Origin of the sequence: Streptomyces sp. NPDC006012 (assembly GCF_042871185.1) — a bacterium.
Lineage (GTDB): Bacteria > Actinomycetota > Actinomycetes > Streptomycetales > Streptomycetaceae > Streptomyces.
Genome location: NZ_JBIAIE010000032.1, coordinates 1 through 57,671, shown reverse-complemented (window position 1 = coordinate 57,671; position 57,671 = coordinate 1). Strand labels below are relative to the sequence as shown.

Sequence of the window (57,671 nt, the reverse complement as noted above, 5' to 3'; positions counted from 1 at the left end):
CGTGATCGGACTCCAGGAGGCCACGGGGACGAGCGGGGCAGGCAGGCTGCTGGTCACGACGTACCCCGAGGAGACGAAGGCCGCGGGGAACATCCAGATCAGCCCCAGACTGGCCGCCACCTGCACGTTCGGCGCGACGACCCCGATGAAGGCGCCCACCCAGGACATCGCGAACGCGAAAACGAGGATCAGTGCGAAGCCCGCCAGGGCGTGTAGCGCGCCGGCGTGCGGCTGCCAGCCGAGGGCCAGCCCGCACAGCGAGGTCACCAGCACGCTCGCGACACACGTCGCGAGGTCGGACGTGGTGCGGCCGAGGAGAAGGGCCACCCGGCTGATGGGCAGGGCCCGGAACCGGTCGACCACACCTTCCTGCAAGTCCCTGGCCAGGCCGATCGTGGTGTACGAGGTCGTGAAGGTCACCGTCTGGGCGAGCAGACCGGCCACGATGTACTGACGGTAGATCGGCCCGCCGAGACTGTTGCCGAAGACAAAGCCGATGAGGAGCGAGAACATCACCGGCTCGACGAGGCTGCCCATCAGAGCGGTCGGTGTTCTGCGCAGGTGCAGCAGATTGCGCAGGGCGAGGTCGGAGCTCTCCCGCCCGACGCGGAGCAGGGCGTTCATCCGGCGGCCGCCGGATGCGGCCGGGCCGTGAGGCTCAGGAACACGTCGTCGAGGGTGGCCCGGCTGAGTCCGATCTCCAGGGCTTCCACTCCTTCGCCGCCCAGCACGGACAGCGCTCTGGCCAGGGCGGACTGCCCGTCGGTGACGGAGATCTCGACCCGTCGGGCCCGGCGGTCGACGGCCGGGGGATCGCTGCCGGCGCTCGCCGCCGCCCGCACGGCCGCCGCCAGCTGATGATCCTGAGCGACCACGATGACCAGCCGGTTCATACCCGTGGCCGACTTCAGTTCGTCACTCGTACCGGCCGCGACCACCTGGCCGTGATCGATCACCGTGATGCGGTCCGCCAGCCGGTCGGCCTCTTCCAGATACTGCGTGGTCAGCAGGATGGTGGTGCCGGAGGCCGCCAGTTCGGCGACTGCCTCCCAGATGTCGAGCCTGCTCGCGGGATCCAGACCGGTGGTCGGTTCGTCCAGGATCACCAGTGCGGGCGCCCCGACCAGGGACGCGGCGAGATCCAGCCGCCGTCGCATCCCCCCGGAGTACGTACGCACCAGTTGTCCGGCGGCGCTCGTGAGCCGGAATCTTGCCAGGAGTTCGTCGGCCGCGAGTCCGGCCGCGGCCCGATTCATACCGCGGAGCTTGGCGATGAGGCGGACGTTCTCGAACCCCGTCAGCATCCCGTCGACGGTCGAGTACTGGCCGGCCACACCCGTCGACCGGCGGACCTGGGCCGGGTCGGTCAGGACGTCCCAGCCGTTCACCCGGACCTGGCCGGAATCTGGACGCAGCAAGGTCGTCAAAATTCTGACAAGTGTCGTCTTTCCGGCGCCGTTGGGCCCGAGGAGGGCCGAGATCTCGCCAGGAGATGCCCGAAGGCTCACCCCCCGCAGCGCCCAGCTTTCTTTGTACTTGCTTTGTACTTCTTCGACGACCACCATCGGTTCACCTTTGGGGTACACGGGTGACCTGCTTGTTCTCCGGTGCAAAAGAAACCTGATGGGCCCGGAACATAGCAGGGATCATCAGGTGCATGCAACGTAAATCCAGGAGATAAGAGGGATTCCATTGCGGACTCGCTCCGTTGTTGTGGAATTTAACGCGCTGATGTTTTCCTTGCCTCCGGAGTGTGCAATCTTTGGCCCCGAGCCCTGAAGCGAGAACCGGGAGGTGCCGGGTTTTGCTTCCATTTCGGACTCTTTTGCCTTCTATTGGTGGATGCGTTGTAAAGGGGTGCTCTAATGCCCGGACAGGATCTGGTGTCCGTTCTCCGTGAGCGTGTCGAAAGCGACCCGGAGGTGATCGCGACCACCTTCGTGCGGGACCCGGACCCGACCACCGGGCAACACGTGTCTCTGTCATACGGCGATCTGGATCTACGGGTCCGGGGGATCGCCGCGTGGCTCTCGGAGCGCACCGAACCCGGTGGCCGGGTGCTGCTGCTGTACCCCCCGGGCGTCGAGTTCGCCGCGGCCTTCTTCGCGTGTCTGTACGCCGGTCTGATCGCGGTCCCGTGCCCTCAGCCGGGCCGCTACCGGCACGAGCGCAGACGGCTCGCGGGGATCGCCCGCGACGCCGGAGCGACCACGGCGCTGACGGACCGTCAGAGTATGACCGCGGTGGAGAAGTGGGCGGCCGAGGAAGGCGCCGGCCAAGTCGTCTGCCACGCGACCGACGACGCGGACACCGGCGCCGACGGCCGGCGCACGCCTGCGGCCGTCGGGCCCGACAGCGTGGCCATGCTCCAGTACACGTCCGGCTCCACCGGCAGCCCCAAGGGCGTCATGGTCCGGCACGGCAACCTGCTGGCCAACATCGACAGCTTGACGCGCGCGCTGGTGGTCGGCCCCGGACGGCGCACCGGCGGCTGGATCCCGCTCTACCACGACATGGGTCTGATCGGCCTGATGCTGCCCGGGGTACTGCGCGGGAGCGGGTACGTGCAGATGGATCCGATGACGTTCCTGCGGCGCCCCCACCACTGGCTGCTCATGACCGACGTCTTCGACGTCAACGCCACCGCGTCCCCCGACTTCGGGTTCGAGCTGTGCCTGCGCAGGATCACCGACGAACAGCTCGCCGGCCTCGACCTCAGCCGGGTGACGGCCGCAGTCAACGGCTCGGAACCGGTCCGGGCAGACACCGTCACCCGTTTCGCGGCCCGCTTCGCCAGGGCCGGATTCCGCTCCGACGCGATGATACCCATGTACGGCCTTGCCGAGGCGACCCTGCTCACCAGCGGCACCGGCCGTCGGCGCCCGTACGTGGCCGAGATCGACGTCCCCGCGCTGGAGGACAGCGTGCTGCGGCACGCCTCGCCGGGCACCGCCTCCCGCGACCTGGTCGGCTGCGGCGGCACACTCGACCTCCAACTCCGCGTGGTAGAACCGGAGAGCGGCGAGATCCTTCCCGAAGGACGGATCGGGGAGCTGTGGCTGAGCGGACCGAGCGTCACCGCCGGCTACTGGGAGAAACCCGACGCCACCGAGGCATCCTTCGCCGCCCGCACCGCAGACGGGCAGGGCCCCTTCCTGCGCACCGGTGACCTCGGTGGTCTGCTCGACGGCCAGGTGTTCGTCACTGGGCGCCGCAAGGACGTGCTCGTCCTGCACGGCCGCAATCTGCACCCGCAGGACATCGAGGGCGAACTCCGGCTCCAGCACGAGGAGCTGGGCGGCATGCACGGCGCCGCCTTCACCGTCGGCGGCGACGACGGCACCGCCCTCGACGAGTCGGTCGTGGTGCTCCACGAGATCAGGGCCCACTGGGGCGCCGAGCGGTTGGGCGAGATCGCCACCGCGATGAAGCACACGGTGGCCAAGGAGTTCGGCGTACCGGTCGCCGCCGTGGGCCTGGTACGGCCCGGCGGGATCCGGCGCACCACCAGCGGCAAGGTGCAGCGCTCCGCCATGCGTGAGCTGTACGTCACGGGCGCGCTGGAGTTACTGCTTGCCAGCGAGGACCCACGGGTGACCGAGGCGCTGGACCGGGCCAGGCACGGGGTGACGGGATGATCCTCGCCGCCGAACTGGAACAACTGCTCACCGCCCACGCCTCGGGTGTCTGGGATCCGAAGACCCTGGCCGCGCTCGACGGGCGGGAGGAGTTCCCCGCCGACGCGATCGCCGTCCTCGACGGTGCGGGCCTGCCCGACGCGTATGTCCTCGGCCCGGACAGTGACTTCCCCGGCCTGCTCCAGCTCGCCCGTACCGTCGCGCGGCGGGACCTGACCGTGGCCATCGCGCACGGCAAGACCTTCCTGGGCTCCGCGTCCGTCTGGGTCGCCGGCACCCCTGAGCAGACCGAAGCACTCTCAGAACGGGTCCGCGCCGGCGACGCCGTCTGCTGGGGACTCACCGAACGCGGACACGGCAGCGACCTCCTGGCCGGTGAACTGACCGCGGTCGCCGACCCCGACGGGTGGCGGCTCGACGGCGAGAAGTGGCTCATCAACAACGGCACACGAGCCCGTTTCGGCTGCGTACTGGCCCGCACCGACCCGGCCGGCGGCGGCCGCGGATTCAGTGTTTTCCTCATCGACCGGCACACGTTGTCCGACCACACGTGGCGACCGCTGCCCAAGACACGTACCCACGGCATCCGCGGAGCCGACATCAGCGGCTTCACCCTGGACGGTGCCCAGGTGCCCGCCGACGCCCTGATCGGTGAGGCCGGCGACGGAGTGAACATCGTCCTCAGGGCGATGCAGCTGACCCGGATCGCCTGCGCGGGCCTCTCCCTCGGCGCCGCCGACCACGCGCTGCGGCTGGTCCGCGAGGCCATCGAGCGGCGCGCAGGCCGCAGCCGGTGGCCCGGCGAACACACCTACGCCCGGCACGTACTCGGCCGCGCCGCAGCCGCCGCGCTGACCGCCGAGGCGGCGAGTCTGCTCGCCTCCCGTTCGGCGCACACCCAGACCGGCGAGCTCAGTGTGACGGCCGCGATCACCAAGGCCTTCGTACCTACCACCGTCCAGGACATGCTCGGCCGGCTGGCCGAACTCCTCAGCCCCGAGGACATAGTGACCTCCCCTCTCGGGGACGGATTCGCCAGACTGGAACGCGACCACCGGATCTGCCCGATCTTCGACGGCAGCACGGTCGTCAACCGCACCTCCCTCCTGGCGCAGATGCCCCGGCTCGGCCGGCTGCTGCGGCGCCGGACCGGCGACACCGACGGCCTGCTGGCCGCGGCCGGCCCTGGCGCACCACAGCATCCGCTCGACCCGGCGCGACTGACGCTGCGTTCGCCCACCGGCTGCAGCGCCGTACAGAGCCTGCCCGCGATCGTCGAGCAGGTCAGAGAGCAAGGCATGCCGGAGCTGACGGTCCTGGCCGACCAGACCCTCGACGATCTCAACGCACTCGCCGCCGACCTCGTGGACTTCGTCCCGGTCAGCGGAGGTCTACCGAGCACGGCCTTCCACCTGGCCGAACGATACGAGCGCAGCTACGCGGCGGCCGCCAGTCTGCTGCTGTGGCTGCACGACCCCGCGGCCTCCTGCGGGCCGTTGGCGCAGGACGCGCTGTGGCCGCGCGCTTGCCTCGCCCAGCTCCTGGACCGTCCCGAGGATCCGGCCTACGACCAGCTGGCCGGCTTCGTACTCGACCGGGACCCGGCCGAATTCACCCTGTGGGAGAGCGTCGCATGACCTCGCTCGTGCCTGAGCGCGCACACTCGCTGGAGACCCTCCTCGGCGACCCTCTGGACCCCGCGAACGCCCTGGGTTTCCCCACGGTCCTGCTGGCCGACGAGCGCGCCGAGCTGCTCACGGCCGGCGAGGACACGCTGGCAGCCTACGGGCTGAACGCCGAATCCGTGCCGGCGGAGCACGGCGGCCGGCTGACGCGGGTGGACCACCTCGTCGAAGTGATGCGCACCGTCTGCCGCCGCGACCCCGCACTCGGAATCGGCCTCGGGGCAGGGCCGTTCGTCGCGGCCGCCCACGTCTGGTGCGCCGGCGACCCCCGACAAGCCCGGGCGGTAGCCGAGTTGCTGCTCGGTGGCGGCCGCGTCGCCGTCGGATCGAGCGAACTCGTTCACGGCCACCATGAAGACGGGTCCGGGTTCACCGCCATCACCGGCGGACCCGGCCGACTGCTCAGCGGACATGGGGCGATGGTGGCCGACGGCCGACGCGCCGACGTCCTGCTGGTCCTCGCCAAGACCGATCCGCACCCCGGCCTCGGCAGCCACTCACTGATCCTGGTCGACCGGCGGACCGCGCCCGGCGAAGGGATCCGCGACCTACCGCGGTCCATCGGCGCCGGGCTGCGTGGAGTGCCGTACGGCGGGCTCGCGTTCGACCACGTCCCGGTGCCGGACTCCGCGCTGCTCGGACCGGCCGGCGATGGCCTGGCGACGGCCGCAAAGGCCGCCCAGCTCACCCGTGTCGTGCTTCCCGCCATGGCGTCCGGGGCCCTCGACAGCGCACTGCGCATCGCCGTCGGACACCTCGCCACACGCAGGCTCTACGGGGGCTCCGCCCTCGACCTCCCCCACGTGCGCTCGGTACTTACGGGCGTCTTCGCCGACCTGCTGCGGGCCGAGACCCTTGCCGCAGCCGGGGCGAGGGCACTGCATCTGGTGCCCCGCTCGGCCGGTGCGTTCGCCGCTTGCGTCTCGTACGGGGTCTCCCGCCTGCTGACGGATGCCATGGACCGGCTCGCCGAACTCCTCGGCGCGCACTTCTACGTGCGCGAGGGACCCCAGGGACTCCTGCAGAAGCTGCTGCGCGATCTCGCCCCGGCGGGCTCCGGGCACCTCGCCCGGGCCGCCGCCCGGGCAGACCTGGTGTCCTGGCTGCCCCTCCTCGCCCGGCAGACCCCTTCCGCCGGGGAGCCGGCGCCGGCCGGGCTCTTCGCCCTTCACGCAGACCTTCCGGCACTCCGCTTCGACCGGCTCACCCCGAGCGCCGGCGAGCCCGACCCCCTCGGCGCCGCGCTGGCCGGGGTGCTCGACACCGCCTGGGACCCCGCGCACCGCGACATCCACGCCGAAGTCGCCGCCGACCTGCGTGAGTTCACCGAACTCACCAGGACCTTCGCGGCCCTGCCGGCCCCGCGCCCGGACGCCGGCCCCCCGCCGGGTGCCCCTGTCCTGGCCGACCGCTACGTCCGGCTGCTCGCCCGGATCAGCCATGTCCAGATCTGGCGGCACGCCACCGATCCTTTCCTGGCCGACCCCTCATGGGTGCGGGCCGCCCTGCACCGCTCGGACCGCCGCACCCCGCTGCCCGAATCCGTCGAAGGTCCCCTCTTCCAAGAGCTCCTCGACCGCCACCACGGCCACCGGACCTTCGGGCCCGCCGCCCGCCCGCTGCCCTGCGGGGACTAGTGCCGCAACAGGCAACGGCGCCGCCGTTGAGCAACCACACCTCTCATGTCAGGACGGCCCACTGAGCATGGACTTCAGCCTGTTGTACTTCGCCAACCGCACCGTGGACGACGCCACAGCCGAGTACGACCTGCTCTTCGAGGCAGCGCGCTTCGCCGACGAGAACTCCTTCACCGCGGTGTGGCTGCCCGAACGGCACTTCCACCCCTTCGGCGGCTCATACCCCAACCCGGCACTCGCGGCAGCGGCGCTGGCGGCCAGGACCCGCAACGTCCGGCTGCGCGCAGGCAGCGTGGTACTCCCGCTGCACGACCCGCTGAACGTCGTCGAGGACTGGGCGTTCGTCGACAACATCTCCCAGGGACGAGTCGACCTGGCGCTGGCCACCGGCTGGAACGCCGACGACTTCGTACTCGCACCCGACCGGTACGCCGACCGCCGCGCGTACACGACGCAACAGGTGCCCGTGCTCCGGGAGCTGTGGGCCGGCAAGAGCGTCACCCGACGCAACGGCGACGGCGCCGACGTGGAGGTCGCCACCTACCCCCGGCCGGTCCAGCCGGACCTCAACCTCTGGCTCACGTGCTCCTCCAACCCGGCGTCCTTCGAACAGGCCGGAGCGCTCGGCCTCAACGTACTCACCGCGCTGCTGTTCCTGAACGTCGAGGAACTCGCCCCGCGCATCGCGGCCTACCGTGCGGCGCGCGAGCGGCACGGCCACGACCCCGCCACGGGACAGGTCACCGCGATGGTGCACACCTTCGTCGGCGCGTCTGACAACGCGGTACGCGACGTGGTGCGCGCACCCTTCCTGGCGTACCTGGAGTCCTCCGTGGACCTGTGGAAGAACTACTGGCCCGACCTCGCCAAATACCAGGGCGTGAAGCTACTGGAGTACGCCTTCGAGCGGTACTTCAGGACCTCGGCGCTGCTGGGGTCTGTCGACAAGTGCACCGCTTTCGCCGATGCGCTGGCTGCGGCGGGCGTCGATGAGGTGGCCTCTCTCATCGACTTCGGGGCTCCCGACCGGGCCACCCTCGACGCGCTGCCCTACCTGGACCAGGTGCGGCGTGCCTGCCGACCGGACTGAACCGGCGATCCGCCCGTGCTCCGTCCGCCGAACCCCAGAGAAGAGAACGACCGATGACCGCTGACCCTCCCGACGTCCATACCTGGCTGACCGAGCGTGTGGCGCGGTACCTGCGCCGTGCGCCCGAGGAGATCGACACCACCGTGCCGATGGCCGTGTACGGACTGGACTCGCTGACCGCGCTGGCCATCTCCAACGATATCGAGGACGAGTTCGAGATCGAACTGGCCCCGGACACGACCTGGGAACACCCCACCGTCGACGCGCTCAGCAAGATGCTCGTCGCCCTGATCGAGGAGAAGGCCTGACCGTGAGCGAGGTATCGACAGGCCGGCCGATTCCGCTGACGGCAGCCCAGCACGGCGTATGGGTCGCCCAGCAACTTCACCCCGACAGCCCCATGTTCACCTGCGGGATCTACTTCGACACCGCCGGCGAACTGGATCTGGACCAGTACGCGCGTGCGGTCCGGCAGGCCGTCGCCGAGACTGAAGCACTGCGGGTCCGCTTCACCGACGACGGCGGAGCGGTCGGCCAGCTCGTCGATCCCGCTGTCGAGGGCACGCTCACCGTCGTCGACCTGAGCGGTGCGGCCGATCCGGCCGCCGCGGCACGGGCCTGGCTCGACGACGACCAGGCGGGGGCCGCCGCAGTCAATGGCGACCGCCCGCTGTTCGCCCACGCGGTCCTCGTCCTCGGACCACAGCGCTACTGGTTGTACTTCCGCCGCCATCACATCCTGCTCGACGGCTTCGGCCAGACCCTCCACCTCACGCGGCTGTTCGACATCTACGGCGCCCTCACGTCCGGCCGCCCCCCGGCGCCCTCGCCCTTCGCCCCACTGGCAGAGGTGCTCGCCGGGCAGGACACGTACACCCGCTCGCGCCGCTACGAGCGGGACCGCGACCACTGGATCGCCCGCTTCACCGACGGCCCGCCGTCCGTGGAGATCGGACCCGGCACCGGCGGGCTGGCGAGCAGCCTGCCCGCTGTGACCGGCCAGGTGTCCGCACAGGACGCACGGCGGCTGCGCGACCTGCCCGGGAACCGCTGGTCCATGCCGGTCATCGCGGCCATGGCTGCCTACACGCACCGCATCACCGGGGCCGAGGACGTGACCATCCGGGTCTTCATGGCCGCGAGGACCAGCCCGCAGGCGCTCGCCACCCCCGCAATGCTCGTCAACGAACTCCCGCTGCGACTCACCGTCCGGCCCACGACGACCTTCGAGGAACTCGTCGCCCAGGTCGCGGACCGGATGGCCGAGACCGCGCGTCACCAGCGCTTCCCCGGCGAGACACTGCGCCGCGAGCTGGCCGGCCAGGGGCACCCGGACGCCGGCTTCGGCCCCTCCGTCAACGTCCTGACGTTCGCGGCGCAGCGGGTCACCGTGGGCGGCGCCGAGGCTGTACCTCACCAGCTTGCGTACGGCCCGGTCCGTGACCTTGCCCTGAACGCCTACGCTGACCCCGAAGCCACGAACGGCATCGGGCTCAGCTTCACCGCGGACCCCGGCCGCTTCACCCCGGCCGACGTCACCGCTCACCTCGACCGCTACCAGGCACTCCTCACCGCGCTGGCTGCCCGGCCCACAGGCCCGGTCGGCGAGCCCGACCTGCTCACCGACGGCGACCGGCGGGTGCTCGGCGCTGTGCAGGACACCGCTGTCTGCGACGGAGTCCTTTCCCGGGTGGAGACGTTCGAGACCTTAGACGTGCCAGGGACGCCCGACGCGCCCACCCGTCTCCATGTGCTGGACGCTCAGCTGCGGCACGTACCGCCCGGCGGGCGCGGCGAGCTGTACGTCGCGGGAGCCCGGACAGCGCGCGGCTACCAGGTCGGCCCGGTCACGACGGCGAAGCGGTTCGTCGCCGACCCGTACGGCCCCGCGGGCAGCCGGATGTACCGCACCGGCGTGTCCGCCCGCCGCCGCTCCGACGGGACTCCGGAGTACGTGGCGGCGGACGACCTCGGCGCCGCCGAAGGGCCGAAGCCGGTGGCGCGGGCCGCCCCGGCGCCCGGCGTCCGGACACCCACCGCGGCCGAGGAGCGGCTGCGCTTGATCGCGGCCGAGGTCCTCGGCCTCGACGAACTCACCGTCGACGACGACTTTTTCACCCTCGGTGGCACGTCGATGCTGATGATCAGGCTGGTGCACCGGCTGCGCGACGAATGCGCCGCTGAGCTGTCCTTGCGCGAGGTCTTCGCCACCCCCACCGTCGCCGGCCTCGTCGAACTCCTCGGCAGCCGCGCCACGAAGTCCCCGGGCATCACGGCACGCAACCGCCCCGACAGGATCCCGCTGTCGTTCGCGCAGGAGCGGATGTGGTTCCTCCAGCGCCTTCAGGGCGACTCCGGCACGTACAACATGCCCTTCGACATCCGGCTCACCGGCCCCCTCGACGCGGCGGCCCTGGGCGCTGCCCTCCGTGACCTCGTCGACCGCCACGAGGCCCTGCGCACCATCTATCCCGAGGACGCACAGGGCCCGCACCAGGTCGTGCTGGCGCCCGGCACCACGGGCTTCACGATGGACGTCGTCCACGACGAGGACCCCGACCTCGCTGTCTTCGCCGGCCACCCGTTCGATCTCACCGGGGAGCTGCCCCTGCGCGCGACGCTGTTCGCGCTCGGTGGCGACCGGTACGCCCTGCTGCTGGTGATCCACCACATCGCGGGCGACGGCTCGTCGATGAAGCCGCTGATCGAGGACGTGTCCGCCGCTTACACCGCCAGGCTCACCGGCGTCGCGCCCGCCTTCGCTCCGCAGGAGCTGGAGTACGCCGACTACGCGCTGTGGCAGCGCGACACGCTCGTGGCCGACCTTCCCGAGCATTCCGCGTACTGGAAGCAGACCCTCGAAGGTCTGCCCCTGGACGTGACCTTTCCCGGCGACCGACCCCGTCCGGCGGTCGCCGGCCACGGCGGCGACCACGTCGAATTCACCATCGGCGCCGAGTTGTACCAGCGCATGCTCGACCTCGCCGGGGCCACCCGCACCACGCCGTACATGGTCCTCCAGGCGGGAGTCGCGCTGCTGCTCACCGCCCACGGAGCGGGTGAGGACATTCCGATCGGCGGCGCGATCGCCGGGCGGCCGGACGCCGCGTTCGACGACATCGTCGGCGTGTTCATCAACACCCTCGTCTACCGCTTCGACACCTCCGGCGACCCGAGCTTCGAGACCCTGCTGACCCGGGTCCGGGAGACGGGACTCGCCGCCTACGCCCACCAGGACCTGCCCTTCGAACGGCTGGTGGAGGAGCTGGCCCCCGAGAGGTCCCGCTCGCGGCACGCGTTCTTCCAGGTCATGGTGGCCTGGCTGGACTTCGGCGACGCCAGGTTCACGCTGCCGGACGTGAGCGTGACGCCTGGGTACTCGCACCACAAGACGTCCAAGTTCGACGTGCACTTCGACTGCCTGGTCGACGAGGAGAGCGGCGGGCTCTCCTGCCGTTTGGAGTACGCCACCGACCTCTACGACCACGCGACGGCCCAGGGCTTCGCCGACCGCTTCCTGCGGGTGCTCGAAGCGGTCACCACCGACCCCGCGCGCCGGATCTCCGAGGTCGACCTCCTCGGCCCCGAGGAGCGCACCCTCGTCCTGGAGGGCTGGAACGACACCGCCCGTACGACGGACTCCCACTCGATCGTGGAGCTGCTGGAGTCCCAGGACCCCGCAGCCGAAGCAGTCGTCTTCGAGGGAGAGCGGGTCACCTACGGCGAGTTCAACGCGCGGGTGAACCGCCTCGCGCGCGCCCTGCGCAGGCGCGGTGTCGGCCCCGAGACCAGGGTCGCCGTCATGCTGCCGTACTCGGTCGACCTGGTCGTGGCCCTGTGGGCCGTGATCAAGGCCGGCGCCTCCTACGTGCCCATCGACACCGGCTATCCCGCCGACCGTATCGCGTACATACTCGGTGACTCCGGGGCCTGCCTGATCCTGGCCGAGAGCGACATCGAGGGCTTCGAACGGATCCCGGTCACCGCCGCGGAGAACGAGTCCGACGACAACCTCGGTGTCCTCGCGCACGGCGGGAACGGCTCGTACATCATCTACACGTCCGGCTCCACCGGACGCCCCAAGGGCACCGTCAACACCTACGCGGGGATGACCAACCGCTTCCGGTGGATGCAGGAGGACCTGGGCCTCGGCCCCGGGGACAGGGTGCTCCAGGCGACGCCGACGGGCTTCGACGTGTCCGTGTGGGAGGTGTTCTGGACGCTGTCGCGCGGCGCCACCCTCGTCGTGCCGCGGCCCGGCGGCCACCGGGATCCGGCCTATCTCGGGCGGCTGATGCGCGAGCAGTCCGTCACCGTGCTCCACCTGGGAGCATCCCGGCTCGCCGCGTTCCTCGCCGAGGCCGACCTCCCTGCGTCCGTACGGGCGGTCGACTCCGGCGACGAGATCATGCCCGCGGAGCTGATCCGCCGCTTCCACCGCGAGTCCCGGCACCCCGACGCGATCCTGATCAACGCGTACGGCCCCACCGAGGCCGCGGTCGACGTCGCCCGGTGGCCCGCACCCAAGGACGCCGAGACCGTCCTGATCGGTGGACCCGTCCTCAACACCCAGGCGTACGTCCTCGACCGCACCCTCTCCCCGGTCCCCCCAGGGGTGACGGGAGAACTCTACGTCGGCGGCGTCCAGCTCGCCCGCGGCTATCTCGACCGGCCGGCGCTCACCGCCGAGCGGTTCGTGGCCAATCCCTACGGCACGCCCGGCAGCCGGCTCTACCGCACCGGTGACCTGGTGCGCTGGACGCGCGGCGGCGAACTGGCCTACGTGGCCCGGGCCGACGACCAGCTCAAGCTCCGCGGCCAGCGCATCGAACTGGGCGAGATCGAGTCCGCCATGCGCGCCCACCCCGGTGTCGCCCGGGCGGCGGCCGCCGTTCACGACCAGCGCCTCGTCGGCTACCTCGTCACCTCGGCGCCGGTGGACCACGAGGAGCTGCGCACGCGCCTCGCCTGTGAACTGCCCGAGTACATGGTCCCGCCCGTCTTCGTCGAACTCGCCGCGTTCCCGCTGATGACCAGTGGGAAGCTCGACCGCAAGGCCCTGCCCGTACCGGACTTCGCTCCCGTTACGGGCCGTGCGCCGCGCACCGCCCGCGAGAAGATCCTCTGCGGACTGTTCGCCGAGGTCACCGGCGTCCCCGAGGTGTTCCTCGACGACGACTTCTTCGTGCTGGGCGGCCACTCGCTGTCCGTGGCCCGGCTCGCCAACCGGATCCGTACCGTTCTCGGCGCCGAGATCGAGCTGGCGGTCCTGTTCGAGTCCACGACCCCGGCGCGGCTCGCCGCCCGGCTGGACGGCGCGGCCCCGCGCAGGGCCGGTGCGACCGCACGGCCGAGAGGCGACCGCCTCCCGCTCAGCTACGCCCAGGAGCGGCTGTGGTTCCTGCACCGCTTCGAGGGCCCGTCCGCCACGTACAACCTGCCCGTCGCGCTGCGGCTCTCCGGGGACCTCGACCTCGACGCACTCAGCGCCGCGCTCGGCGACGTCGTTGGGCGGCACGAGGCGCTGCGCACCGTCTTCGCCGAGGACGAGCAGGGGCCCTACCAGGTGGTGCTGGATTCCGTACCGCCGCTGACCGTGGTGGCGACCGACGCCGCCGGGCTCGACGCCGCACTCGCCGAAGCGGCCAGGACCGTCTTCGACCTGACCGTCGACCCGCCGATGCGCTCGACCCTGTTCGACCTGGGCTGCGGCGAGTACGTCCTGCTCCTCGCGCTGCACCACATCGCGACGGACGCCTTCTCGATGCCCCCGCTGGCCGGCGACCTCATCGCCGCGTACGCCGCGCGCACCGAGAACCGTGACCCGTCCTGGGCGCCGCTGGCCCTCCAGTACGCCGACTACGCGCTGTGGCAGCGCGACATGCTCGGCTCGTCCGACGACCCGGACAGCGAGATCTCCCGTCAGCTCGCCTACTGGACGGGGGCCCTGGCCGGGTTGCCCGAGCAGCTGGAGCTGCCCGCCGACCGGCCGCGGCCCGCGGTGTCCAGCTACCGCGGCGACACCGTCGACTTCACCGTCCCCGCGCCGGTCCACCAGGCACTGCTCGCTCTCGCGCGTGACCACCACGTCACGCCCTTCATGGCGGTCCAGGCCGCGCTGGTGACCCTGCTGCACCGGCTCGGCGCCGGCGACGACATCGTCATCGGCTCGCCCGTCGCCGGCCGCCCGGACGAGGCCCTCGGCGGACTCGTCGGCTTCTTCGTCAACAACCTGGTCCTGCGCACCGACCTGTCCGGGAACCCGGCCTTCACGGAGGTCCTCGCCCGGGTCCGCGCCACGGACCTGGCCGCCTACGCGCACCAGGACGTGCCCTTCGAGCGTGTCGTCGAAGCGGTCAACCCGGCCCGCTCGACCGCGCGCCACCCCCTGTTCCAGACCAACCTGAACTGGATCGACGCCGAACTCGAAGAGGCACACGACCTCGCGGGCGACCTCCCCGGCCTGGACGGCACCGTGCTGCCGCTGACGTCGCCGTCGGCGAAGTTCGATCTCGCGTTCTTCGTCAACGAGCGGCGCGAGGGCGGGATCTCCGGCTTCCTGGAATTCGCCACCGACCTCTTCGACCGCGAGACCGCCCGGCGGATCACCGAGCGCTTCGTCGGTCTGCTCGCGTCCGTCGTCGCCGAACCGGACGTGCCCGTCGGCGACCTCGACCTCGTCGGCCCGGCCGAGCGGCGCCAACTCCTGCACGAATGGAACGCGACCGCGCACGACGTGCCCGCGCGCACGCTCACCTCACTGATCGAGACGCAGGCCGCCCGTACCCCGGACGCGCCGGCCGTCGTCCATGCCGGCGTCACCCTCAGTTACGCCGAACTCGACGCGCGTGCCAACCGGCTCGCCCGGCACCTCGTCGAGGCCGGCGCCGGACCGGAGACGTTCGTCGGCGTCCTGCTGCCCACCTCCGAGCAGATCGTCGTGACCCTGCTGGCCGTCCTCAAGTCCGGTGCGGCTTACCTGCCGCTGGATCCCGGGCTGCCCGTCGACCGGCTCGCCTTCATGCTCGGCGACATCGCCCCGGTCGCCGTGGTCACCACCGCCGAGCGCCTGCCCGACCTGGCCGCAACACCCGCCGTCCTGCTGGACGACCCGGCGATCGCCGTCCGGTCGTCCACCCCGCTCACCGGCGTCGCGGCGCTCCCCGCCCACGCCGCGTTCGTCATCTTCACCTCCGGCTCCACCGGCACCCCCAAGGCCGTGGTCGTCGAGCACCGCTCGCTCGTCGCGTACCTCGCCTGGGCCGTCGACACCTACGAGAGCCTGCGTACCCGGGCCCTCGTCCACTCGCCGATCGCCTTCGACCTCACCGCCACCGGCCTGTACGGGCCCCTGATCTGCGGCGGCTGCGTCGAGCTGGTGGCCTGGTCCTCCTCGACCGGGCCCACGACGTCCGACGGCATCACCCGCCCGGACTTCGTGAAGGCCACCCCGAGCCATCTGCAGCTCCTGGGCGCCGTCGCGGACGAGTTCTCACCGGGCGGTCAGCTCGTCCTGGGCGGCGAGTCGCTGCTCGGCGACGCGCTCGACACCTGGCGTGCCGGTCACCCCGGGGTGACCGTGCTCAACGAGTACGGCCCGACCGAGACCACCGTCGGCTGCACCGTGTTCCGCATCGAACCCGGTGACGCCCTGCCCCCGGGTGTCATCACCATCGGCACCCCCGTGTGGAACACCCAGATCTACGTACTCGACGAGCGGCTGCGCCCGGCACCCGTCAACACCCCCGGTGAGCTGTACGTCGCGGGGGACCTGGTCACCCGTGGCTACCACGGCCGGCCGGGCCTCACCGCGAACCGCTTCGTGGCGAACCCGTACGGCCCGGCGGGCTCCCGGATGTACCGCACCGGCGACCTGGCCCGGTGGACCCACGCCGGCCTGCTGGAGTTCGCGGGCCGCACCGACGACCAGGTGAAGATCCGCGGTTTCCGTATCGAGCTGGGGGAGATCGAGGCCGTGCTCGCGGCCGCGCCGGAGATCGCCCACGCCGCCGTCGTGGTCCGTGAGGACCAGCCCGGCGACCGGCGGATCGTCGCCTATCTCGCCCCCGAGGCAGGGCAGTCGCTCGACGTCGGCGCGATCCTGGCGAGCGCGGCCAGGGCACTGCCCGCCCCTATGATCCCCTCCGCGTGCGTCGTGCTCGATGTCCTGCCGCTGACGGTCAACGGCAAGCTCGACCGTAAATCCCTGCCCGCGCCCGGCCGCGACCACATGACCGGTGACGTGCCGGCCGACCGGAGTGCCGGCGAAAGCGTCGGCGGCCTGGTCGGCCGGGTGGCCGACGTCTTCGCCGACGTGCTCGGCGTGCCCGGTGTCCGCGCCGACGAGAACTTCTTCCGGCTCGGCGGCCACTCCATGCTCGTCGCCCGGCTCGTCAACCGGATCCGCACCGAATTCGGCGCCGAGATCTCCCTCCGCGACGTCTTCGAGAACGCGACGGCGGCCACCCTCGCCGGGCTGCTCGGCGACGGGCTTCCCGACGGCGGCAGCGGGTCCCGGCCGGCACTGACCGCGCGGCCCCGGCCCGAGCGCGTGCCCTTGTCGATGGCCCAGGAGCGCATGTGGTTCCTCGACCGGCTGGAGGGCCCGTCGACCACGTACACGATCCCGATCGTGCTGCGCCTGGCCGGCGCCCTCGACACCGACGCGCTGCGTACGGCCTTCGCCGACGTGGTGGCGCGGCACGAGTCGCTGCGTACCCTGATCGCCGAGGACGAGCAGGGCCCCCACCAGGTGGTCCTGCCCGCCGCCGACCCCGACTTCACCGCCGTGGTCTGCGAGCCCTCGGAAGTCGCCGGGCACCTCGCCCGCGCTGTTGCCGTCTCCTTCGCCCTGGACCGGGAACTGCCCGTGCGTGCACGGCTGTTCAGCACCGGCGACGACGAACACGTCCTGCTGGTCGTGGTGCACCACATCGCCGGCGACGGCAGTTCGATGGGCCCGCTCGCCCGCGACCTCGCCACGGCCTACGCCGGGCGGGTGGCCGGCACCGGAGCGGGACTTTCGCCGCTGCCCGTGCAGTACGCGGACTACGCACTGTGGCAGCGGGAACTGCCCGACGACCAGGTCCCGTTCTGGACCACCGCACTGGCCGGGGTCCCGGAACAGATCGAACTGCCCACTGACCGGCCACGGCCCGCCGCCCTGTCCTACCGGGGTGACACCGTCGCCTTCGAGGTGCCCGCCGACCTGCGCGCACGCGTCGGCGCGCTGGCGCGGGAGAGCGGCGCCAGCCCCTTCATGGTGCTCCAGGCGACGCTCGCCACCCTGCTCAGCCGGCTGGGCGCGGGCGACGACATCGTCATGGGCAGTCCCGCCGAAGGGCGCCCCGACGCCGCTCTGGAACAGCTGGTCGGCCTCTTCGTCAACACCCTGGCACTGCGCGTGGACCTCTCCGGCACGCCGACCTTCGAGGAACTCCTCGGCCGGGTACGGCGGTTCGACGTGGACGCGTACGCCCATGCCGAGGTGCCGTTCGAGCGTCTGGTCGAGGTGCTCAACCCCGTGCGGTCGCGCTCCCGGCACCCGTTGTTCCAGGTGATGCTGACGGTGAACGCGCACACGGCGCCGCCGGCCCTGGCCGGGCTGGCCGTGACCCTGGACGACGTGCCCACGGAAGGAGCCAAGTTCGACCTGGGGCTGACCCTGTCGGAGTACGAGGGCGGCTGGCAGGGATATCTGGAGTACGCGACCGACCTCTACGACCGCGCCACCGCCGAGTCGTTTGCCGCCCGCTTCCTGCGGCTGCTCGACGAGGCGACCGCCGACCCCGCCCGGCCCGTGCACAGCCTCCCGCTGCTGACCGGGGCCGAGACGGCGGACCTCCTCGTCACCCGCAACGACACCGCCCGGGAGCGGCCCGCCACCCTGCTGCCCCAGCGGTTCGAGGCCCAGGCCGCCCGGACCCCGGACGCGGTGGCCGTCGTCTCGGACGACGTGACCTTGACCTACGCCGAGCTGAACGCGCGCGCCAACCGGCTCGCCCGGCACCTCGTGGCCCGGGGCGCCGGCCGCGGCGAGGTCGTCGCCGTCGTCCTGCCGCGCGGCGCAGACCTCGTCGTCGCCCTGCTCGCCGTGGCGAAGTCCGGGGCCGCGTACCTGCCGGTCGACGACTCCTACCCGGCCGCCCGGATCGACCACCTGATCGCGGACGCCGGCGCGGAATGGACCATCACGGCGCGTACCTTCGAGGAGGACCTCACCCATCACCCGGCGGATGACCTCGGCACGTCCCCGCACCCCCGGGACGCCGCCTATCTGATCTACACCTCGGGCTCCACGGGCGAGCCCAAGGGCGTCGTCGTCGAACACGCCTCACTGGCCGCGTACCTCAGCGAGGCGGCCGCCATGTACCCGGCCGCCACGGGCGAGTCGCTGCTGCACTCCTCGGTCGCCTTCGACATGCCCGTCACCGTCCTGTTCACCCCGCTCGTCACCGGCGGCCGGGTCAGGATCGGCGCCCTGGACGAGAACACCCCCCGACCGGATCTGCTCAAGGTCACCCCGAGCCACCTCCGGCTGCTTGAGTCCCTGCCCGGCCCCGTCGGCGGCGCGGCGAACCTCGTCATAGGCGGCGAGGCGCTCGACGCCGGACTGCTCCGCCACTGGCGCGAGCGGCACCCCGACGCCATGGTCGTCAACGAGTACGGCCCCACCGAGGCGACCGTCGGATGCGTGGTGTTCCGGCTCGAACCCGGCGACCCGCTCGCCGCCGGCTCCGTCCCCATCGGCCGGCCGATCGGCAACGTCCAGGTGTACGTGCTCGACCCCCTGCTGCAACCCGTACCCGCCGGAGTATGGGGCGAGCTCTACCTCGCCGGCGCCGGACTCGCACGCGGCTACGCCGGCCGCCCCGGCCAGACCGCGGAACGCTTCGTCGCCAACCCCTTCGGGCCCGCCGGCGCGCGGATGTACCGCGTCGGCGACCGGGCGCGCTGGGGCGCCGGCGGACACATTGAGTTCGCCGGCCGGGTCGACGACCAGGTCAAGATCCGCGGCTTCCGCATCGAGCCCGGCGAAGTCGAGGCCGTACTGTCCGGCCTCGACACCGTGGCCCGGGCCGCAGTCGTCGTGCGCGAGGACCGCCCCGGTGACGCGCGGCTGGTGGCCTACGTGGTCCCCGCGGCCGGCGGTGTGCGCGCCGACGACCTGCGCGCCACGCTCGCCGGCCGGCTGCCCGCGCACCTCGTGCCGTCCGCGTTCGTCGAACTGGACCGTATCCCCCTCAACGCGAACGGCAAGCTCGACCGCCGCGCCCTGCCGGCTCCCGGTGCCCCGGCGCCGGTGCCGGGCGCCAGAGCGCCGCGCACTTCGGCCGAGGAAGTGCTCTGCGCGCTGTTCGCCGAGGTGCTCGGTGTCGAAGAAGTCTCGCCCCAGGACGACTTCTTCCAGCTCGGCGGCCACTCGCTGCTCGCCACCCGGCTGGTGAACCGGGTACGCAACGCCCTGGGCACCCAGGTCCAGCTGCGCGACGTGTTCGACATGCCGACGGCCGCCCGACTCGCCGCGGTGCTGCGCCCCGGCGACCGGGTGGAGCGCTTCGCCCTCCTCCCACGCTCCGAGCGGCTGCCCCTGTCCTACGGGCAGGAGCGGCTCTGGTTCCTGCACCAGCTCGACGGCCCCTCGGACACGTACAACATCCCTGTCGTGCTGCGGCTTTCCGGCGACCTGGACGTCCCGGCGCTGGAGGCCGCCCTGGGCGACGTGGTGGCGCGGCACGAGATCCTGCGCACGGTCTTCGCGGCGGACGGCCGCGGCAGCCGGCAGATCATTCTCGCACCGGAGCACGGCGGCCGGCCGGAGTTCACCGTCCGCGACATCGACGCGCCGGCCCTGCCCGCGGCCCTCGCGGACGCCGCGGGGCACCGCTTCGACCTGGGCACGGACATCCCGATCCGGTCCTGGCTGCTGCGCACCGGCCCCGGCGAGGCCGTCCTCGCCCTGATCGTCCACCACATCGCGGGCGACGCCGTCTCCCTGACGCCCCTCGCCCGCGACCTCGCGGCGGCCTACCGTGCCCGGCGCTCGGGACAGGCGCCCGACTGGGAGCCGCTCGCCGTCCAGTACGCCGACTTCGCCCTGTGGCAGCGCCAGGTACTCGGCTCCGACCAGGACGCGCACAGCGAGATCTCCCGGCAGCTCGGCCACTGGACCAGCACGCTCACCGGCGCTCCCGACGTGATCACCCTGCCCACCGACCGGCCCCGGCCCGCCGTCGCCTCGCGCCGCGGCGACACGGTCTCCTTCGAGATCCCGCGCGCGCTCAACGAGGCCCTGACCCGCTTGGCCCGGGAGAGTGGCACGACGCTGTTCATGGTGCTGCACGCGGCGTTCGCCGCCCTGCTCGCCCGGCACGGCGCCGGTGACGACATCGTGCTCGGCACCCCGGTCGCGGGACGTCACGACGAGGCGGCCCACGAGCTGATCGGCTCGTTCGTGAACACACTCGTGCTGCGTACCAGCCTGGACGGCGACCCCACCTTCGCCGAACTGCTCGACCGCGTACGCGCCGTGGACCTCGACGCCTACGCCCACCAGGACGTCCCCTTCGAACGGCTGGTGGAGGCGCTCAACCCCGTGCGCTCGACCGCGCATCAGCCGCTGGTACAGGTCACGATCATGCTGAACAACACCGGTGTGCCGTCGACCCTCGACCTCCCTGGTGTCGAAGTGACACCGGAGGAACTCTTCTCCGGCGTCGCGAAGTTCGACCTGTCGCTCTCCTTCGCAGAAGGAGCCGCCGGGCAGCTGGACGGTGCACTGGAGTACGCGAGCGACCTGTTCGACGCAGACACGGTCATCGCTTTGACGACCCGTCTGGTACGTCTGCTGACGTCGGTCGCCGGGGGAGCGGCCGACACCCCGCTCAGCCGGGTCGACGTCCTCTCGGACACCGACCAGTACCGGGTGCTGGAGCAGTGGAACGGTGAGCCGCGTCAAGCCCCGGCCAGGACGATCACCGAGATCTTCGCCGACCGGGTCCGCCGTGACCCGGACGCCGTCGCGGTCGTCGCAGACGGTGTCTCCACCACCTACGCCGAACTCGACATGCTCACCGACCGGTTGGCCCGGCGGCTGAAGGTCCTCGGTGTCGGGCCCGAGACGGCCGTCGCCCTGCACGTCGAGCGCTCCCTGACGCAGGTCGTGGCGACGCTGGCCGTCCTCAAGGCGGGCGGTGTGTACGTACCGCTCGACACCCGCTACCCCGCCTCCCGGCTGGAGAGGATCCTCACCGACACCGGCGCCGTCGCCGTGCTGACACACCGGGCCGCCACGCCCCTTGACCTTCCGCACCCACTGCCCGTCGTCGAAATCGACGCACCGGAGAGCGGAGACACGGCCGACGCGGACGTCCCTTCGGGCGCGGCCCACCCGGACCAACTCGCCTACGTGATGTACACGTCCGGGTCCACCGGCACCCCCAAGGGCATCGCGATCACCCACCGCGACGTCGTCGCCCTGGCACTCGACGCGTGCTGGACGGGCGGCGCCCACCGGCGGGTACTGCTGCGCTCCCCGTACGCCTTCGACGCCTCGACGTTCGAGCTCTGGGTGCCGCTGCTCGGCGGCGGCCGGGTCGTCGTGGCCCCACCCGGGGACCTCGCCCTCACCGACCTGCGCCGGCTTCTGGCCGACGAGGAGGTGACCTCGGTCTTCCTGACGACCGCGCTGTTCAACGTGGTCGCGCAGAGCGAACCCGACTGCCTCACCACCTTGCGCGAGGTGTGGACCGGCGGTGAGCAGGTCTCGCCTGCCGCGTTCCGCAGGGCCGTCACGGTCTGCCCCGACACCACCTTCGTGCATGTGTACGGACCGACGGAGACCACCACCTTCGCCACCGCCTACCGGGTGCCCCGGCCCTACGCCCTGCCCGGCACGGTCCCCGTCGGACGCGCCCTCAGCGGTATGCGGGCCTACGTACTGGACGCCTTCCTCGCGCCCGTACCGCCCGGTGTCCCCGGCGAGCTGTACCTCGCCGGTCTCGGCCTCGCCCGCGGCTACACCGGGCAGCCCGGCGCCACCTCCGAGCGGTTCGTCGCCGACCCCTTCGGCGCCCCCGGGACCCGGATGTACCGCACCGGCGACATCGTGCGACACACCCCGGACGGGCAGCTGGAGTTCACCGCCCGGGCCGACGGCCAGGTCAAGATCCGGGGCTTCCGGATCGAACCGGGCGAGGTCGAGGCGGTCCTGGCCGGCCACCCGGCTGTGGGCCAGGCCGTGGCCGTCGTACGCGAGGACGCGCAGGGCGAACGCGACCTGTACGCCTACGTCGTCCCGGCCCCGGGCCGACAGCTGGAGCGTGACGCGCTGCGTGAGCTGCTGGAGGGGTCCGTCCCGGGCTACATGGTCCCCTCCCGCATCGTCGTCCTCGACGAGATGCCGCTCACACCCAACGGCAAGGTCGACCAGCGGGCGCTGCCCCTGCCCGAACGGGTCGTACCCTCCCTCGGCCGGCAGCCGCGCTCGCCTGCCGAGGAGATCCTGTGCCGGCTGTTCGCCGAGGTCCTCGGCGTGCCCTCGGTCTCGATCGACGACAACTTCTTCGAACTCGGCGGCCACTCGCTGCGGGTGACCCGGCTGGTGAGCCGCGCCCGCTCGGTGCTCGGAGTGGAACTGCCGGTGCGCGACGTCTTCGAGGCGCCGACGCCTGCGGGCATCGCCGCCCGGCTCGGCCGGGCCGCCACCGCCCGCCCCGCGCTGGAGGTACTGCCGCGTCCGGATCGTGTCCCGCTGTCCTTCGCCCAGCAGCGGCTGTGGTTCCTGCACCGCTTCGAGGGCCCGTCACCGACGTACAACATCCCGCTCGCCGTGCGGCTGCGGGGGCGGCTGGACACCGACGCGCTCGGCGCCGCCCTGCGGGATGTCGTCGGCCGGCACGAGTCGCTGCGCACGGTGTTCGCCGAGGACGAGGAGGGCTCCCGCCAGATCGTTCTGTCCACCGAGGCCGCCGTGCCCGAACTGGTCGTGGCCGACGTGGATCCGGCGGACCTGGACGCGCGGCTGGCCGACGCGGTCGGGTACGCCTTCGACCTGACCGCGGAGATCCCGCTGCGTGCCTGGGTGTTCCGCGAAGGGCCGCGCGAAGCGGTCCTGCTGCTGCTCGTGCACCACATCGCCGGCGACGCGGAGTCGATGGGCCCGCTGGCGTACGACCTGTCATCCGCCTACGGGGCCAGGCTGTTCGGCGACGCCCCGGCGTGGACACCGCTCGCGGTGCAGTACGCCGACCACGCGCTCTGGCAGAACCGCGTGCTGGGTGACATCAGGGATCCGGCGGGGCTCGGCGCGAAGCAGCTCGCCTACTGGCGGGACGCGCTCGCGGGCGCCCCCGAGGAGCTGGAACTCCCCGCCGACCGGCCCCGGCCTGCCCGGCCCTCGGGCACGGGCGCCTCGGTGCCCCTCGACATCCCCGCGGGGCTGCACGGGCGCCTCGCCCAACTGGCAGAAGCCCAGGGCAGCACGGTGTTCATGGTGCTCCAGACGGCGCTCGCCACCCTGCTGACCCGGCTCGGGGCCGGTACCGACATCCCCGTCGGCGCCCCGGTGGCCGGCCGCAACGACGAGGCGCTCGACGGGCTGGTCGGGTTCTTCCTGAACACCCTCGTCCTGCGCACCGACACGGCGGGTGACCCGACGTTCCGTGAACTGCTCGACCGGGTACGGCGCACCGACCTCGACGCGTACGAACACCAGGAGATGCCGTTCGAACGGCTCGTGGAGGCGCTGAACCCGGCCCGGTCGCCGGCCAGGCATCCGCTGTTCCAGGTGATGCTGTCGTTCCGGAACAACGCCGAGAGCGCGCTGGCCCTGCCGGGGCTCACCGCGGAGCCGGTCGAGGCCGATCTGCTCGCGGCCAAGTTCGACCTGTCGTTCAGCCTCACCGAACGGTTCGGGCCCGAGGGCGACCCGGACGGGGTACGGGGCGAAGTCCAGTACGCCACCGCGCTGTTCGACCACGACACCGTGCGGGACCTGGCCGCACGTCTGCTCCTGATCCTCGACCGGGGGACCGGCGAGCCGGACCGCCCGATCAGCGGGATCGACGTCCTGCTCCCCGGCGAAGAGACCCGGCTGCTGCGGGAGTGGAACGCCACGTCCGTCGCCTGCCCGTCCGCCACGCTGGCCGACCTCTTCGAGCACAGCGTGCGCACGCACCCGGACGCCCTCGCCGTCCTGGCGGAGTCCGGCGCACTCACCTACCGCGAACTGAACGCGCGCGCCAACCGGTTGGCGCACCTGCTTGTCGACCGGGGCGTCGGCCCCGAGTCCGTGGTGGGGCTGGCGCTGCCCCGCTCGGCCGAACTCATTGTCGCCGCCCACGCGGTGGCCAAGGCCGGCGCGGCCTACACACCCATCGACCCGGAGGACCCGGCCGGGCGGATCGCCCGGATCTGCGAGGACGCGCACGTGGTCCTCGCGATCACCACGACCACGCATCGCTCCGTGCTCCCACAGGAGTTGACCGCGATCGTCCTGGACACCGCGCGGACCGAGGCAGATCTCGCGGACCGGCCGGACCACGATCCCGCGGACCGGGACCGGACACGGCGACTGCTGCCGGGCCACCCCGCCTACGTCATGTCCACCTCTGGCTCGACCGGCCGGCCCAAGAGCGTGGTGGTCTCCCACGAGTCCGCCGTCAACCACCTCGGCTGGCTCCAGCGGACCTACCGCCTCGCACCGGACGACCGCGTCCTGCACAAGACCCCGATCGGCTTCACGGTCTCGGTCTGGGAGCTGTTCTGGCCGCTCCAGACAGGCGCCTGCACGGTGGTCGCCAGGCCCGACGGCCACCGGGACCCCGCCTACCTCACCGACATGTTCACCCGACACTCCATCACGACGGTGCACTTCGTCCCGTCCATGCTGGAGCTTCTCCTGGCCGAGGCCGACCGGTCCGCGCTCGCCCGACTGCGCCGGATCTTCGTCGGCGGCGAGGGGCTCACCCGCGACCTGTACGACAGGTTCACCGCCGCGTTCGGAGTACCGCTGCACTACAAGTACGGCTCCACCGAGGTCACCTGTGACGCGACCTTCTGGGACCCGGACACCGATCCGGGCTCCCGCCCCCCGGTGTCGATCGGCGTCCCGATCGACAACACCCGGGTCTACGTCCTGGACGGGACACTGCGCCCGGTTGCGCCCGGTGTCCCCGGCGAACTGTACGTCGCCGGCATCCAGGTCGCGCGCGGTTACGCGGGCCGACCCGCACTGACCGCGGAACGCTTCGTCGCCGATCCGTTCGTGGCCGGGGAGCGGATGTACCGCACCGGCGACCTGGTGCGGTGGGACCGGGCCGGACGGCTCGACTTCGTGGGCCGCTCGGACCACCAGCTCAAGGTCCGCGGCGTACGCGTCGAACCCGCCGAGATCGAGGCCGTCCTCACCGAACTGCCCTCCGTGACCCGGGCCGCCGTCATCCTGCGCGACGAAGCGCTGGTCGCCTACGTGACCGGTGAGGCGACCGCCGCCGAGCTGCGCCGTCAGCTGACGTCCCGGCTCCCCGGACACCTCGTACCCAGCTCCGTGGTGACCCTCGCCGAGTTCCCGCTGACCTCCAGCGGCAAGCTCGACCGCAAGATGCTTCCCGCACCCCGGGACACCGCCCGCCCTTCGCGGCGCGCGCCGCGGACCGAGGACGAGCGCGCCCTGTGCGCCCTCTTCGCAGACCTGCTCGGGATCGACGACGTTGCAGGCGCCGGCGGCGTGGGGATCGACGACGACTTCTTCGCGCTCGGCGGCCACTCCCTCATGGCCGCCAGGCTCGCGGGCCGGATCCGGGCCGAACTGGGCCACGCCGTCTCCGTACGCACCCTGTTCGAGGCGCCGACACCAGCCGTGCTCGCCGAAGCACTGCGCGCAGGCCGATCGACGGAGTCGGCCGGGGTGCTGCTGCCGCTGCGCACCGGCACCACCGGCACGCCGCTCTTCTGCGTGCACCCCCTGGTCGGACTGAGCTGGGCCTACGCCGGGCTCGCCCGGTATCTGGACGACCGGCACCCGCTCTACGGGCTCCAGGCCGCCGGCCTCGACGGTCCCGCGCACCAGCCGGAAGCCATCACGGAGATGGCCGCCGACTACCTCGTACACCTGCGGAAGGTACAGCCCGCGGGGCCGTACCGGCTGATCGGCTGGTCCTTCGGCGGCCTGGTGGCCCAGGAGATGGCCGTACAGCTCCAGGACGCCGGCGAGCAGGTCGAACTGCTCATGCTGCTCGACACCTACCCCCGCGACCTCACCGCCGCCCAGCCGACCGAGGAACAGGTCCTCGCCGGTGTACGGGTGCCCGAGGAGATGCGGGCGACGCTCACCGAGGAGCAACTGTCGCACCTGCGCACCGTGTACCTGAACAACAGCCGTATCGCGGGCACACACCGGCCCCGGACGTTCCGCGGCGACCTCGTGTTCTGCGCGGCGACCGAGCTGGAGCGCGGCGAGTCCCGCCGTTCGCCGAGCCTGTGGGCGCCCCACGTGACCGGGCGTACCGAGGTGCACGACATCCAGGCCACGCACAACACCATGCTCGCCGACCGGCCCGCGGCGGCCGTCGGGCGTCTGCTCGCCCGGCTGATCCGTGGCATCGAGGGCCGGCGGGACGAGGAGAGGACGTCATGACCCGTACGCCCCTGCCGCCCTCCGCGCTGGCCGATCTCGATCTCGCCGACCCCGTGACGCACGCGCGGTACGACCTCACCGAGATCTGGCGCTCGCTGCGGGCCGAGGAACCGGTCCACTGGCATCCGCCGGTGGGCCGGGCCCCCGGATTCTGGGTGGTGACGCGCTACGCCGACGCGGCCGAGGTCTACCTCGCGCCCGAGCGCTTCACCTCTGAACGAGGCAACGTCCTGGCCTCCCTGCTCCAGGGCGGGGACTCGGCCTCGGGGGTGATGGCGGCCGTCACCGACGGCAAGCGCCACCGCGAGCTGCGGAGTGTCCTCCTCAGAGCCTTCTCGCCACGGGCCCTGGCCGGGGTGGTCGAGAAGATGGAGAAGGCGGCCGGTGAACTGGTCGCCGCCGCGGCCGGCCGGGCGGAGTGCGACTTCGCCCAGGACGTCGCCGGGAACCTGCCGCTCATGGCGATCTGCGATCTGCTCGACGTACCCGAGGCGGACCGGGCGTTCCTGCTCGATCTCACCAAGACCGCCCTGAGCTCCGACGAGCCCGACCAGTCGCCCTTCGACGTCTGGCAGGCCCGCAACGACATCCTCGCCTACTTCGCCGAACTGGCGAAGAGCCGGCAGGCCCGGCCGGGCACCGACGCGGTCAGTGTCCTCGCCACCGCACAGGTCGACGGCGTGCCGCTGACGATGGACGAGGTCGTCGCCAACTGCTACAGCCTCATCCTCGGCGGAGACGAGACCAGCCGGCTGTCGATGATCGGCGCGGTGCTCGCGTTCACGGAGCATCCCGACCAGTGGCAGGCGCTCAAGGAGAGGGAGGTCACCCCTGCCGCCGCGGTCGACGAGGTGCTCCGGTGGACCACCCCGGCCATCCACTTCGGTCGGACGGCGACCGCGGACACCCGGCTGGGCGGTGTCGCCGTCGCCGCCGGCGACATCGTCACCCTATGGAACGTGTCGGCCAACCGCGACGAGGCCGTGTTCACCGACCCCGACCGCTTCGACCTCGCCCGTACCCCCAACAGGCAGCTCTCCTTCGGGCACGGGCCGCACTACTGCATCGGTGCCTACCTGGGGCGTGCCGAGATCGCCGGCATGCTCACGGCGCTGCGCGACCAGATAGGCCGCGTCGAACTCACCGGTGATCCACGCCCCGTCTACTCCTCGATGCTGAGCGGCTTCAGCAGTCTCCCCGTTCGGCTCGTCGTCTGAACCCGGCCGCTCCGGCCACCGCATTCCCCTTGTGATCAGTGCATACGGAAGGAATCAGCCATGACCAACCCGTTCGAGGACTCGGAAGCCGTCTATCTGGTGCTGGTGAACGACGAGGGCCAGCACTCGCTCTGGCCCGCGTTCGCCGCCGTACCGGACGGCTGGCGCACGGCGTTCGGCCCCGACGGCCGGACCGCGTGCCTCGACCACATCGAGCGCGAGTGGACCGACATGCGGCCCAACAGTCTCATCAAGGCCATGGGCGAATGACGGTGCGGACACGTCAGTTCCGGACACCTCAGGACCGCACATCTCAGGACCGGGCCTCTCGGGAAAGGACATCGCGGTGACGGACACCGAACAGCGCCCGCCGCGGCTGGACACCGTCGATCTCGCGGACTTCGGACAGGTCGCCAAGGGCCTGCTGGAACGGGCCTCCGGCTGGGTCGACGACCCGGCGTGGGTCGCCGACGCCCGCCGGAGCTGGGACGACACCCCCGGACCACTGCGCAGAGCCATACGGGAATTCCGCAGGCACTCGGGACCCGACGGGCGGCTACTGCTCACCGGGCTGCCGATCGGCCCCGCGGACGTGCCCGACACACCGATGGCCAAGGGTTCCGTACAGCGTGTCCCGGCGCTGCCCGCGGCCGTGCTGATGCTGATTGCGAACGGACTCGGCGACCCGGCCTCGTTCGCCGCGGAAAAGTCGGGGGCACTGGTCCAGGACGTCGTCCCGGTCCCCGGCCAGGAGGACTTCCAGGGCAACGCGGGATCGGTGGAGTTGACCTTCCACACAGAGAACGCCTTTCATCCGCACCGGCCGGACTACGTCCTGCTGCTGTGCCTGCGCACCGACCACGAAGGCGTCTCGGAGCTGCGCACCTGCTGCGTACGGCGGGTGCTGCCGGAGCTGACCGTCCGGACGCGGGAGGCCCTCGGCCGGCGGGAGTTCGTCACCGAGGCCCCGCCGTCCTTCGGCGAGGGCGGCACGGGAGCCGCCCACGCGGTCCTCACCGGCGACCCCGCAGACCCTGACCTCTGCTTCGACGAGGCCGCCACCCGCGGTCTGACCGACGCCGGACGCGCCGCGCTCGGCGAACTCAGCGCGGTCGTCCAGCGGTCGTACAACGGTGTACGGCTCCGCGCGGGGGACCTCGCGGTCGTCGACAACAGAGTCGCCCTGCACGGCCGGTCTTCCTTCACTCCCCGCTACGACGGCAGGGACCGCTGGCTTCAGAGGATGTTCTCCTTCGCCGACCTGCGCAGGTCCAGAGACCACCGGCCCTCCGACGGAAGTGTGCTGCGTACCGCCAGGAACCGAGTCGCCCAGGCGCACGGCGATGACGGCGGAAGCACGCAGCCGCCAGAGCCAGGCGTCCTGGGATGAGACAGGCACAAGCCATATCCCGCCCCACCCCTCACCCCACCCGACCAGCAAACCTCAACAACGCCTACAGCCTCACCGCCACCCCGATCCCGCACTCCAAAAATCGAATTAAACAAGGACATCACAGGTGAAAACGACCTCTTGGCGACCCGACCGGATACCCGTCACGCCACCGCGCTCCCGGATGCTGGGGCGCCTGCTAGCGGCGCACCGTGGCGTGGCTGGGACGCTTCGCCGGGCCGCTACTCCTGACCACGTTCCTCGTGGCCGCCGCACTTGGCGGCTACCTCATTGGAAGCGGTCACGACACCAGCTGACCTCTGATGACGCCCGCGCGGCCGGGGATGTGTCCCCGTACCGCGCGGGAACGGTGGCGCTGCCGACCAGACAAGCTCCGAGCCCTATGGGCAGACGCTGACGCGGGGGCCGTGGGCCGCGGCCCCGAGCGAGTCGGGTGGGCTACTTCGGGCTGATCGTGACCCTGTAGGTGGCTCCGGTCCTGCCGTGGGTGCGCACGGTGACGGTCTGGCCGTGGTCGTCCCAACGGGCCTTGCCGCCTTGGACATCGACGCGGTAGCCGCCTGGGTAGGTGTCCCTGGGTACGGTGATCCGGGTGGGCCCCTCCGCGTTGTCGCGGGTGCGGAAGGTGAGCGTGTAGGTGCGGGTGGCCGGGTCGTACGCGAACGTGAGCGGGTCGCCCGCGACGGCCCGCGCGTACGGCTGGACGAGCAGCTGGGCGCTGGGCTTCGTGGCGCCCGTCTGGTCGAGGAAGCAGTAGCTGCCGCCCCGACACCACTGCCACCACGTCCAGCCACTGGAGAAGCGGTCCAGGGAGGCCGTCATGTCGGTGACGAACTGGCTTCCGTGCGGAATGTCGGGGTTGGCGCCCCACTCACCCACGATCACCGGCATGCGGTGACGGGTCGGGTAGTCGCTGATCGCGGCCTCGTAGTCGGGGATGAAGGTGCCGTTGGGGTCGTAGTCGGCGCCGGTTTCCATCGCGGTCTGGTAGAAGTGCGGCGCGTAGCCGGTGTGAGGGTCGTCGATGTGGCCCATCTGGGTGGGGACACCGGTACCGACGATGACGGTTGGTTCGACGAATACCCACGACCTGTGGTCGACCAGGCGGATCGCGCGGGCAAGGCGGTTCCACAACTCGGTGAGCTCGGTGGACTCGAAGCGGGCCGCGGCGGTGGGGAGGTCTTCGCCTTCGAGGAACTTCGCGAACGGCTCATTCATCAGGTCGTAGCCGAGCAGCGCCGGGTGCCTGCCCAGGGCGGAGGCGACCGTCATCCACATGCGAGCGTGCGCGGCGCGGAGGTCGGCGTCCTTGTACAGGTGGTCAAAGGCGGTCTGTACGGATGGCTCGAAGTACTCGGAGAACCAGTCGTCGGGAATCGGCTCGAACGGCAACCCCTCGTCGCGGGTGGCCCAGTCGGGCATGCCGCGGGAGCCGAAGTGGGGGCCGTATACGTCCTGGTGGGCGTCGAGGATGACCTTGATGTGATAGCGGTCGGCCCAGTCGAGGATGCGGCGCATCTTGCTCAGGTAGCCGCGGTCGTAGTGGCCGGGGGTGGGTTCGAGGTCATCCCAGAAGAACGCGAGGCGCGCGAGGTTGAAGCCCCGGGCGGCCATGTCTTTGAGGTCGCTCTCGTGGATGTCGGCGAACGCATTGCTGCCTCGGCTGCTCTTGTCGGCGAGGTTGAAGCCGCGCCACTGGAGCGCGCGGCCTTGGCCGTCGGCGATGAAGGTGCGGTCACCGACCGTGACCCGGTCGGGGGCGCGGTCGGGGTGGGCCTGGGCCTGCGCGGGGAGGACGCCGAGCAGGAGGGCAGCCACGGCGAGGGCGGCGGGGGCGACGCGGGAGGATAAGCGCATGCAGGAGACCCTTTCGAGGGGGCTGCTCGGGCGTCGTGCTACTGGCCGGTCGGATGCTACTGGCGAGTGGGTCAAGTTCACAGGAGTGCACGGGAGTTGGCGGGACTTCTTTCTTCAAGGGCTTCCCGGCGTCATCGCCGGGGGTTTCCCGCGTGCCCGTCGCATACGGCGCCGGCCTCCGGAGAAGAGCGTGGGCCGCCCGCCACCGGCCCCGGGCCGGTGGCGGGCGAGGCGCTATCCCGCTACCCCCGTGGCCCCGAGGCGCACCCGCACCGCCGTGGTGCCCGGGCGGGGGATCTCCACGAGGATGTCGTCCCCGTCAAGGGTGACGGGGCCGTCGGGGTCGCCGAGATAGGTGGCGCGCTCCGCACCCGCGACGGGGAAGCCGCACCTGAGCCGGACCGTGCGCGACTCCGTGGCGAAGGACTGGAGCCTCACCAGCAGGTCGACGCCGTCGTCACCCGGCACCGGGGCCGCGTCGCGGACCGCGATGCGCGGGTCGTCCACCGAGAGAAGCGTGAGTTCGGCCGGCCGGTCCGGGTCGGGCGTGCCGTGCGCCGGCACGCCGATCAGCGGGTGGTCGACCTCACAGGCGGTACGCAGCGCCAGGGCGTCGGCGTCGGTGCTCTCGCCGCTCCGGCGGACGCCCACCGCGTACCGGAAGGTGGTGTGGAACGCCTGCTGGGACGGGAAGTTGGTGTCCCACAGGTTGTTGTGCACCCAGGAGTAGACCGTGCCGGCCGGTCGCGGCGACGTCGAGTCGGGGAAGGGCGCGTAGGCCAGGGCGATGGTCTCCGGGCTCGACCAGTGGCGCGTCCCTGGTGATCCAGGAGACCCGGGCCGCCGTCGTCGGCCAGGGAGACGAACGACTGGACGGCACGGCATGTGCTGGGGCGCGCGCCGGGCACGTGCGCGAGGCCGGTGCCGGTCAGCGCGCCGGTGGTCTCGTAGTGCACTGTGGGCCGCGTCAGCGCGAACGGGAACGCGAGGTACGTGCTCTCCTTCGTCATGGTGGCGGGTTTGTCGAACCGGTTGTCGATCACCAGGTGCGCGTCGTCACGGCCGAGGCCGACCGTGGTGCGGGCCCGGCGGACGGGGGCCGCCGCGTACTCGTAGGTGAGGCGCTGGCCGAGGGCGTCGTCGAGGCGTTCGAGGAGCACGGCGGGGCGGGCCAGGGTCCGGGAGCCGAGGAGTTCCAGTTGCTCGCTCCACTCATACCGCGGGCCGTGACGGGCCGTCCGCGTGTGGAGGATCGGCAGGTCATCAACGGGATGGTCTACAAGATCCGAACCGGGATCTCCTGGCGTGACCTGCCGGAACGCTACGGGCCGTGGAAGACGGTCTACACCCGCTTCCGTCGCTACGCCCTGAACGGCGTGTTCACTCGGGCACTCCAGCAGATCCAGGCCCGCGCCGACGCGGCCGGCGACATCGACTGGCTCGTCCAGATCGACTCCACCATCGTCCGCGCCCACCAGCACGCCGCCGCCACCGGCCGAAAAAGGGGATCTACCGGCAGGACGAACCAGACGATCACGCCCTCGGCCGATCCCGAGGTGGACTGACCACCAAAATCCATCTCGCCTGTGACGGCAAGGGACGCCCGCTCGCGATCCTGCTGACTCCCGGCCAACGCCACGACAGCATCTGCGCGCGCCGACAAGGCTTACAGCTCCCGTGGGTTCCGCGCCTACCTGCGCAAACGCGGTATCGCGTGCACCATCCCGGAGAAGGCCGACCAGCAGCGACACCGGCACAACCGTGGCCGTCAAGGCGGCCGCCCACCCACGTTCGACCGGCAGATCTACCGCCGACGCAACGTCGTCGAGCGCTGTTTCAACCGGCTCAAAGGCTTCCGTGGCATCGCCACCAGATACGACAAGACCGCTACCTCCTACGAGGCAGCAGTCAGCTTCGCGTCATTCCTACTCTGGGCAAGATCCGTTTGAAGACGGCCGGGCCTTGTCCCCGGAGAGTGGACACCTGTTCGTGTTGTTATGCGGCAAGTGTCAGGGGAGCTGACTGCTGTTCGTAGGCGATCGGTGTCTGCTGTCCGTTCGCCGAATGCCGTCGTCGGGTGTTGTAGCGGGTGGTCCAGCGGAAGACGGCCAGGCGGCAGGCGCGGACCCCGTTGAAGCTGCGGGCACCTTGAAGCGTCTCGCGTTTGAGGGCCGCGTTGAATGACTCGGCGAGTGCGTTGTCCGCGCTCGTGCCGACCGCACCCATGGACTGTCTGATGCCCAACTCGGCGCATACATTGGTGAATTCACGGGAGGTGTACTGGGCTTTGTGATCGCTGTGGAAAACGGCTCCGGCCATGCTGCCGCGGACCCGGGCGGCTGTCCGGAGCGCGTCGGTGACCAGTGAGGTGCGCATGTGGCCGGCGATCGACCAGCCCACCAGACGGCGCGAGAAGCAGTCGATCACGGTCGCCAGATACAAGAACTCGCCGTCGCCCACCGGCAGGTAGGTGATATCACCGACGTACTCGGCGTTCGGCGCGGTGGCGGTGAAGTCGCGCCCCAGCAGGTCGGGCATCGGGGCAGCGGACGGTTCGGGCACGGTGGTGACCTGGCGCTTGCGCAGCCGCAGCCCGGCGATGCTGTACTTGCGCATGACCCGTCCGACGCGCTTGTGGTTCACGCGCTCGCCCTCTTCGCGCAGCTCGGCGGTGATCCTCGGGCGGCGTAGGTGCCGTCCCACTCGGCGTGGACGGCCCTGATCCGCTCGGCGAGCGCTGCATCGGCCCGCTCGCGGGCGGCGCGGGCCGCGCCGCCGGCCCGCCACTCGTAGAAGCTGGATCGGGCGACCTCCAGCACGGCACACAACCGCTTCACGCCCCAGGCGCGGTGGTGGTCCTCGATGAACTGGAAGCGGTTGGTCACCAGGTCATCTCTTGTGCGAAAAACTTCGTCGCCTTGCGGAGAATGTCCCGTTCGGTGGCCAGCTTGTGCATCTCCTTGCGGACTGCCGCCAGCTCCCGGTGCAGGGCCTCGTTCTCGGCCAGAAGCTCCTCGGCCGTCGACGGGGAATCCACCGTGCTCCTCTCCGTGCTCGTGCTCGTCGTGCTGCCCCCGCCGCGGCAGGCCCGTTCGGCCCGCACCCAGTTACGCAGCGTCTCGCGGCTGATCCCCAGATCCTTACCGATGCCCTCGAAGGTGTGGCCCGGGTCCGACAGGTACAGCGCGACAGCGTCCGCCTTGAACTCAGGCGAGTAGACCTTCATCACCATAAAAGACGCCTCCTACCCGCCCCCTCCCGGGGTCGGGCTCAGAGGTGTCCACTCCTCGGGGACAGGTCCCGACTGTCTCGAAGTCCGACAGCCCGTGCAGGCTCTGCAGCACCACCGTCGCGGCCAGGACCTGCGGCGGCAGACTCGGACGGCCGTTGGACGAGGGATACATGTCGGTGAACATCCCTGGCGGGAACAGCACCTCGCGATGCTCGGCGAGGAACGCGAACACACTCCCGGCCGGGATCAACTCCCGGCACGTCTCCCACACATCCGGCCCGACCATCTCCCCAGCCCATTCCCCCTGCATGCTGACAAGACTGGCCCCGGACCAGCCGGTCCGGGGCCAGAACACAAAAGATTTTCAGCAGTCTTCTAGTAGGACTCCGTTAGGTTGGTATGGATCTTGATGGGTGGTGTCTGGTCCGGGGGCGGGGCAGGGGCTGGTGGCATGTTGTGCACAGGCCGGTCCAGCAGTTCAGTACGTCTTGGAGGGCGTCGAGGGTCTGGTAGAGGGTGAGGCCGGTGTGTGAGCTTTTGGGGCCAGCCGCTGTTCGGTGAGGAAGGCGTGGGCGGCGGTGACCAGGGTGACGTGGTGGTGCCAGCCGTTCCAGGAGCGGCCTTCGAAGTGGTCCAGGCCCAGGCCGTGTTTGAGTTCCCGGTAGTCGTGTTCGATGCGCCAGTGGATCTTGGCCAGGCGGACCAGTTCGGCCAGCGGGGTGTCGTCGGGCAGGTTGGAGAGCCAGTAGCCGGTGGGTGCCTCTGCCTGCCGGGGCCATTCGACCAGCAGTGTTACCTCGGGCAGGACGCCGTCCCAGTGGCCGTCGCGGGTGACGGCAGCGGCCTGGGCCAGGCGGCGCGGGCGCACGCCGGCCGGCCGTACCCGCATGGCAAGGAAGTGCGAGCGCATCGGGCCACGTGAGCCTTCCCGCCAGGTGACCTCGGTGAACGCCTGCCGTCCGCGGCGGGCGGCCCAGGCGGCCACTGAGGCGGGTTCGTCCCGGTAGCGGGGCTGTGGCTTGCGGCCGTTGCCGGACCAGGGCGGTGTGAGGGGCTGTGCGTCCTGCGGGTGGGCGGTCACATCCGACCGGACGGCGACGACGTATCCGATGCCCCGCTCATCCAGCCCGCCCCGGAAGTCGGCGTTGTGGCCGTAGCCGGCATCCGCCACCACGAGCGGCGGCACATGGCCCCATGTGGCCAGTTCGTCCAGAGCGTCCAGCGCCAGCCGCCACTTTTCCCGGTGCCCGACGTCCTCGGGGACGCCGGTCCGCCGGCGCCGCACGGCGTCGTCCGTCCACTCCCGGGGCATGAACAGCTGAACCGCCCCGGGTCGGGTGGAGGCTCGATTCCATGTAAGGATTGAGTCATGGCACGACCCTCCCGTTACCCGCTTGAGCTCCGCCGTCGTGCGGTGCGCATGGTCGCCGAAGTGCGCGACGACTACCCGAACGAGACGGCCGCCTTGCAGGCGGTCGCGGACAAGCTCGACATCGCCTCCCGCGAGACGCTGCGGAACTGGGTGAAGCAGCACGAGATCGACGCGGGGCAGCGTCCGGGGACGACGACGGAGGAGTCCGCCCAGCTCAAGGCGTTGAAGAAGGAGAACGCCGAGCTGAAGCGGGCGAACGAGATCCTGAAGGCCGCGGCGAGTTTCTTCGCGGCCGAGCTCGACCGGCCACCCACGCGCTCGTAACGTTCATCGACGAGCACCGGGACCGCTTCGGCGGCGTCGAGCCGATCTGCAGGACGCTCACCGAGCACGACTGCAGGATCGCCCCTTCCACGTACTACGCCCAAAAGAATCGCCTCGAAACTCCCTCTGCCCGTTCCGTGCGCGACGAGGAGCTCAAAGAGCGGATCCAGGAGGTCTACACGTCCAACTACCGTGTCTACGGAGCCCGGAAGATCTGGCGCGAGCTGAACCGGCAGGGCCATGCGGCGGCCCGCTGCACCGTCGAGCGCCTGATGCGCGAGCTCGGTATCCAGGGCGCGGTGCGCGGCAAACGCGTCATCACCACGATCCCCGGCGGCCAGGCCGGGCGAGCCCCGGACCTGGTCGACCGCGACTTCGTCGCCGGCGCCCCGAACCGCTGCTGGGTAGCCGACTTCACGCACGTGAAGACCTTCGCCGGCGTCGTCTACGTCGCGTTCGTCGTGGACACCTTCTCGCGCCGGATCGTGGGCTGGTCGGCCGCCACGGTGAAGGAGACGGTGTTCGTGCTGGACGCCCTGGAGATGGCGATCTGGCAGCGCGACCGCGACCAACACCCCGTCCAGCCGGGCGAGTTGATACATCATTCGGACGCCGGGTCGCAATACACGAGCTTCCGCCTCGCCGAACACCTGGACGCCGCCGGCATCGCGGCGAGCATCGGATCCGTCGGTGACGCGTACGACAACGCCCTGATGGAGTCCACGATCGGCCTGTTCAAAACCGAGCTGATCAAGCCCCAGCGCCCCTGGAAGACGCTTTCCCAGGTCGAGCTGGCCACCGCCGAGTGGATCGACTGGTACAACCACCGCCGACTCCACGGTGAGATAGGGCACATCCCGCCCGTCGAATACGAAGCCAACTACTACACCAAACTCACGAAACCCCAGGTCATCACCACAATCTGAGATCTCTACCGAACCCGGGGCGGTTCACGGTAGTTTGCCTCGAAGACCTCGCTGATCAGTTCCTTGAGTTCGGCATCCCGCACGGTCCTGGCCGACGGCGTGCTCCGTCGTTTGTGGTGGGCGTAGTAGGTGGAGGGGGCGATCCTGCAGGCGTGTTCGGTGAGGGTTCTGCAGATCGGCTCGACGCCGCCGAAGCGGTCCCGGTGCTCGTCGATGAACGCTACGAGCGTGTGTGTTGTGATTCCGGGGTTCGTAGTTGGTGTGGTGAGGGTGGCTTGGGCTGGGGTGTTGTGGATTTTCTGATAGCGATTCCGGCGTCTACGGGGTGCTGGAGGCGCTGCTGATGGGGCATCTGGCCTGTGGTTGTTCTGGGTTCGTTGATAACGGTGCTGTGGTGTTGGTGATGGTGCCTGGCATCTAAAGGGCTGGTGCGGGTTTGTGCTGGTCAGCGGCTTGTTGTGTGGTCAGGGCTTGTGCGGGCGGTCCTATGCCGGTTCCGGCTGGGGCGGGTTGGCGCCGGTCCAGTACAGGGCGGTGTCGATGTCGCGTGCGGTCCAGCCGTCGGCGCGTGCCCCGCCGTGGTGCAGGAGGTCGTCGAGGAGCTGGAGGTAGCGGCCGTAGCGTCCCGGTGTGGGTGTGAGGGTGAGTCCGAGGGTGTCGAGGGCGTGTTGGACGCGGCTGTCGTAGACGGCCATCCGCGTGGGTGCTGCTGCGGTGAGGATGGCTGAGGCGAGGGCGTCGCCGGTGCGGAAGCCGGGCAGTTCCCAGATGATGCCGCGCCCTGTGCGGGCGGCCTCGCTACGCGGGACCGTGGTGTCGCGGACGGCCGTGACCGCCCGCTCGGTGACCGCTCGTACGTGAGTGTCGGGCAGGGACATCAGTTCAGTCACCCAGCGGGTTTGTGCGGAGAGCCGTTTCCAGACGACGAGGGCTGCGATGTCCGTCTTGCCGAGGCTGCCTGCGCGCTCGGTTCGCTGTGCGACCTCGTGGAGGACCTCGTCGTAGTGGGGTGAGACGTTGGCCAGGTAGCTGGCATGGGCGGGGACCAGGACGTCCCACGCCCGGTCGCAGAGGGCAGCGAACTCCTCGCCAACTGGCGAATCCGTGGTCTTCTTCACGGCCTGATCATGCCGTTCTGGCCGGTTGGCGGGTTCGGGGGCGGCTTGCTTCTTCGGCGAGGTGGTCGAGCTGTATGGCTTCGAGCGATTTTTTGGTGATGCGTTCGGTGCCGTCGCAGATGGCGGTGATGGCGGCTTGGCGGATGAGGCGGGCGAGGCTTCCGATGCGGCCGGCGGTGCGCTGGTGGAGGTAGGTGGCGTGGCGGGGGAGTGTGCCGGCTGTGTGCTGGGTCAGGTCGAGGGCGGTTTCCATGTCGGTGATGAGGTCGGTGAAGGGTCGGCGGGTGCCGTGGCGGGCGGGGAGGGGGCCGCGGGTGATGAGGCTGGCGCGGCCGGCGAGTTGGGCGCCGCGCACTCCGGTGAACAGGGGTGTGGCGGCGACGTCGATGCCGGTGTAGACGAAGGTCGCTCTGATGCGTTCGGTGAGGTCTTTGAGGAGGTCGGCGGCTTCCGCGCCGGTGGTCGTACGCGGGTTGAGGCGGTGGATCTCGTCGATGAGGATCAGGCGGACGCCGGCTTGGGTGTAGGTGTGGCAGACGGCTTCGGTGATCTGGGTCTGGGTCATGCGGGTGGTGGTGGGGATGCCGAGGTAGCGGGCGAATTCGGTGGCGAGGGTCTTGGCGGTGGCGCCAGGTGGCACCAGCAGGTACGCGACCGGCACCTGCTCGTGGGCGCGTCCGGGCGAGGCTGGGTTCTTGCGGGTGTGGGCGAGGTGGCAGGTGCGTCCGACTTCGAGGAGGGCGGTGGTTTTTCCGGCTGCGGCGGGGCCAGTGACGATCAGTGAGGGGCGGGCGGTGGTCTGCTGGTGGCGGCCGAGCAGCATCAGGGTGCGGACCTGGGTGGCGAGGGTGGTGATGGCGGGGGTGCGGACGGTGACGAACGCGGAGTGGTAGGCGAGGCGTTCTTCCATGCTGCGGGGCGCATCGCCGGCCTTGGGCGGGGTTGGGGGCGGGGTGGTGGTGAAGTGCTGCCAGCCCTGCCAAGTGGTGATCGGCCACTGCGGTTCGGTCTCGTGGACGTCGGGCCACTGAGTATCGGCGGCGGTGCGGGCAGGCTGGCCTGCCGGGCTGGGGGAGTGGCTGGCGGTGGTGGTGTGTGGGCGGGTGGTCACCAGTTGAGGGCTTCCTGGGCGGGGTCGTAGAGGCCGAGTCCGGTGTACGGGACGGGGGCGCCGGTGTTGTCGGTGTTTTCAGCGGTGCGGTGCGGGTGAGGAGGCGTTGCTCGCCGGGGGTGGCGGTGCCGGTGTGGGCGCGGCGCATGAGCTGGTCGAGGGCGTCGGCGAGGTCGGCCTCGTGGGTGTCGCGGTCGCCGTGGCGGGCGGTGATGGTTTTGATGTGCTGCCAGGTGGCGCTGTTGAAGGGCTGGTGGATGTGGCCGCGGTGGATCCACGGGATCTCTGTCAGGTGTCCGTCGGGAAGGCGGATCCAGACCTGGCGGGCGTCGTGGGGGTTGGTGTGGACTTCCCATTTCCCGCCGCGCGCCGTGACGGGCGAGGGCTGGCCGCGGTAGGGGGCGAGGACATCGTGGTCGTAGGCGCGGTGGTCGATGCGGATGCCGCGTTCGGTGATGGCCTGCCAGCGCACCGGCAGCAGTTCGAGGTAGTCGCTGCCGCTCAAGGGGAGGGGCACGTGGCCGGCCACGGCGACCAGCGCGGCCCACATCTGGTTCGGTGTCAGCGCCTTCTTCGGCAGGGTGGGGTGGCGCAGGCCTTCGTGGGGGCGGTGGTGGTAGTGGATCAGCCATTCGTCCAGCAGGTCCTGCAACTGGGCGACGCTGAAGCATGCCTCGGTTTCGGCGGCGGGGCCGCGGCGGGTGACGTCGGAGCCGGTGTAGCCGGGCAGGTGCTGGCACAGCAGGGCGTTGATGGTGCCGAAGGTGCGCTCGACGATGCCTTTCGCGGCGGGGGCGTGGGGCGGGGTGGGCTGGACGCTGATGCCGAGGGTCTCGCAGGCGGCGCTGAACGCCGTGGACAGGTAGACCTTGCCTCGGTCCACGACGATCGTCTCGGGCACCACGACCGGCCGGGCGGCTGCGCCCTGAAGGCGTTCGTCCAGACTCATCAGCCGCTGGAGCTGCGGGAGTTGGGTGTGGGCGAGGTGCAGGGCGTCGGGCCAGTTGGGGCGAGCCGGATGCGGGACGGCCATCTCCGCGAGCAGCAGGGCGGCGTCGACGGCCTTGGTGCCGGCGGGGAGCAGGACGGCGGCGAGGATCGCGCGGGTGGCGACGTCGACGGCGATGGTGAGTTCGGGCCGGCCGGTGGTGCCGTCGTCGAAGACGGCCAGGACGTCCAGCCGGGTGGTGTCGACCTGTACCTGTTCGCCCGGCCGCAGCGCCACGGTCGGGGTGAACGCCCGTCCGCCGGTGGGGGAGGGGAGAGTTCGGGCGGGGCGGTGGGGGTGTTCGGCGGGGTCGGCGAGCTGGTGGACGAGCCGGTAGAAGGTGGCCTGGGAGGGTATCGGCACGGTGCCGCGCCGGTGCCGGTCGGTAAGGATCTGCGCGACCAGGGGCGTCAGGCCTTTGACGGTGCCCTTGGAGCGGCCGCGCTGGCGGCGCAGCGCTTCCTCGATGGCGGCGATGACGCGTTCGTCGGTGCGCCCGGTAGGCACGGGCCGGCGGGTGGTGCGGTGGTCGACCAGCCCCCACAGTCCCTGCTTGCGGTAGGCCAGGCGCATGCGCTGCACCGTGGTCCGGGAGACAGGGCCGAAGCCGATCGCGGTCAGCTCCGCGGCCTTGGCCTCCTCGCGCTGCGCGAGCGTGAACCGGTCGGGGTCGTACTCGGCCCGGGGCACCCCGCCGCTGTCCGTCCCGCCGGGCAGGCCGGACTCCACCTCGCGGATGTGCCGCTGCCAGGCCAGCGCCTTGCGCCGCGCGTCCTCGGGCGCGGTTTCGAACAGACCCCACTGCGTCACGGCCTGGGGCATCTCGGCGCCCACGATGGCGAAGGACGGGTCGGCGAACAGATGCCCGGCCACGACCGTCTCGTCTCCTCCCGTCTCACCGGCGAGGTGGACCTGCTGCCCCGCCACAGCGATGACCTGCCAGGTGCGGTCACGGAAGCGGACGTGCGCTCCGACCTGCAGCACCGGCCGTCCGCCGCGCCGCCCGCTCACCGTCCATCCCCGCTGCCCGGGCCGCCGAGGCCGTTCGCACCGCCGGCGCCGGGGCTGACGAGGACCCGCTCGTTCAGCGACGTCTCCAGGTCGGTCGTCAGCTTTCCGTGCCACAGGGCGTGGAAGACGGCGGGCAGGACTTCGATCGGGTCGCCCACCGCTTCGGCGCCCTCGATCAGCGGCCGCGGCTGTGTGAACGCCTCACGGACGGCGGCCGAGAGAGAGGGACGGCCGGCGTTGCGGGGGTGGCGCTAGCCGGCCAGCCATTTCAGGTTCGCCGAAAGCGTCTTCTCCAGCGGCTTGAGGCGCCGGTAGCTCCAGCCGGCCTGCACGCACGCCGCCTCCAGGACCGTCGCAGCCCGCTGCGCCCGCTCGCCGCCGGCCTCCGGGTGGCTGGGGCAGTCGGCCAGCACAGCGGTGCCGTCGCGGTGGCGGGCGAAGAGCTGCGGCACCCACGAGCGCACCTGGCCACGCGCGTCCCGCCACAGTAGGCGGACCGGCCGCCCGGCCAGGCCGACCACCTCTGGGTCGCGGTCCAGCACCATCAGCTGCGCCCGCATCGCGGACGACCCGCACGCCACATGCCGTCCGGTCGTGGCCGACCACCACTGCCCAGGCCCCCACCGCCGCCCCGGCACCACCGGGAACGCCGACACCGGCTCCAGCTCCTCGAAGGCCACCGCGAGGACCGCGTCCGCCCACCGCTGCTGCACCACCTGCCCGACGGGGTCGACGAAGACCGCCTCCCACTCGGATCCGGTATCCGTCTGCATGTGATGTGAGCGGCCACCCGATACGGCCGCTGCGTCCTTGTTGCCCACGCGCCCCAGTCAAGCCCGTCCTGCCTGTGCGGCGGGCGGCTTCACGGATTTTGATCACGAGTGCCGGACGATGAGGTATGCCCTGCAGATCACGGTCCGTGCACACCCTGCCTGCCTCCTGACACTTGCTCACCGTTCCTTTCCCGGCCGCCCGTTGCGGTGGGCCGCGAGTGCCTCGGCCAGGACATCGGCCAGCAGACGGACCCAGCGCGCCAGATCCTCCAGGGCCATCCCGGCCGCGAGGGCTGCTGCTGCGGTCTCCCGCACGGCCTGCTCGATCAGCGTGGCGGCATGGCCGAGGTTGCCCAGCAACTGCTGCGCGGCGTCGGCGGTCTTGCCGTACTGGGCGCCGCGCAGCTGGGTCAGCTGCTCTTCGGCGTCGTTGACCAGGCTGGTGATCAGCGCCCGCTGCTCGGCCGGCACCGCAGAGCGCCACGTGGTGCCCGAGCCGGGCGCGCTGCGTTCCTTCGACAGGACACGCAGTTGGGCGGCCATGGACGCGGTCTGGTGCTCCTGCCTCAGCCACCACGGATCGTTGCCGTAACCAGGAGGCCCGCCGGCGCCACGGCGCAGGCGGATGACGGCGCCCATCCACGAGGTCAGCGGGCCGCCGTAGTCGGTGGCGGCCAGCGGCCCCAGCCACCCCCGCCCGACCCGCTCGCCCAGCCGGCGGCAGAACGCCCCGTCGGCGGGCAGCGGCCGCGGCCGCCCGGCCCCGCTGTCGGTCCATGCCAGCTCGGCCATGGCCGGGTCCAGCAGCGCGTCGGCCACGGCCACCACCTCGGGGAAGACGACCGCGTCCCGGCCCACGATCCGCCACCGCTCCAGCTCTGTCCCGGCGTTGCCGCCCGCGACCTGGTGCAGGCGGCGTGGCCAGATGACTTCGCGCTCCCAGGAAAGCGCCTGCTCCCACCACCGGGCCACCACCGCGTGCGCCAGAGCGAACACTCTCTCCGGTTCGACTCCGGCCCGTGCTGCCCGCCGCGCCACCTTGGCCCACCGCCGCTGCGCCGCAGCCACTTCCGGCACACCCCGCACGTCCAGATACTCAAGAGGCTGGTCGGCGTCCGCGTCCAGGAGCCACCGCCCGTGCCGGACACACACCCGCTCCCAGCGCGGCGCGTACTGCACCACCCGCACGGCCGTCCCCGTGCGCCGGGCGGTGCACAGGCGGCAGCCGAACGCCACCGGCCCGGCGACCGTGCCGCCGGTCCGCCACGCTGCCGCCGGCACCCCGTTCTTTCCGGCCGACAGCTTGGCGTCCTCCTGTCCCCACGACGGCAACGCCCGCGCCAGGACGCCTTCCTCGACGCCGCACAGGACTGCCAGGAACTGCCGTCCGGCCGCGTTCAGCAGCACCTCGGCGTCGGCCCGCGCGCCCCCGCCGTCGTGCCCCGGAGGGTAGTTGCGCCACTGCCAGCACGACCGCAACACCTTCGCTTCCATCCCGTAACGGCTCGCGATGCGGCAGATCAGCGACGAGGTCGTCTCTCCCCGCAGGGGAGCTGTCCGCAGGAGGCCGGGATGATGGGTCACTCCACCACGGTCTCGTGTCCGCCGACCCGGGCGGGCGTTTTCGCAGGAGCTGGCCGGCCCTCGGCCCGTCGTCTGCTTGCTTTCCCGGGCCGTGGGTCTCCGTTTCCTGGAGCCGACAGGCGTCGGTGTCGCGGGGGATTGGCCCGTTCGAGCGCATCGTGATGATCCGATCGCACTAAGCTACGCCTGTGGTGGTTGGCGAAGACGCTCAGGTGAAGGGCTTCTCAGGGGCTCGCAGAGCCAAGCAGTGGCTCGAAGGCACGATGCGTATCTTCGGCGCGTACGCGAACACGGACTCGGAGTCCTGCGGTCGTCGGCTGACTCTGTCCTGGCCGTACGAAGGCCGGACGTTCTCCTTCGATCTGGGGGGCGCCATGCGCGGTGACCCCTACCAGAACGACATGTTCTGCGCGGAGGTCAAGAACTACGCGCAACCCAGCGACCAGGGAACCCAGTTCGACGAGTTCCTCGCCAAGTGCTACGTGGCCGCCCAGGCCCAGCACCACCTCAGCGATCACTTCATGTGGATCACCTGGGCACCGTTCCGCGCGAACTCCTGGTCCACCCTCAACTCACCCGGCCAGGTAGAGGCCGCGGTCCTTCAGCACAGCAGCCGCGTTTTCGGCACCAGCGACACCGAGGAAGCCCGAGAACTCCTGGACGTTGAACTCGCCCAGTCGGTCGCCGCACGTCTGTGGCTGATCGTGCTCTCGGACAAGCAGGAAACCCTCCTGCCGCTCAAGGACTGGGCAGCCATCGTCGCCGCCGAACTCACCCGCAGAGAGGGCTCGTGGTGAACATCGTCGAACAGCCGATCTCCCAGGCCATGGACGAGCCCGACGACCGGATGATGTTCACCCGGGTCAAAGACATCGTCGCCCGGCACCTGCGCCGTATGGACCCCGGCGCCACCGTCACCAAGACCGAGTTCTTCAACCACACCCATGTCCCCGACATGGTCTTGGAATGGCCCGGCAGACCCCGCACGCCGCGCCGGTTCATCTATCTGCGCACCACATCCGACCAGCGTGAACTCGAGGACGACCTGCAGCGCCTTCCCCGTGCGGACCGGCCGGTGCTGCTGGCGCTCGGTCAGCTGCCTTCCGCCCGGCAACAGGGAGATCTTCCCTCGCTGCCCGGCAGCAGCACCGCGCTGCTCCTCGACGCTTCCGCGCTCGGCGCACTCCAGCCGGCCGACGAGGCTCCCGGCATTCCCCATCTGGTGTCCCGCTCCGTTCTCGAAGGCGGCCGCGGCACCCTCGACAAAGCGGCGACCGAGGAGTTCCTGAACACGGTCGTTCAGGGGGCGGAGGCCGCTCGCGCGGGAGAACGCGTTCCCACCCGCGACGCCGTCAACGCCCTCACCGCACGGATGACCACCGACGTCGCCGACCGCATGTCGACCTTCCTCGCCGCGCTCTGGCAGGGCGGCGGATCCACACTCGCCAGCTTCCCCGCACCCCAGCGAGGCGTCGGCCATCTCGACGAGACGGCCCTGATGTACCTGCTGGAATCCGAGGACATCGCCGACGCCGCGTTCTGGAACCGGGTCGTCCGCATGATCAGCCTTCCCATCCTGCTGCGCACCCCGGCCGCCGGCACCGGCAACCTTCAGCACCTGATGCGTGAGGCGATCCAGCTCTGGACCAGCCGCGTCTGCATGATCGTGCCCGGCGCGGCAGACGCGGACATCAGCCCGTGGCGCTGGGCGGTGAAGGCCGGCCAGCTGATCCTGCAGACCCCGCGGTTCCATGTGCTGGTTGCCCAGTCCCGGCGCCAGCTCCCGCAGGGGCAGGAGCACGACGTGCCCCGCCTCGACGAGGTGAGGGACAGGGCCGACCGCTTCGGCATCCCGTTGACCTCTCTCCGCATGGTCGTGACGGACCGCCACGTCGGATACGGCGGCCCCGGCGACGACATCTCCCACGACGCCCAACTCGACGGCATCAGCGACGCGCTGGGGCAGGCCGAGGGAGTCATCGAGGCCGATGCCCGCATCCCCTCCGGCGAGACTCTCCAGTGCCTGTTCGGCACCGGAATCGCCAGCGCCCGCGGCGCACGTACCCAGGTACCGCTGAACGCCCTCCTCGGCACAACGACGCGCCTGCTCTCCGATCTCTCGAGCGATGAAGCCGAGAAGATCACCCAGCTCCTCGGCGCCCAAGGTCCACTCCCCGACCAGCCATGGAGTCAACCCAGCTTCGACGACGTATAGGGCTTCGTTGAAGTGGTGGCCGCCCCGAGAGCGGGATGGCCGTCTGAACCGCCCCGGCCGCGACGGTGGCCGACTACGCGGGTTCTCCTCCAGGTTGTCCGGGATGAAGCCCAATCTGAGGTTCTACTGCCCAGCCCGGGGCCACAGGCCAGCCGGGCTGTGCAGCAGCGAGCACCTTGTTCACGAAGTGTTCTGGTGTCGATGCAGCCAGTCAGGGTCCCGCGCTGGTGTGGCTACTGGGTCAGGCTCAGCTGAGTCCGCGTCTGATACTTGCATCATCCTGTCGAACAGCCAGATGAGGCGGAAGAAGCGTAGTGCCGCGAAAGTCATGGCGAATTCGAAGATGAACCGTGCGGATGCGGGGTCCTTGTCTCTGTCGAGTGCGAGTGCGCTCAGCAGCAAGGCGCATACCAGCGCGGTGCCGCGCAGCAGACTGCGCCAGCTTCGCCGGAGACCGACTTGATGGTGACGTCGGACAGCGCGTAGGCGTTCCCCGTTCGCCGCAGTGTAGATGGAGATCGCAATGGCACTCAGACCGCCGATTGCTGACACCACACCAGCAGCAGCGGCGTACAGGTCAGTTCGCTGCGACGAGTCGATCCACGACAGCCAGTCTCCTGATTCGGTTGTGCGGATCGCCAAAATGTGGGCGCAGAGTATGAGCGCTGCTACGAGGTAGTCGATCCAAAGATGTTCTGCCCACCGATCCGCGATGGTGTCGCGTACCCCCACAGGCCCCCCTCGTCTATGCCCAGGTCACGAACCCCCGGCATCCACTGCGAGTCGCAAAGCGTCCTCATGTTCGGCCGCTGCTCCCAGGATGGCATCCACCGCTGACATGATCCGAATTGACCTACCTTCACCGTCTGTGGCCGGTACGCGCTTTTTGGCCGTAATGCTGTGTTCTACTAGCTCAACGAGTCGAGTCTGCTCCGGCCCGCCCGGCTCGGAGAAGACCAGCCGGGCCCGGGCCCGCTCGGCACCTGTGACCACGTCGGAGATCTCCTCCAGGTCAGCCAGAAGATGTTCGCGGTGCTCCTTGAGCTCCTTCTTCTTGGGCACAGAGATGATCATGGTCACACTGATTTCCCCGTACGATTCCCCGGCTACACGGAGCGTCCGGGCCAACCCACCGCGACGCTCGCTCAGAGCGCCCATCTTGTTGGCCATGATCTTCACTTCTACCCGGCTCGCGCCAGAGGCAGTCTTGAGTTTCTCCACCTCGGCATGCGTCACCACTGGACGGATCTGCAGTTGCCTGCCAGGGAAGATCTGGATCCCGTTGAGCCACGTCTCCAGTGCCTTATGCGACGGTGCCGACACACCTCCCTGCATGATTCCCACAACGTTACCGAAGGGCATGAAGCAGATCACCGACGTGTCCAGGTAGCCCTCCTGCGCCGACTGTTCCAGCTCGCGCAAAGTTCCTGTGTCGAAGTTCATGACAGACAACCACTCGCCAGCGTCCTTCACGCGATGCAGGAGCAGATGGTCCTGCATGTCGTAGGTGGCGATGGTGCCCACCATCTGTGAATCGGCTTCGAAGGTCCGGGCCGCGACGGGTGCCCGTGAGAGATCCGAGAGTGCGCCGTCCCAGTCCATCAGATCGGGGATTCGTCGGGCTTCGCCGTCCTTGAGGACAACCACCTCGTAAAAGCCAACCGTGCGTTCCTTCATGTGGCCCAGCGTTGCCAAGGCGCCCCCTCACTCGTGCCGACAGCAGCAAGCCATGTGTATACGTCCGACCAACAGTCGGTCACGGTCTGCTGCACAGATCGTAAACCTGCGCAGTAGGCCAAAAGGGCGAACCAGCGAACCCGGAATCGGATCCATGTCTGTCGGCGGCGCCCGTTGCTGTCGTGAGCCGACCGAGGTTGCCCCAGGGGGACAACTTGCAGTGCCGTCCCTTACCGGGCGGGACTCACAGCGCATCGAATGGTCAACGTGCGATCTCTCGGTTTTGTGACAGTGGGGTGAGAGACAGTGGACCGGGGTGAGTTGATGCTGGTCGGTGGCGGTTTCGGGGTGTGGGGTCACTGTCCTGGATGTGAGAGATCCGCAGGGCATCGCTGTCGTGGAGCGTTATCGCGCGAGGGGTGACGCTGTCTCAGTTTCGTGAGTTCTGATCCGCTGGCCGGTGGGTGTTGGTGTGCTCAGGGGTGTGGATCAGGGAAAGCAGGACCCGGCCCCGGAAGGGGCGGGTGGTGGTTCGGGTGGGGTTTTGCCGGCTGTGTCGGTTCGGGCGTTGCGGGGGCCGACGGTGCGCCGTCTGTTGGCCCTGCGGCGGGAGGGGAAGCTCACCACTGGGCGGGTGAGGTCGGCGGCGGACGTGCTGGGGGTGCGGGAGCGTGCGGTGTGGCGGTGGCTGGCGGCCGCCGAGCGGGACGATGCTGCGGCCCTGGCGCCGGGGGAGCGTGCCGCGTATCCCGGGCGGTTCACGGTTACTGATGAGGTCCGGGCCCTGCTGGGACTGTGGGAGGGGAACGTCGCGGCGGTGCATCGTGAGCTGACCGCTCGTGCGGCCAGGGGCGAGGGGCAGCCGCCTCCGTCGATCCCGACGCTGCACCGGGCGATCCGCCGTGATCTGACGCCGGGGGAGCGGGCCGGGCTTGCGGGAGGGGAGCGGGCGGCGCGTAAGCACGATGTGTTCCTGGCCCGGCCGCGGGGCTGGCGCAACCAGGTGTGGGAGACCGACCACATGCAGGCCCCGGTGCTGGTCGACGTCGAGGGCAAGGCCCGCAGGCCATGGATCACCTGGTTCACCGACTGCGCGACGAACGCGATCACCGGCGTCGCGGTCACACCGGTGCATCCGTCGCGGGAGTCGGTGCTGGCCGCGCTGCGCTCCGCGGTCCTGCGCGATGAGCCTTACGGCCCGTTCGGCGGTCTGCCCGAGAAGGTGCGGGTGGACCGTGGCAAGGATTTCCTGTCCCGGACGGTGACTGCCGCTTTCGATCTCCTCGACGTGACGGTGGAGGACCTGCCCGCCTACACCCCGCACCTCAAGGGCACCGTGGAGGGCTTGAACCGGGCAGTGGAGTCGATGCTGCTGGCCTCGCTGCCCGGCTACGCCCGCCAGCCGCGCCCCGGCAAACGCTTTTCCCGGCCGAAGGACGAGGTGCTGCTCGGGTTCGAGGACTTCACCGCCCGGCTGCTGGACTGGACACGGTGGTGGAACACCGAGCACCGCCCGGCGCCGTTGCGTGGCAGGACTCCGCTTCAGGCGTGGCAGGACGATCCCACCCCGCTGCGGGATGTGCCGGCCGCGGATCTGTGGATGTTCACCCTGGAGGACGCCGGTATCCGTATGTTGACCACCCGCGGAGTCCGCTTCCGCAGACGCGACTACGTGGGCGCGTGGATGACCGGGCAGGCCGGGATCCGGGTCCGTATCCGTTTCATGCCCCACCACGACCACCGCATCGAGGTCTACCACGCGGCCACCGGCCGCTATCTGGGACCGGCGGATCTGGCCGATCAGGCCACCGAGGAACAGGTCAGTGCGGTACGGCGGGCGCGGGCGGCCCGTGCCCGCCGTCTGAAGAAGGACCTCGAAGCTTCCCAGCGACAGCGCTACGCCGCTGCTATCCGCGCCGAGCCCCCTCGGCAGCTCGGCGCGCTGACCGGTGCACAGGCCGACGCCGAACTCGCCCAGAGTGCCGACGTCGGCCTGTCGCAGCTCGCGCTGCCCGACGTCGTTCCGCCCGCCGCACCCCCGGCCGACTGGCGCACCCCAGCTTCCTTGGCTGCGCTGACCACGTCGGCCCGGTCCGCCCCGTGCCCATCCGGCCGTGACTCCACCGCTACAGCCCCGGGCAGCCCGGACGGACGGGCCGCACGTCCCACCACAAAAGAAGACGGAGATGCCTCGTGACCGCGGCCACCTACCAGTACGTCGACCTGCCCGACGCATCCGTGGTCACCACCCGGGCTCTGCTCACTGCCCGGGACAACATCGTCGACACGGTCGCTGCCCGCGCGATGATGTGCATCCACGGCGGCGCTGGCTTCGGCAAGACCCTCGCCGTCAACACCTGCCTGCGCGCACTCGAACCCCGCGAGGACGTCCGCAAGATCACCTTTCGAGCCCGGCCCACGGCCCGCGCGGTGCGCTACGAACTGTTCACCGCCCTCGACCTGGCCGGCGAGCCCCCGCGCCACCCGAGCGAGTTCGACCGTCTGCTGAAGACGGCTCTGGCCGAACGCCCCCGTACCTTCCTCGTCGACGAGGCCCAGTGGCTCAACGGGGAGGCCTTCGAATACTTCCGCTACCTCTGGGACGAGCCCTCCACCCAGCTCGCCATCATTTTCGTCGGCGGCGCGGGCTGCCACACCGTGCTGCGCCGCGAACCGATGCTGTCCTCCCGCGTCTTCATCTGGCAGCAGTTCACCCGACTCACACCCGACGAGGTCCTCGAGGTGATCCCGCTGTTCCACCCGATCTGGGCCGACGCCGACCCCGAAAACATCACGTTCGCCGACAGCCACGCCGCGCACGGCAACTTCCGCGCCTGGGCCCAGCTGACCGCACACACCCGTACCGCACTGGCCCGTACGGGACGTGCCCGCGTCGACCAGGAGCTGCTGCGCTGGGCCTTCAGCCGCCTCGCCTGACCACACCGCCCATGCCTCCTATCCCGCCGCTGCCGTCCGTCACCGTGGTTCTCGACCGTCACGACGACGCGATGCACACGCACACCGCTCTGGCCGCCCACCATCCGCCGTCCGGCCGGATCACCCTGCACCCCGGCCCGGGCACCACCAGCGAAACCGGCCTCGCCCACGACCTTCTCGTCGCCCTGGGCAAACCGCCTCTGCTCCCGGGCCGCTTTCCCGGCGGCCGTCAGCCCGCCTGGGAAGCCGCCACGGCCTGGATGACCGCCCTGCCCGTCACCCGGATGTCCGTCCTGCGCGCTCACCGCCTCACTGCCCGCCGCACGATGCGCCTCCTGCAACTACAGGCCCGCACCGGTATCCACCTCACCCTGGTCTGCCACCGCCCTCACCTTCCCGCCGCTCTGCACCAGGCCCTGCGGACGGCCGACTACTGCGTCACCGCCGACATCGAAGCTGCCCGCCGCCACTACTACGGCACGCCTACCGCCGAACCCCCGCCCCCAGGCGAGCCCGCCGCGCCGGCCAGCCGGTGGCTCACCCTGCCGGCACTTGACCGCCTCGTCTCCTACGACAGCCCCCGCCCCTGCGCCGACCCGTGCACGCCACCGCCGATCGCCTGGCGGCACCGGCCACCGCCCGTGCCTCTCACCGCGGCCGTCGCGCAGCGCGTCGCCCACCAGCTGCATGCGGCGACCGCACATCCTCGCCTGGCCGCGGCCGTCGCCGCCGCGCTGTTCACCGGCGCCTCCCTCCAGCAACTCGCCACCGCACGCCCTCGCGACTACGACGACGCCGCGGCCACACTCGCCCTGCACGACCGAGCCCGCTACACCGACGGCTGCGCCGCCTACCCCGTACCACCCTGGGCGGGCATCTACCTGAGGGCCGCGGCCTGCTTCACCCGGCTCGTATCCGGCGAAGACCAGGAGCTGCTCGCCGCGCCCGGTGACCGTGCGCACCTGCTGCGCGTAGCGGAGACGGCCAGACTGCGCCCGCCACAGCCGCCCACAGCCCGCCGCAAAGGCCCGGTCGGCCGTGTGGAGTGGGACTGGCGCGAGCGGCAGGAAGCCGAGAGGTACGAAGCGATACCGGCCAGGCGCGCCAGGCCGTCGCAACGCTGACCACCCTGCAGTGCTCGCTCGATGGGCCAGGCTCAGCCGATCGAGAAGTCGGCGAACTCGACGTCGCTGAAAGCCACGTGCAGGCCGTGGGCCCGGCGGCCCCACTCGCGAAAGTAGGCGTGTCCCAGCGCGCGGGCGAGTATCGCCGTCTGCTGCTGCTCGCCCGCGCCGGCATCCCGAGCGGCGAACAGCTCCCGGGCCACCTCCCCCGGCAGGTCCTGGGTGATCCACCGCACCCGCGGATCGTCAGAAGATCCTGCTGGCGCGGCGAACCCGAATCGCGCACGGGTATGGAAGACGAAGCCCTCCGCTTCTGCCTGAGCACGCCGACGGGCCCGTATCCGGGGCTGCCACCGAGCCAGAACCGCTTCCTCGATCGCCCGGACCTGCAGCGGACCCGGCGGACGACGTGCTCCGGATCTCTTTGTCACCCACCGCTGCACAGTGCGCTGCGAGACCCCCAGCACCGTGGCCACCTTCCGGGTGGAACCCCGGTGCGTTGCCAGCAGAAAACGTAGGCGTGCTTCAGTGCTTGAGGGAATAGGCCGGGTGCGCAACGCGCGCTCCAGTCCCTGCTCGATCTGTCCCACGTCCGCCTCCCCAAGCGGCCAGTCGGCAGGGCCAGCCCCCGCAGTCCGTAGCGTCAGTTCTCCCGCATCGCCCGGGCCCTGCCTGCCAGTTTCGGCATTCTTTGGACAGCGCTGGCTGACGCAGGCTACGAGCCCCTTGGGAGGCACCGGCGACAAGCTGGCGGTGCGCGTCAGGACGGATGTCGCCGGCGCCCCGGTGCTGTCCTTCGGTACCGAGTCCTACCAAGGGGATGAGGCGGGAGAGTCCTGCCGGATGGAGGCCTGTACGGCCTGGGCGCTGCACCCATCCAGGCCCTGTGCCCCCTCCGCAAGGCCCCGGGCCGGCCGAAGGTCTCGGCCGGCCCGCCGCGCCCCCTGCCTCACGTCAGGGCTGGGACCAGCACGGCCAGCAGCGCGATGAAGAGCGTCATGACGCTGAAGAACACGAAGCTGCCGCGGCCGATGGCGGCGGAGATGGGTGCTCCTCCCTCGCGGGCGACGTTGTATCCGATCAGGCCTGCGATGGCGGAGACCGCGGCGAGGGTGACCAGCGCCAGGAGCAGGGTCAGGAGGTTCTGCGTGCTCACGCCGCACCCCGCTGGTTGTGCCCGCGGGAAACGGCCTTCGTGTGCAGCTGTTCCGGGATCCAGATCCGCTTTTCGCGGGCAGCCTGGTACAGGGCCGTCCTGAACCGCGACCTGCGCTGGCGGACGGCGGCGGTGGTGAGCTTCAGCCGTTCGGCGATCTCGGTGTCGGGGAAGCCCATGACCGTCAGGCGCACGACCGCCTGCGTGTGCGGCGCCTGCTCTTCGAGGATGTCCTCGAAGTTCGTGCTGAACACCTCCGAGTCGATCTCGTAGCTGGTGGCCTGGAGCAGCCCGCCGATGCCGGCTTCGTTCGCGGCGTCCTCGGTGAAGTCGTACAAGGCGTGCAGGCGGGCCCAGCTGACCCGCTGCCTGGCCCACCTCACGTACGCGCGCCTGAACACCCACACGCACTGGCCGATGAAGTACGACATCAGGCTGCAGGCGCCGCGGGGCCCGTTGTGGTCGGCCTTCCAGCCCTGCCCGCGCTGCAGGTCGCGGTGGAACTTGCGCGTCGCCTCGGTGAGGACGTCGACCATGATGATGTCCCGCTCGAGGGGGCTGCTGCGCAGCAGCCTCATGTCGTCCTCGTGGACGAAGAACTTCCAGCCCCGGCTCTTGCACTGCTTCACGGCTAGCCGGGCAAGCGTGCCCTCGCGGAGCATGCCGAGCAGGCGCGGCTCGGCCTCCCGGACCAGCTCGATCTCGAACACCTCGTAGGCCAGGCCCTCGAAGCCGCAGCTGGCCAGCTCCTCGATCCCGCGCGGCGTCCTGCCCGATCCGGGCCGTGTGGTCCCCGCCCAGTCCCACCTCCGACCACATCCTTAGGTCGCGCGAGAGAGATGCGAAGCAGATCGCTTGTTGTACGGGCTTATGTGCAGGCGAAGTTGGTGAACGTGACACGCCAGCTGAAAATCTTTTTCGCGAGGCTCAAATACCAGCTCGCGGGCCCGTCATCGCTGCACGGACCCGCAACTGAAAACCCTCACCCGGCCATGGACCGGGCGCCCGTCCGGGACCGCTGTTGCACCCCCGTGTTGCAGCGGCTTCACGCACGAGACCCCGGGCCCATCGCGGCCCGGGGTCTCGCACACTCCGGCTCAGCGCCGGACCGTCATGCCCAGTCGACACCCAGCTCCCGCAGCGCCTCCAGCTGCTCCTGGGCAAGCCGGTCCCGCCTTGATTTGGTGTTGGAGACCCATACGCCCAGCTTCACCGTCACCGGCTCCACCTCACCGTCGGCCTCGATCTGTTCGCTGTGTCCTCTTGGCACAGGCCGGTCCGCGCCTTCCCGCTCGACCCACTGCGTGAGGGCCGCCAGGCCTCGCTGGAATGCCGCCTGTGCCTTGCTCGGCCCCTTCGTCGCGCGCGCGGCTGCCGGGGCGGGGGACGGGGCCTCAGCGGGCTGCACGCCCAGCTTCGTCAGCCGTTCCTGCTGCTCGGGGAGGAGCTGCGCCCAGGTGCCCGGGTTCTTCTGCCGCTGAAGCCACCGTCCGATGTCATCGCCTTCGAACAGCACCCCGGGCTCGATGGCCGGCAGGTTGCCGTCGGCGTCGACCAGGTCCGCCAGGACGCGGTAGTGCCGCTGCCAGTCCAGGGGCCACGGGCAGTTCCAGTCCTCATCGACCGCGGTCAGCTGCTGCGCGCGCACGGCGGCCCGCTCCGCGTCCTTGCCCAGGCCGCCCTTTCGGCGCAGGTTCGCCATGTGCTGGCCGACCGGGACCATCGCCTCGCCCTCGCCCCACACCGCGTCCTGACGCGGCGCGAGGTGCCCGGTCGCCCGCCGGTAGGACCGCAGCGCGGCGAGCTTGGCCTCCCACGCCTCCTCGCCGGGCTCCCAGACCATCCCGGCCTCCGGCGCGTCCAGCAGCGTCCTGCGCCGCTCCTCCAGCTCCCCGGCCCGCAGCGCCTTCCTCTGCTGGTGGACCCATCGGCCAAGCGGAAACGCCTTCGTCGCCCCCACTTCGACCTCGACGTCATACGGAACGGCGTAGAGACCGGTGATCTCGTTCTCCTTCCGCCACCGGAGTAGGGCCTGGTAGCCCTCCAGCCACACCAGCGACTCCGGCCGGTACACCCGCGTACGCAGGAACGCGGCGATGGTCGCGGCGTCGCGCGGGCTGGAGAAGTGCAGCAGGGCCGCTTCGGCGGCGGCCTGCGTGTCGTCGTCCTCCTGGTCCTCGCCGTCGCCCTCGCTGCCGGCCCCGACGATCCGCCCCTCTTCGTCGCGCCGGACGTGGACCTTGCGCTTGCCGCTCGTGAGGGCGCGGGAGGCGAGCTGTTCGACCAGACGTTCGTCATGCGAGCGCAGGCCCTGGAGGACCGCTACAAGGGGGCGGAAGCTGGCACTGGCGACCATGTCCTGCGGGTCCTCGCCGGGCTCCAGGAACACCGGCACGATGATCCTGGCGACCTTGGTGGAGCCGTTGCGGTTGAGCCGGAGCGCCCGCCCGATGTTCTGCACGATCTCGACCTGGGAGCCGCGGGTGTCGGCGAAGCAGATCGAGTCGACTCCCCGCTCGCCGGTGATGTCCACGCCTTCCCCGAGAACGCGAACGCTGGCGAGGAACGCCCGGTGCACCCGCCGCCCGGCTGCGTCGATGCCGCCTGCGAACTGGCGCAGCACCTCGCGCCGCTCGGACACGAGGTGGTCGCCGCACAGCCACGCCGACCACACCCGGTCCGGCGGGACGTGGCGGCCGGCCTCCAACTCGTAGAACTCCGCGTCGATCGAGGACTTCGGCAGCTTGTCGGCGGCGGCCAGGTCCTCGTCCGTGGCGTCGTTGACGTACAGCGCGGCTGCCGTCTCGGGCAGCTTCTCCGCGAACGCGGTGGCTTCCTCGACCTTCTGGTGGAACGTCATGACCGTACGCAGGTTGTACGCGGCGGCGTGCTCCAGGAGCGCGGTCTGCAGGAGCGCCAGGCGCCGGCCGCGCCGGGCCTCTTCGGACTCCCCGAGAACGGGGGAGGGGTCGCGGATCTCCAGCACGTCGATCTCGAACCCGGCGAGGATCTCCCGCTCGATCGCCTCTGAGAGTCCGAGCTCTGCGAGCCACGCGCCGTACGTGCCGTCCGGGTCGTCGGCCATGGTCGCGATCTCCGCCTCCTGGCCGTCCGCGCCCTTCTGCGGGCGGGCCGCAGCGAGGATGCGCGGGGTCGCGGTCAGGTAGAGCCGGAAGTCCGCAGGGATCCGCTGATTGTCGTGAATCACCGCCCACGGCCGACCAAGATCACCAGCGGTGCCGTGCGCCTCATCCACGATCGCGAGGTCGAAGCCGTCCATCTGCTGCCCGTACAGGCGGTCTCCGCCCGCCAGAGCGGCCTCCAGCGGCCCGCGAACCTTGCGCTGGCCCTCGGGTGCGTCGATGTCCTCGCGGTCCACGAGCGAGGCGTACGTGGCGCACACGACGACCGGCCCGGACCCGGCCCACAGGGCGAGCTGGATCGGGTTCGTGGTGGTGCGCACCCCCAGCGACTTGAGGACCGCGTCGTTCTCCAGCGAGCACACCGCGACCATCGGCGCCCGGTGGCCCACCAGGCGCCATGCCTGGGCGGTCTGGGCGAGCAGGTCCAGGGTGGGGACGGTGACGAGGATCCGGCCGTCCGCGAAGCTCTCCAGCGCGCACGCGGCGGCCGTGATCGTCTTGCCCGAGCCGGTCGCGGACACGATCGTGCCCCGGGCACCCTGCGGGGGCACAGATGACCTTGCAGGGAATCCCACCCACCTGCGAAACGCGGAGCGCTGATCCACCTGGTGTTCCTTGAGTCGAATCGCTGACATTCCGTGTCTCCCCGAGCGCTGAATTCTTGTGGTCTTTCAGAGGGCCGCATGCGGAGTACAGGCCGCGCCCAGGTCGTTCCAGATCGACGCGTCCGCCTTGTGCCAGCCGCCGGGCTTTCCGTCCTTGAACGGCGGCTTGTCGTCCGGGTCGTAGTGCCCGGCCTCGCGCGTGCAGACCACGATGTCCCCGTCCGCGTTCCGCGTCCGCGCCGTGCACAGACCGCCGGCCTCGCCCAGCGCCTCCAGCACCCGGCGCCGCGCCGTGGCGTGCGGATGGGTACGCGGCAGCACGGCCTCCCGGACGAACCTCTCCAGCCGCACCAGGTCGGCCCGCTCACGCTGCCTCACGTCCGCGATGTGTACGGCCAGTTCAGCGGCCCCGGCCGACCGGCCGCCGCGCCGTGACCAGTCCCGGTCCGTGATGCCCACCAGGGCCTCGCTCACGGCCGTCACGCCGCCATCCCAGCCGTCCGAGAACACCGCGCCCCGAGAGGCCGGAGCCATCCCGTCCAGCTCCACCACCTGGCACTGCGCCCCGGCGATCGCCCCGGCCTCCACCGCGGCCACCAGGTCGTCCGCCTCGCTCGCGGGTACGCCGTGCGCTTCCAGGAGCGCGAACAGCCTTAACCGGGCGTTGACGCCCGCCGCCTGATACTGGCTCACCCGGTGCACAGAATCGCTGCTCAGCGCGGGATCGGGTCCGGTGGATTCGTAGTGACCGGTCATCTGCGGTCGTTCCTCTCGGAATTACGGGGAGGTTCCCGGGCGGTTGGGGGGTGTCCTACTGTTCCGCCAACAGTACATGTGCATCAGTTGAGATGATGCCGGTACACTGAAACCCGCCCCGATCGAGCGACCCCCTCCCCCTTGTTGCCAGCCTGGCCCGCGTCAGCGGGCCTTGACGGTCCTGGAGGCGGAGCCGGAAGGAGCGTCCGGCGGGGGAGCAGAGCGGACCCGCCCCCGGGCTGGAGCGCAGCGGAAGCCCGGTCAGGGGCGAAGCCCCTGCGCTCCGGGAGCGCAGGGGACGGAGCGTCAATCCCTCGGCGAAGCCGAGGGATTGCGCGGGTGGCGAAGCCACCCGCCAGCGTTCCCGCGGAGCGGGAACGCAACCCCCGCGCGCAGCGCGGGGGTTCGCTTGCACATCGCGCAGCGATGTGGTACCCGCTCCGCGGG

32 protein-coding genes and 2 pseudogenes (1 of these 34 running past the window's edge) are annotated in these 57,671 nt (G+C 70.8%); 17 read left to right on the top strand and 17 right to left on the bottom strand.

The genetic code is table 11. From position 1 onward, the window contains the following. On the bottom strand, positions 1-624 hold the 5' portion of the coding sequence (locus ACFYPJ_RS34540; RefSeq protein WP_389025554.1) for an ABC transporter permease. It extends 177 nt beyond the left edge of the window; 624 of the gene's 801 nt are visible here — the first part of the coding sequence; the start codon lies at positions 622-624; the stop codon falls past the left edge of the window. Beyond that, positions 621-1,565, bottom strand: a complete 945-nt coding sequence (locus ACFYPJ_RS34535) for an ATP-binding cassette domain-containing protein (RefSeq protein ID WP_389025553.1) — start codon at positions 1,563-1,565, stop codon at positions 621-623. Before ACFYPJ_RS34535 ends, ACFYPJ_RS34540 begins: the two co-directional genes overlap by 4 nt. Positions 1,566-1,865: 300 nt before the next feature. Here ACFYPJ_RS34535 and ACFYPJ_RS34530 point away from each other — a divergent pair, with 300 nt between their 5' ends. The 9 genes from ACFYPJ_RS34530 (at position 1,866) to ACFYPJ_RS34490 (ending at position 29,294) form a co-directional block, all read left to right on the top strand. After that, on the top strand, positions 1,866-3,638 hold the full coding sequence (locus ACFYPJ_RS34530) for a fatty acyl-AMP ligase (protein ID WP_389025552.1): 1,773 nt from the start codon (positions 1,866-1,868) through the stop codon (positions 3,636-3,638). Continuing rightward, complete coding sequence (locus ACFYPJ_RS34525) at positions 3,635-5,275, top strand: acyl-CoA dehydrogenase family protein (RefSeq protein ID WP_389025551.1); 1,641 nt, start codon at positions 3,635-3,637, stop codon at positions 5,273-5,275. Before ACFYPJ_RS34530 ends, ACFYPJ_RS34525 begins: the two co-directional genes overlap by 4 nt. Next, a complete protein-coding gene (locus ACFYPJ_RS34520) occupies positions 5,272-6,960 on the top strand; it encodes an acyl-CoA dehydrogenase (RefSeq protein WP_389025550.1) in 1,689 nt (562 codons plus the stop codon). Before ACFYPJ_RS34525 ends, ACFYPJ_RS34520 begins: the two co-directional genes overlap by 4 nt. 67 nt (positions 6,961-7,027) lie before the next feature. Further along, complete coding sequence (locus ACFYPJ_RS34515; protein WP_389025549.1) at positions 7,028-8,050, top strand: MupA/Atu3671 family FMN-dependent luciferase-like monooxygenase; 1,023 nt, start codon at positions 7,028-7,030, stop codon at positions 8,048-8,050. 53 nt (positions 8,051-8,103) lie between these two features. Beyond that, positions 8,104-8,358 carry an acyl carrier protein gene (locus ACFYPJ_RS34510; protein ID WP_389025548.1) on the top strand — a complete coding sequence of 85 codons (255 nt, stop codon included), beginning with the start codon at positions 8,104-8,106 and terminating at the stop codon, positions 8,356-8,358. Between the two features lie 2 nt (positions 8,359-8,360). Further along, a complete protein-coding gene (locus ACFYPJ_RS34505; protein WP_389025547.1) occupies positions 8,361-26,687 on the top strand; it encodes a non-ribosomal peptide synthase/polyketide synthase in 18,327 nt (6,108 codons plus the stop codon). Further along, positions 26,684-27,904, top strand: a complete 1,221-nt coding sequence (locus ACFYPJ_RS34500) for a cytochrome P450 (RefSeq protein ID WP_389025546.1) — start codon at positions 26,684-26,686, stop codon at positions 27,902-27,904. The genes ACFYPJ_RS34505 and ACFYPJ_RS34500 overlap by 4 nt, the downstream gene beginning before the upstream one ends. Positions 27,905-27,964: 60 nt before the next feature. Then, the gene (locus ACFYPJ_RS34495) at positions 27,965-28,174 is read left to right on the top strand and encodes an MbtH family protein (RefSeq protein ID WP_389025545.1); all 210 of its coding nucleotides are present in this window, start codon (positions 27,965-27,967) and stop codon (positions 28,172-28,174) included. A gap of 76 nt (positions 28,175-28,250) precedes the next feature. After that, entirely contained in the window at positions 28,251-29,294 is a 1,044-nt protein-coding gene (locus ACFYPJ_RS34490; RefSeq protein WP_389025544.1) for a TauD/TfdA family dioxygenase, read from the top strand. 459 nt (positions 29,295-29,753) lie between these two features. Here ACFYPJ_RS34490 and ACFYPJ_RS34485 read toward each other — a convergent pair whose 3' ends face one another. Both ACFYPJ_RS34485 and ACFYPJ_RS34480 read right to left on the bottom strand, forming a co-directional pair. Next, entirely contained in the window at positions 29,754-31,172 is a 1,419-nt protein-coding gene (locus ACFYPJ_RS34485; protein WP_389025543.1) for a cellulase family glycosylhydrolase, read from the bottom strand. 234 nt (positions 31,173-31,406) lie between these two features. Further along, on the bottom strand, positions 31,407-31,892 hold the full coding sequence (locus ACFYPJ_RS34480; RefSeq protein ID WP_389025542.1) for a hypothetical protein: 486 nt from the start codon (positions 31,890-31,892) through the stop codon (positions 31,407-31,409). Between the two features lie 479 nt (positions 31,893-32,371). On the opposite strand from ACFYPJ_RS34480, the pseudogene ACFYPJ_RS34475 reads away from it, so the two are divergent. After that, positions 32,372-33,121, top strand: a pseudogene (locus tag ACFYPJ_RS34475) (IS5 family transposase). A gap of 46 nt (positions 33,122-33,167) precedes the next feature. Here ACFYPJ_RS34475 and ACFYPJ_RS34470 read toward each other — a convergent pair. Then, positions 33,168-34,404 (bottom strand): annotated as a pseudogene (locus ACFYPJ_RS34470) (IS3 family transposase). Between the two features lie 478 nt (positions 34,405-34,882). Beyond that, positions 34,883-35,767, bottom strand: coding sequence for an IS701 family transposase (locus ACFYPJ_RS34465; protein WP_389025586.1), 885 nt, complete (start codon positions 35,765-35,767; stop codon positions 34,883-34,885). 6 nt (positions 35,768-35,773) lie between these two features. On the opposite strand from ACFYPJ_RS34465, the gene ACFYPJ_RS34460 reads away from it, so the two are divergent. After that, positions 35,774-37,026 (top strand): IS3 family transposase gene (locus ACFYPJ_RS34460; protein WP_389025541.1). Its coding sequence is split into 2 segments (ribosomal slippage): positions 35,774-36,056 and positions 36,056-37,026, totalling 1,254 coding nucleotides; the frame shifts between segments, so codons are not numbered across the junction. A 485-nt stretch (positions 37,027-37,511) separates the two neighbouring features. Here ACFYPJ_RS34460 and ACFYPJ_RS34455 read toward each other — a convergent pair. Both ACFYPJ_RS34455 and ACFYPJ_RS34450 read right to left on the bottom strand, forming a co-directional pair. Next, positions 37,512-38,144, bottom strand: coding sequence for a hypothetical protein (locus ACFYPJ_RS34455; RefSeq protein WP_389025540.1), 633 nt, complete (start codon positions 38,142-38,144; stop codon positions 37,512-37,514). Between the two features lie 7 nt (positions 38,145-38,151). Continuing rightward, positions 38,152-39,135 (bottom strand): TniB family NTP-binding protein, encoded by a 984-nt coding sequence (locus ACFYPJ_RS34450; protein ID WP_389025585.1) that lies wholly within the window; start codon positions 39,133-39,135, stop codon positions 38,152-38,154. A 253-nt stretch (positions 39,136-39,388) separates the two neighbouring features. On the opposite strand from ACFYPJ_RS34450, the gene ACFYPJ_RS34445 reads away from it, so the two are divergent. After that, complete coding sequence (locus ACFYPJ_RS34445; RefSeq protein WP_389025539.1) at positions 39,389-41,509, top strand: hypothetical protein; 2,121 nt, start codon at positions 39,389-39,391, stop codon at positions 41,507-41,509. Here the strand turns inward: ACFYPJ_RS34445 and ACFYPJ_RS34440 are convergent. Next, positions 41,506-42,027, bottom strand: coding sequence for a TnsA-like heteromeric transposase endonuclease subunit (locus ACFYPJ_RS34440; RefSeq protein ID WP_389025538.1), 522 nt, complete (start codon positions 42,025-42,027; stop codon positions 41,506-41,508). The genes ACFYPJ_RS34445 and ACFYPJ_RS34440 overlap by 4 nt on opposite strands. Positions 42,028-42,204: 177 nt before the next feature. Beyond that, positions 42,205-43,611: a DNA-binding protein gene (locus ACFYPJ_RS34435; protein ID WP_389025537.1), complete on the bottom strand. Its 1,407-nt coding sequence runs from the start codon at positions 43,609-43,611 to the stop codon at positions 42,205-42,207. Between the two features lie 188 nt (positions 43,612-43,799). Here ACFYPJ_RS34435 and ACFYPJ_RS34430 point away from each other — a divergent pair, with 188 nt between their 5' ends. Both ACFYPJ_RS34430 and ACFYPJ_RS34425 read left to right on the top strand, forming a co-directional pair. Then, complete coding sequence (locus tag ACFYPJ_RS34430) at positions 43,800-44,408, top strand: hypothetical protein (RefSeq protein WP_389025536.1); 609 nt, start codon at positions 43,800-43,802, stop codon at positions 44,406-44,408. Further along, positions 44,402-45,826, top strand: a complete 1,425-nt coding sequence (locus tag ACFYPJ_RS34425; protein ID WP_389025535.1) for a hypothetical protein — start codon at positions 44,402-44,404, stop codon at positions 45,824-45,826. Before ACFYPJ_RS34430 ends, ACFYPJ_RS34425 begins: the two co-directional genes overlap by 7 nt. A gap of 180 nt (positions 45,827-46,006) precedes the next feature. Here the strand turns inward: ACFYPJ_RS34425 and ACFYPJ_RS34420 are convergent, their stop codons facing one another. After that, positions 46,007-46,558, bottom strand: coding sequence for a hypothetical protein (locus ACFYPJ_RS34420; protein WP_389025534.1), 552 nt, complete (start codon positions 46,556-46,558; stop codon positions 46,007-46,009). Positions 46,559-46,582: 24 nt separating this feature from the next. After that, a complete protein-coding gene (locus ACFYPJ_RS34415) occupies positions 46,583-47,503 on the bottom strand; it encodes a hypothetical protein (protein ID WP_389025533.1) in 921 nt (306 codons plus the stop codon). 583 nt (positions 47,504-48,086) lie between these two features. On the opposite strand from ACFYPJ_RS34415, the gene ACFYPJ_RS34410 reads away from it, so the two are divergent. The 3 genes from ACFYPJ_RS34410 to ACFYPJ_RS34400 are packed head-to-tail and all read left to right on the top strand — an operon-like array spanning position 48,087 to position 51,564. Beyond that, positions 48,087-49,700, top strand: coding sequence for a Mu transposase C-terminal domain-containing protein (locus tag ACFYPJ_RS34410; protein ID WP_389025532.1), 1,614 nt, complete (start codon positions 48,087-48,089; stop codon positions 49,698-49,700). Further along, positions 49,697-50,440, top strand: coding sequence for an AAA family ATPase (locus ACFYPJ_RS34405; protein WP_389025531.1), 744 nt, complete (start codon positions 49,697-49,699; stop codon positions 50,438-50,440). The genes ACFYPJ_RS34410 and ACFYPJ_RS34405 overlap by 4 nt, the downstream gene beginning before the upstream one ends. Before the next feature lie 11 nt (positions 50,441-50,451). After that, a complete protein-coding gene (locus tag ACFYPJ_RS34400) occupies positions 50,452-51,564 on the top strand; it encodes a hypothetical protein (RefSeq protein WP_389025530.1) in 1,113 nt (370 codons plus the stop codon). 32 nt (positions 51,565-51,596) lie between these two features. On the opposite strand, the gene tpg is transcribed toward ACFYPJ_RS34400, so the two are convergent. The 5 genes from tpg to ACFYPJ_RS34375 form a co-directional block, all read right to left on the bottom strand. Next, complete coding sequence (gene tpg / locus ACFYPJ_RS34395) at positions 51,597-52,154, bottom strand: telomere-protecting terminal protein Tpg (RefSeq protein ID WP_389025529.1); 558 nt, start codon at positions 52,152-52,154, stop codon at positions 51,597-51,599. A gap of 359 nt (positions 52,155-52,513) precedes the next feature. Further along, positions 52,514-52,720 carry a hypothetical protein gene (locus ACFYPJ_RS34390; protein WP_389025528.1) on the bottom strand — a complete coding sequence of 69 codons (207 nt, stop codon included), beginning with the start codon at positions 52,718-52,720 and terminating at the stop codon, positions 52,514-52,516. Then, positions 52,717-53,430, bottom strand: a complete 714-nt coding sequence (locus tag ACFYPJ_RS34385; RefSeq protein ID WP_389025527.1) for a hypothetical protein — start codon at positions 53,428-53,430, stop codon at positions 52,717-52,719. Before ACFYPJ_RS34385 ends, ACFYPJ_RS34390 begins: the two co-directional genes overlap by 4 nt. Positions 53,431-53,831: 401 nt before the next feature. After that, positions 53,832-56,498, bottom strand: a complete 2,667-nt coding sequence (locus ACFYPJ_RS34380; RefSeq protein ID WP_389025526.1) for a Helicase associated domain protein — start codon at positions 56,496-56,498, stop codon at positions 53,832-53,834. A 36-nt stretch (positions 56,499-56,534) separates the two neighbouring features. After that, a complete protein-coding gene (locus tag ACFYPJ_RS34375) occupies positions 56,535-57,224 on the bottom strand; it encodes a hypothetical protein (protein WP_389025525.1) in 690 nt (229 codons plus the stop codon). Positions 57,225-57,671: the final 447 nt, after the last annotated feature.

What these genes read in the sequence shown, in the direction of transcription:
- ACFYPJ_RS34400 (WP_389025530.1), top strand. Translation starts at nt 50,452, where the DNA reads ATGCCTCCTATCCCGCCGCTGCCGTCCGTCACCGTGGTTCTCGACCGT.
- ACFYPJ_RS34515 (WP_389025549.1), top strand. Translation starts at nt 7,028, where the DNA reads ATGGACTTCAGCCTGTTGTACTTCGCCAACCGCACCGTGGACGACGCC.
- ACFYPJ_RS34520 (WP_389025550.1), top strand. Translation starts at nt 5,272, where the DNA reads ATGACCTCGCTCGTGCCTGAGCGCGCACACTCGCTGGAGACCCTCCTC.
- ACFYPJ_RS34440 (WP_389025538.1), bottom strand. Translation starts at nt 42,027, where the DNA reads ATGCAGACGGATACCGGATCCGAGTGGGAGGCGGTCTTCGTCGACCCC.
- ACFYPJ_RS34500 (WP_389025546.1), top strand. Translation starts at nt 26,684, where the DNA reads ATGACCCGTACGCCCCTGCCGCCCTCCGCGCTGGCCGATCTCGATCTC.
- ACFYPJ_RS34380 (WP_389025526.1), bottom strand. Translation starts at nt 56,498, where the DNA reads ATGTCAGCGATTCGACTCAAGGAACACCAGGTGGATCAGCGCTCCGCG.
- ACFYPJ_RS34535 (WP_389025553.1), bottom strand. Translation starts at nt 1,565, where the DNA reads ATGGTGGTCGTCGAAGAAGTACAAAGCAAGTACAAAGAAAGCTGGGCG.
- ACFYPJ_RS34415 (WP_389025533.1), bottom strand. Translation starts at nt 47,503, where the DNA reads ATGAAGGAACGCACGGTTGGCTTTTACGAGGTGGTTGTCCTCAAGGAC.
- ACFYPJ_RS34525 (WP_389025551.1), top strand. Translation starts at nt 3,635, where the DNA reads ATGATCCTCGCCGCCGAACTGGAACAACTGCTCACCGCCCACGCCTCG.
- ACFYPJ_RS34495 (WP_389025545.1), top strand. Translation starts at nt 27,965, where the DNA reads ATGACCAACCCGTTCGAGGACTCGGAAGCCGTCTATCTGGTGCTGGTG.
- ACFYPJ_RS34530 (WP_389025552.1), top strand. Translation starts at nt 1,866, where the DNA reads ATGCCCGGACAGGATCTGGTGTCCGTTCTCCGTGAGCGTGTCGAAAGC.
- ACFYPJ_RS34375 (WP_389025525.1), bottom strand. Translation starts at nt 57,224, where the DNA reads ATGACCGGTCACTACGAATCCACCGGACCCGATCCCGCGCTGAGCAGC.
- ACFYPJ_RS34485 (WP_389025543.1), bottom strand. Translation starts at nt 31,172, where the DNA reads ATGCGCTTATCCTCCCGCGTCGCCCCCGCCGCCCTCGCCGTGGCTGCC.
- ACFYPJ_RS34510 (WP_389025548.1), top strand. Translation starts at nt 8,104, where the DNA reads ATGACCGCTGACCCTCCCGACGTCCATACCTGGCTGACCGAGCGTGTG.